General features: G+C 71.9%; 49 protein-coding genes and 1 tRNA gene (1 of these 50 cut by a window edge). 19 read left to right on the forward strand and 31 right to left on the reverse strand.

From position 1 onward, the window contains the following. Positions 1-34 precede the first annotated feature (34 nt). The gene (locus tag H489_RS22620) at positions 35-331 is read right to left on the reverse strand and encodes a hypothetical protein (RefSeq protein ID WP_017885946.1); all 297 of its coding nucleotides are present in this window, start codon (positions 329-331) and stop codon (positions 35-37) included. Beyond that, the gene (locus H489_RS22625) at positions 331-1,587 is read right to left on the reverse strand and encodes an inorganic phosphate transporter (RefSeq protein WP_040418878.1); all 1,257 of its coding nucleotides are present in this window, start codon (positions 1,585-1,587) and stop codon (positions 331-333) included. The genes H489_RS22620 and H489_RS22625 overlap by 1 nt, the downstream gene beginning before the upstream one ends. A 115-nt stretch (positions 1,588-1,702) precedes the next feature. Here H489_RS22625 and H489_RS22630 point away from each other — a divergent pair, with 115 nt between their 5' ends. From H489_RS22630 to H489_RS22635, 3 genes are read left to right on the forward strand one after another with little or no spacing between them, the layout of a single operon-like run. Continuing rightward, positions 1,703-3,391 (forward strand): cation:proton antiporter, encoded by a 1,689-nt coding sequence (locus H489_RS22630; RefSeq protein ID WP_017885948.1) that lies wholly within the window; start codon positions 1,703-1,705, stop codon positions 3,389-3,391. A gap of 52 nt (positions 3,392-3,443) precedes the next feature. Next, positions 3,444-4,925, forward strand: a complete 1,482-nt coding sequence (locus tag H489_RS0118310; protein ID WP_051067356.1) for an ABC transporter permease — start codon at positions 3,444-3,446, stop codon at positions 4,923-4,925. Between the two features lie 17 nt (positions 4,926-4,942). Continuing rightward, the gene (locus H489_RS22635; protein WP_017885949.1) at positions 4,943-5,230 is read left to right on the forward strand and encodes a hypothetical protein; all 288 of its coding nucleotides are present in this window, start codon (positions 4,943-4,945) and stop codon (positions 5,228-5,230) included. Between the two features lie 52 nt (positions 5,231-5,282). Here the strand turns inward: H489_RS22635 and H489_RS22640 are convergent, their stop codons facing one another. Next, positions 5,283-5,792 carry an 8-oxo-dGTP diphosphatase gene (locus H489_RS22640; RefSeq protein WP_167578282.1) on the reverse strand — a complete coding sequence of 170 codons (510 nt, stop codon included), beginning with the start codon at positions 5,790-5,792 and terminating at the stop codon, positions 5,283-5,285. Positions 5,793-5,856: 64 nt separating this feature from the next. Here H489_RS22640 and H489_RS22645 point away from each other — a divergent pair, with 64 nt between their 5' ends. Both H489_RS22645 and H489_RS22650 read left to right on the forward strand, forming a co-directional pair. Next, on the forward strand, positions 5,857-6,207 hold the full coding sequence (locus tag H489_RS22645) for a tryptophan synthase subunit alpha (protein WP_027464736.1): 351 nt from the start codon (positions 5,857-5,859) through the stop codon (positions 6,205-6,207). Positions 6,208-6,226: 19 nt separating this feature from the next. After that, complete coding sequence (locus H489_RS22650) at positions 6,227-7,117, forward strand: aminodeoxychorismate lyase (RefSeq protein WP_017885952.1); 891 nt, start codon at positions 6,227-6,229, stop codon at positions 7,115-7,117. Positions 7,118-7,336: 219 nt separating this feature from the next. On the opposite strand, the gene H489_RS22655 is transcribed toward H489_RS22650, so the two are convergent. After that, a complete protein-coding gene (locus H489_RS22655) occupies positions 7,337-8,536 on the reverse strand; it encodes an amidohydrolase (protein WP_017885953.1) in 1,200 nt (399 codons plus the stop codon). A gap of 227 nt (positions 8,537-8,763) precedes the next feature. Here H489_RS22655 and H489_RS22660 point away from each other — a divergent pair, with 227 nt between their 5' ends. Then, positions 8,764-9,873 carry a Fic family protein gene (locus tag H489_RS22660; RefSeq protein ID WP_017885954.1) on the forward strand — a complete coding sequence of 370 codons (1,110 nt, stop codon included), beginning with the start codon at positions 8,764-8,766 and terminating at the stop codon, positions 9,871-9,873. Between the two features lie 29 nt (positions 9,874-9,902). Further along, positions 9,903-12,074, forward strand: a complete 2,172-nt coding sequence (locus H489_RS22665) for a S9 family peptidase (protein ID WP_017885955.1) — start codon at positions 9,903-9,905, stop codon at positions 12,072-12,074. Positions 12,075-12,179: 105 nt separating this feature from the next. Here H489_RS22665 and H489_RS22670 read toward each other — a convergent pair whose 3' ends face one another. Then, a complete protein-coding gene (locus H489_RS22670; RefSeq protein ID WP_017885956.1) occupies positions 12,180-13,709 on the reverse strand; it encodes a CYTH domain-containing protein in 1,530 nt (509 codons plus the stop codon). Positions 13,710-13,767: 58 nt separating this feature from the next. On the opposite strand from H489_RS22670, the gene H489_RS22675 reads away from it, so the two are divergent. Beyond that, on the forward strand, positions 13,768-14,040 hold the full coding sequence (locus H489_RS22675; protein ID WP_017885957.1) for a glutaredoxin domain-containing protein: 273 nt from the start codon (positions 13,768-13,770) through the stop codon (positions 14,038-14,040). 101 nt (positions 14,041-14,141) lie between these two features. Here the strand turns inward: H489_RS22675 and H489_RS22680 are convergent, their stop codons facing one another. Together H489_RS22680 and H489_RS22685 are read right to left on the reverse strand one after the other, a co-directional pair. Continuing rightward, positions 14,142-16,268, reverse strand: a complete 2,127-nt coding sequence (locus H489_RS22680) for a DEAD/DEAH box helicase (protein WP_031259215.1) — start codon at positions 16,266-16,268, stop codon at positions 14,142-14,144. A gap of 531 nt (positions 16,269-16,799) precedes the next feature. Beyond that, positions 16,800-18,044 carry a phosphotransferase enzyme family protein gene (locus H489_RS22685; protein ID WP_017885959.1) on the reverse strand — a complete coding sequence of 415 codons (1,245 nt, stop codon included), beginning with the start codon at positions 18,042-18,044 and terminating at the stop codon, positions 16,800-16,802. A gap of 80 nt (positions 18,045-18,124) precedes the next feature. On the opposite strand from H489_RS22685, the gene H489_RS22690 reads away from it, so the two are divergent. After that, positions 18,125-19,219, forward strand: a complete 1,095-nt coding sequence (locus H489_RS22690) for an FUSC family protein (protein ID WP_081612192.1) — start codon at positions 18,125-18,127, stop codon at positions 19,217-19,219. Between the two features lie 66 nt (positions 19,220-19,285). Here the strand turns inward: H489_RS22690 and H489_RS22695 are convergent, their stop codons facing one another. After that, positions 19,286-19,618, reverse strand: a complete 333-nt coding sequence (locus tag H489_RS22695; protein WP_156155313.1) for a hypothetical protein — start codon at positions 19,616-19,618, stop codon at positions 19,286-19,288. A 170-nt stretch (positions 19,619-19,788) separates the two neighbouring features. Here H489_RS22695 and H489_RS22700 point away from each other — a divergent pair, with 170 nt between their 5' ends. Both H489_RS22700 and H489_RS22705 read left to right on the forward strand, forming a co-directional pair. Beyond that, entirely contained in the window at positions 19,789-20,466 is a 678-nt protein-coding gene (locus tag H489_RS22700) for a response regulator transcription factor (protein WP_017885962.1), read from the forward strand. Continuing rightward, positions 20,463-21,974 (forward strand): sensor histidine kinase, encoded by a 1,512-nt coding sequence (locus H489_RS22705; protein WP_017885963.1) that lies wholly within the window; start codon positions 20,463-20,465, stop codon positions 21,972-21,974. The genes H489_RS22700 and H489_RS22705 overlap by 4 nt, the downstream gene beginning before the upstream one ends. A gap of 81 nt (positions 21,975-22,055) precedes the next feature. On the opposite strand, the gene H489_RS22710 is transcribed toward H489_RS22705, so the two are convergent. The 15 genes from H489_RS22710 to rplU form a co-directional block, all read right to left on the reverse strand. Further along, a complete protein-coding gene (locus H489_RS22710) occupies positions 22,056-25,466 on the reverse strand; it encodes an error-prone DNA polymerase (RefSeq protein ID WP_017885964.1) in 3,411 nt (1,136 codons plus the stop codon). A 37-nt stretch (positions 25,467-25,503) separates the two neighbouring features. Beyond that, positions 25,504-27,132, reverse strand: a complete 1,629-nt coding sequence (locus H489_RS22715; RefSeq protein ID WP_017885965.1) for a DNA polymerase Y family protein — start codon at positions 27,130-27,132, stop codon at positions 25,504-25,506. Continuing rightward, a complete protein-coding gene (locus H489_RS0118315) occupies positions 27,129-27,965 on the reverse strand; it encodes a hypothetical protein (RefSeq protein WP_235045651.1) in 837 nt (278 codons plus the stop codon). The genes H489_RS22715 and H489_RS0118315 overlap by 4 nt, the downstream gene beginning before the upstream one ends. A 73-nt stretch (positions 27,966-28,038) precedes the next feature. Further along, on the reverse strand, positions 28,039-29,556 hold the full coding sequence (locus H489_RS22720; RefSeq protein WP_017885967.1) for an anthranilate synthase component I family protein: 1,518 nt from the start codon (positions 29,554-29,556) through the stop codon (positions 28,039-28,041). Next, on the reverse strand, positions 29,535-30,458 hold the full coding sequence (locus tag H489_RS22725) for an aldose 1-epimerase family protein (RefSeq protein ID WP_017885968.1): 924 nt from the start codon (positions 30,456-30,458) through the stop codon (positions 29,535-29,537). The genes H489_RS22720 and H489_RS22725 overlap by 22 nt, the downstream gene beginning before the upstream one ends. Positions 30,459-30,540: 82 nt before the next feature. Beyond that, positions 30,541-30,613: transfer RNA gene (locus H489_RS22730), tRNA-Ala, on the reverse strand. A 108-nt stretch (positions 30,614-30,721) separates the two neighbouring features. Next, a complete protein-coding gene (rsfS, locus tag H489_RS22735) occupies positions 30,722-31,096 on the reverse strand; it encodes a ribosome silencing factor (RefSeq protein WP_017885969.1) in 375 nt (124 codons plus the stop codon). A gap of 132 nt (positions 31,097-31,228) precedes the next feature. Next, a complete protein-coding gene (locus tag H489_RS22740) occupies positions 31,229-32,746 on the reverse strand; it encodes a hypothetical protein (RefSeq protein WP_020381104.1) in 1,518 nt (505 codons plus the stop codon). Beyond that, the gene (nadD, locus tag H489_RS22745) at positions 32,743-33,342 is read right to left on the reverse strand and encodes a nicotinate-nucleotide adenylyltransferase (RefSeq protein ID WP_017885970.1); all 600 of its coding nucleotides are present in this window, start codon (positions 33,340-33,342) and stop codon (positions 32,743-32,745) included. Before nadD ends, H489_RS22740 begins: the two co-directional genes overlap by 4 nt. An 11-nt stretch (positions 33,343-33,353) precedes the next feature. Then, positions 33,354-33,554, reverse strand: coding sequence for a hypothetical protein (locus tag H489_RS22750; protein ID WP_017885971.1), 201 nt, complete (start codon positions 33,552-33,554; stop codon positions 33,354-33,356). A 40-nt stretch (positions 33,555-33,594) separates the two neighbouring features. Beyond that, a complete protein-coding gene (locus H489_RS22755) occupies positions 33,595-34,860 on the reverse strand; it encodes a glutamate-5-semialdehyde dehydrogenase (RefSeq protein WP_017885972.1) in 1,266 nt (421 codons plus the stop codon). Positions 34,861-35,657: 797 nt separating this feature from the next. Beyond that, positions 35,658-36,476 carry a glutamate 5-kinase gene (proB, locus tag H489_RS22760; protein ID WP_017885974.1) on the reverse strand — a complete coding sequence of 273 codons (819 nt, stop codon included), beginning with the start codon at positions 36,474-36,476 and terminating at the stop codon, positions 35,658-35,660. A 7-nt stretch (positions 36,477-36,483) separates the two neighbouring features. After that, positions 36,484-38,061: a GTPase ObgE gene (obgE, locus tag H489_RS22765; RefSeq protein ID WP_017885975.1), complete on the reverse strand. Its 1,578-nt coding sequence runs from the start codon at positions 38,059-38,061 to the stop codon at positions 36,484-36,486. Positions 38,062-38,165: 104 nt separating this feature from the next. Continuing rightward, positions 38,166-38,417, reverse strand: a complete 252-nt coding sequence (rpmA, locus tag H489_RS22770; protein WP_017885976.1) for a 50S ribosomal protein L27 — start codon at positions 38,415-38,417, stop codon at positions 38,166-38,168. A 12-nt stretch (positions 38,418-38,429) separates the two neighbouring features. Continuing rightward, positions 38,430-38,738 carry a 50S ribosomal protein L21 gene (gene rplU, locus H489_RS22775; protein ID WP_027464715.1) on the reverse strand — a complete coding sequence of 103 codons (309 nt, stop codon included), beginning with the start codon at positions 38,736-38,738 and terminating at the stop codon, positions 38,430-38,432. Between the two features lie 179 nt (positions 38,739-38,917). Between rplU and H489_RS22780 the strand changes: the two genes are divergently transcribed. After that, positions 38,918-39,190 (forward strand): DUF4031 domain-containing protein, encoded by a 273-nt coding sequence (locus H489_RS22780; RefSeq protein WP_017885978.1) that lies wholly within the window; start codon positions 38,918-38,920, stop codon positions 39,188-39,190. 85 nt (positions 39,191-39,275) lie between these two features. Here the strand turns inward: H489_RS22780 and H489_RS22785 are convergent, their stop codons facing one another. Both H489_RS22785 and H489_RS36595 read right to left on the reverse strand, forming a co-directional pair. Beyond that, the gene (locus H489_RS22785; RefSeq protein ID WP_017885979.1) at positions 39,276-40,187 is read right to left on the reverse strand and encodes a hypothetical protein; all 912 of its coding nucleotides are present in this window, start codon (positions 40,185-40,187) and stop codon (positions 39,276-39,278) included. A 1-nt stretch (position 40,188) separates the two neighbouring features. After that, positions 40,189-43,110 (reverse strand): Rne/Rng family ribonuclease, encoded by a 2,922-nt coding sequence (locus H489_RS36595; protein WP_017885980.1) that lies wholly within the window; start codon positions 43,108-43,110, stop codon positions 40,189-40,191. 347 nt (positions 43,111-43,457) lie between these two features. Between H489_RS36595 and H489_RS22795 the strand changes: the two genes are divergently transcribed. Further along, positions 43,458-44,060: a vitamin K epoxide reductase family protein gene (locus H489_RS22795; protein ID WP_031259221.1), complete on the forward strand. Its 603-nt coding sequence runs from the start codon at positions 43,458-43,460 to the stop codon at positions 44,058-44,060. A gap of 31 nt (positions 44,061-44,091) precedes the next feature. Then, a complete protein-coding gene (locus tag H489_RS22800; protein WP_017885982.1) occupies positions 44,092-44,955 on the forward strand; it encodes a DsbA family protein in 864 nt (287 codons plus the stop codon). 68 nt (positions 44,956-45,023) lie between these two features. Here H489_RS22800 and H489_RS22805 read toward each other — a convergent pair whose 3' ends face one another. From H489_RS22805 to ileS, 5 genes are read right to left on the reverse strand one after another with little or no spacing between them, the layout of a single operon-like run. Further along, a complete protein-coding gene (locus H489_RS22805; RefSeq protein WP_017885983.1) occupies positions 45,024-45,872 on the reverse strand; it encodes a DsbA family protein in 849 nt (282 codons plus the stop codon). Positions 45,873-45,886: 14 nt separating this feature from the next. Continuing rightward, a complete protein-coding gene (ndk, locus tag H489_RS22810; protein ID WP_017885984.1) occupies positions 45,887-46,306 on the reverse strand; it encodes a nucleoside-diphosphate kinase in 420 nt (139 codons plus the stop codon). A gap of 35 nt (positions 46,307-46,341) precedes the next feature. Further along, positions 46,342-46,758, reverse strand: a complete 417-nt coding sequence (locus tag H489_RS22815) for a DUF4233 domain-containing protein (protein WP_017885985.1) — start codon at positions 46,756-46,758, stop codon at positions 46,342-46,344. Next, on the reverse strand, positions 46,755-48,308 hold the full coding sequence (locus H489_RS22820; RefSeq protein WP_017885986.1) for a bifunctional folylpolyglutamate synthase/dihydrofolate synthase: 1,554 nt from the start codon (positions 48,306-48,308) through the stop codon (positions 46,755-46,757). Before H489_RS22820 ends, H489_RS22815 begins: the two co-directional genes overlap by 4 nt. Next, positions 48,305-51,562, reverse strand: a complete 3,258-nt coding sequence (gene ileS / locus H489_RS22825) for an isoleucine--tRNA ligase (protein WP_017885987.1) — start codon at positions 51,560-51,562, stop codon at positions 48,305-48,307. Before ileS ends, H489_RS22820 begins: the two co-directional genes overlap by 4 nt. 244 nt (positions 51,563-51,806) lie before the next feature. Here ileS and H489_RS22830 point away from each other — a divergent pair, with 244 nt between their 5' ends. Next, positions 51,807-52,829: a cation diffusion facilitator family transporter gene (locus H489_RS22830; protein WP_017885988.1), complete on the forward strand. Its 1,023-nt coding sequence runs from the start codon at positions 51,807-51,809 to the stop codon at positions 52,827-52,829. 375 nt (positions 52,830-53,204) lie between these two features. On the opposite strand, the gene H489_RS22835 is transcribed toward H489_RS22830, so the two are convergent. Further along, the gene (locus H489_RS22835) at positions 53,205-53,804 is read right to left on the reverse strand and encodes a TetR family transcriptional regulator (protein WP_017885989.1); all 600 of its coding nucleotides are present in this window, start codon (positions 53,802-53,804) and stop codon (positions 53,205-53,207) included. Positions 53,805-53,836: 32 nt separating this feature from the next. Between H489_RS22835 and H489_RS22840 the strand changes: the two genes are divergently transcribed. The 4 genes in view from H489_RS22840 to H489_RS22855 are tightly spaced (at most 5 nt apart) and all read left to right on the forward strand, a layout consistent with a single transcriptional unit that may run on beyond the window. After that, entirely contained in the window at positions 53,837-55,456 is a 1,620-nt protein-coding gene (locus H489_RS22840) for an ABC transporter substrate-binding protein (RefSeq protein ID WP_017885990.1), read from the forward strand. 5 nt (positions 55,457-55,461) lie between these two features. Beyond that, positions 55,462-56,457: an ABC transporter permease gene (locus H489_RS22845; RefSeq protein ID WP_017885991.1), complete on the forward strand. Its 996-nt coding sequence runs from the start codon at positions 55,462-55,464 to the stop codon at positions 56,455-56,457. Beyond that, entirely contained in the window at positions 56,454-57,353 is a 900-nt protein-coding gene (locus H489_RS22850; RefSeq protein WP_017885992.1) for an ABC transporter permease, read from the forward strand. Before H489_RS22845 ends, H489_RS22850 begins: the two co-directional genes overlap by 4 nt. Then, on the forward strand, positions 57,350-57,671 hold the start of the coding sequence (locus tag H489_RS22855; protein ID WP_017885993.1) for an ATP-binding cassette domain-containing protein. 1,436 nt of this gene lie beyond the right edge of the window; only the first 322 of its 1,758 coding nucleotides appear in the window; its start codon is at positions 57,350-57,352; its stop codon lies off the right edge, out of view. Before H489_RS22850 ends, H489_RS22855 begins: the two co-directional genes overlap by 4 nt.

Here is a 57,671-nt window from a genome sequence, read left to right on the forward strand (position 1 = left end):
CCGGCGTCTTCTGCTCACTCGGTGAGCGCGCCCGTCAGTGGAACTGCGGAACGATGAGGTAGATGCCGTAGAGCACGACGGCGCCGCACACGACGAAGCACGCGACGGCAGCGGCACGGAGTGCACGTGTAGCCGTCGAGGCGCCGGCCGGGTTCGGGAAGCCCGCGGTGGCCGGACCGATCGTGCCGTCGTCCTTCACGGTGAACTTGCCGGCGCGGGTGTCGGCGGCGCTCCAGAGACGGAGGCCGACCGAGTACACGGCGACGACGAAGCACGACGAGACCACGGCGACGAGCGCCACGGTGAGGAACGCGAACCAGTCGATGCCCATCAGCGACGGCCTCCCTTGCGGGCCGCCATGCGACGGAGCGTCCGCTCGCGGCTCAGTTCGGCGCGACGCTCGGCGACCGCGTCGGCGCGCTTCTTGCGCTGCATGTCGCGCAGCTCCTTGCGGGTCAGGACCGCGTTCGCGGCGACGTCGACCTCGATGGCCGAGGCCTGCTCGTGCGGCTTGCGGAGCGACCAGAGGTACAGGCCGAGGATGACGGCGGCACCGACCACGGCGTCGATCACGAGCCCGATGACGCCGAGACGGGCGATCCCGGAGGCGACGGCACCGACCGCAGCAGCGGCAGGCAGTGTGATGAACCAGGCGATGACGATCTTGCCGGCGGTCGACCACTGGATCTTCGAGCCCCGGCGGCCGAGACCGGCACCGATGATGGAACCCGAGGACACCTGCGTGGTGGACAGCGCGAAGCCGAGGTGGCTGGAGGCGAGGATCGTCGCCGCGGTCGAGGCCTCGGCCGCGAAGCCCTGGGTCGCCCGGATCTCGGTGATGCCCGAGCCGAGCGTGCGGATGATCCGCCAGCCACCCGTGTAGGTACCGAGCGCGATGGCGAGGGCACAGGCCACGACGACCCAGAACTGCACGCCCTGGTTGGACGACTGCGCGCCCGAGGCGATGAGGGTCAGCGTGATGACGCCCATCGTCTTCTGCGCGTCGTTGGTGCCGTGTGCCAGGGACACCATCGAGCTGGTGAAGACCTGCCCGATCCGGAACCCGCCGCGCTCGTTCGGGAACACCGGCCGCTTGGTGATCCGGTACGCGATGCGCGTCGACAGGAACGACACGAGCGCCGCGATCACGGGCGAGGCGAACGCCGGGATGATCACGACCGTCAGCAGCGCGACGTAGTTGACCGACTGGAACCCGGCACCGACGATCGCGGCACCGATGAGCCCGCCGAACAACGCGTGCGACGACGACGACGGCAGCCCGCGGAGCCACGTGATCATGTTCCAGACGACTGCCCCGATCAGGCCCGCGAAGATCATCTCGGGGCTGATCGCGACGCCACCGGGGCCCTCGTTGATCAGCCCGTGCGAGATCGACGTCGCCACGGCGGTGCTGAGGAACGCACCGACCAGGTTGAGCACCGCAGCGACGGTGACCGCCACCTTGGGCTTCATGGCGCCGGTCGCGATCGGGGTCGCCATCGCGTTGGCGGTGTCGTGAAAACCGTTTGTGAAGTCGAAGAAGAGGGCCAACGCGATGACCAGGACGACTATGAGTGTGATGTCCACCGCGGGCAAGTGTCCCAGGCGTCGGCCCTTCGAGCAAACCTGATCGGCAACCTGTTGTTCACCGTCGCTTCACACTCGTTCAGGTTCGGAACCATGCCGATGGAAGAATGGGTCCATGGACACCGCTGAGCTCCTCATCCTGTTGATCGGATCGCTCGCGGTGACCGGGTTCGCTCGAGCCAAGGGGCTCCCCGCTCCCCTGCTCGTCACAGCGGTCGCCCTGGCGGCGTCGTTCCTGCCCGGGCTGCCCCCGATGGAGATCGACTCCGAGGTCATCCTCACGGTGATCCTGCCGCCGCTGCTCTACTCCGCCGCGCTCGACGTGTCGTGGCAGAGCTTCCGCGGCTCGATCAAGCAGATCCGACGACTCGGCATCTTCCTGGTGATCGTGACGGCCCTGGTCGTCGGCGGGGTGGCGTACCTGCTCATCCCGGACATGACGCTGCCTGCGGCGATCCTGCTCGGCGCGATCGTCGCCCCGCCGGACGCGGTGTCCGCCGCCGCGATCGGCCGGAAGCTCGGACTCCCCCGGCGTGTCATGACCGTGCTGTCCGGCGAGAGCCTCATCAACGACGCGGCCTCGCTGACCCTGGTGCGCGTGTTCACGCTCATCATCGCCGGCACGTCGCTGACGGTCTGGCAGGACCTCGGCATCTTCGGGCTCGCGATCGGCGTCGGCCTGGTCGTCGGCATCGTGCTCGGCGTCGTCGTGCACTGGATCCGGATGCGCATCAACGACCCCGTGGTCGAGACGATCATGAGCATCCTGCTGCCGTTCGTCGCGTACATCCTCGCCGAGGACCTGTCCGGCTCCGGCGTGATCGCGGTCGTCACGGCCGGCCTGTACATCGGCTACAACTCACCGAAGGAGGGCTACGCCACCCGCCTGCAGGAGCGACCGCTCTGGACGAGCATCGACGTCATCCTCGAGGGCTTCGTGTTCGCGCTCATCGGCCTGCAGCTCAACACCGTCGTGCAGGACCTGGTGGAGAGCGAGCGCAGCCTCGGGCAGACGCTCACCGCGGCGGCTGTCGTGCTCGCGGTGGTGATCCTGGTGCGGCCGCTGTTCGTGTTCGAGTCGTACGTGCGCAACCGGTTCAACGGGAAGTGGCTCCGGCCGCTGCGGATCAAGCTGTCCCGCGGGCACCCCTCACTGCGGTGGATGCGCGGTTCCGCGGAGCCGAAGCTCAACTGGCGGGAGCTCACCGTCATCTCGTGGACGGGCATGCGTGGCGTGGTGACCCTGGCGGCAGCGGTCTCCGTCGTCGCGAGCCCGACGCAGATCCCGGCGCAGGACACGATCTTCATCATCGCCTTCTTCGTCACCGTCGGCACCCTGCTGTTGCAGGGACTCACATTGCCCTTCGTCATCCGCGCGCTCAAGGTGCAGGACCCGGCCGAGGGCGAAGAGGACGTGCGCAGCGAGATGCGACTCAACCAGCGCACCACCGAGGCCGCGATCGAGCTGCTCGAGAAGCGCCGTCCGGCGTGGGCGAAGCAGTACGGCTCGGACGCTGTCGACTCGGTGGTGAACCGGCTGAAGGCACGACTGGAGCGTCAGGCCGAGACCTTCCGCCAGGACGCCGAGGAAGAAGAGGACGAGGAGCGGAACGTCGCACTGCGCCTGCGCGGCTCGCAGATCCAGGACATCCGGCGCGAGCTGCTCGACCGCCGCCGCGAGATCGTGCTCGAGGAGCGGGAGAAGGGGAACCTCGACGAGGAGGTCATGCGCCGCGTGCTCGTGACCCTCGACGCCGAGGAGCTCGCGATGGACTCGGCGCAGGCATCGCGCAGTCGCTCCTGAGCACCTCGGGCGTATCCTGGCGCTCCGATCGAGAGCAGGAGCAGAGCGCCGAGTGAGCACGCCGCGGAACGACGTCCCCAGGAACGACGACGGACCGGAGCGCCCCGGCGGTTCGCGTCCGACGCCCCCGAAGTCGCGCGGGAGCCGGCCGTCCGCCCAGGGGACGAAGCCGCGTCGCGGTGCCAAGGTCGCGGGACACGCCAGCCGGTCAGCACCCCGGCGGCAGGCCCCCGTCCCCGCCCCGCAGCAGTACAGCGCGTACCGCCGCTGGTACTCGACACTGCACCCGTCGCTCCAGCTCATCGGCCTGCAGCTGTGGATGCCGCTGTTCTTCATCGTCGGGTTCTGCCTGTGCTACGTGTTCGCGTTCCACGCCCCGCACCCGCACGACGTGCCGATCGCCCTGATCGGCAGCGACCCGTCCTTCGTGCAGGCCGTGCAGCGGGCGTTGCCGGGCGAGTTCGTGTTCCACTCCTACGACTCGCTCGCCCAGGCGAAGCGCGACGTGGTCGACGGCTCGATGGCGGTCGCGTACGACCCGGCCGCGAACGAGTTCTTCAAGGCGAGCGCGCACCAGTTCCAGGTCGCGAGCCTCGTGCCGGCCACCCTCAGCGCGGTGCTCACCGGCCTGGGCGTCGCGACCCCGAAGGTGACCGAGCTCGCGCCCCTGCCGGCGTGGGACGAGTACGGCACCGTGGCGATGTACGTGATGCTCGCGTGGTGCATCGGCGGCTACATGGTCGCGATGTTCATCGGCATCATGGGCGGCCCGCTCCGGCACCGCACCCGCATGACGGTCATCGCGGTCGGCGGCCTGGTCATCTCGCTCATCACGAACACGCTCGCCGGCCCGGTGCTCGGTGCCATCCACGGCCACTGGATCCAGCTGGTGCTCATCGCCTGGGGCTGGATCGTGGCGATCGGCCTGGCGGTGAACGGTCTGAGCTACTTCGTCGGCCGCTTCATCGCCGCCCCGGCGATGATCTGCTTCGTCTTCCTGTCCATGCCGTCGTCCGGCGGCGCCTACCCGAAGTGGTTCATGCCCGAGCCGTTCGCGTGGCTCAACAACGTCGTGGTCGGCTCGAGCATGGTCGACATGATCAAGCACCAGGTCTACGGCGTCGGCCCCGGTCCGGCCCGAGGCCTGATCACGATGGCGTGCTACGCGGCGGCCGGCCTCGTGCTCATGTACTTCGGCAAGCAGTGGTGGGAGCGCAAACGGATCCGCGCGATCGTCACCGGCCGCACGACGATGTTCCAGGACGCGAACACGGCCAACCGCGAGTTCCTCGGCGGGCAGCGCGACGCCGAGCTGGAGCGCCACGGGCTGACCTCCACCGAGACCGGCACCCTGAGCGTGCTGCGGGACGACGACTGGGAGGACGAACGCACCGGTGGCGACGTCTTCACCGGCGCGCGCGACGGCCTCGAACCGGGCGCGACCCCGACCGGTCGCATCGCCGTGCAGCGCCCCGCGAACCGGAAGGAGCCGCGACTGGCGGCGGCTCCGCACGGCAAGCACGCCGACCGCTGACGCGTATCCTGAGGGGCATGAACCCCCGAATCACCTGGCACCGCGTCCTCGTCAGCGTCGTCGTCGTGTTCCTCGTGCTGACGCTGGGCTTCTACGCCGCGAGCGTCCTGCTCGCCCCAGCCGACGGGCGCGGCACCGCCGGGCTGTTCGTCGGGTGGGCGATGTTCTCGATGATCGGTGCGATCGTCGTCGGTGTCATCGACTTCTTCGTGCGACCCCTGGGCGGCCGGAGCGGCGACGCCGACGTCATGGCCGCCGCCGAAGAGGCCCGGACCGGCAGCACCCGCACGCAGCAGACGCGCTAGCGGCACGCGCACCCAGCAGACGCCCTGAGCGAGACCCGCCCCAGCGGAAGAACTAGGCCACACCCGTCCCGGTGAACCCGGACACCGTCGCGTCGTCCTCGGCGAACGTGAACCGCGCCCGGACGTTGCCGCCAGCGAGCACCCCCGGCAACCAGTACCGGGCGTCGTCCCACATCGCGTCGTAGGGCACGGCGTCGACCGGGATCCACCGCGGCTCCAGTTCGTCCGAGCCCGACGGGTCTCCCTGCCAGCGGCGGCAGACGAAGACGTCCGAGACCTGGGACCAGGACGGTCGGTACGGGAACCGGTAGTCCAACGTGCCACGGGCCTCCAGGTCGACCGCGTCGAGCCGCAGGCCGACCTCTTCACGCACCTCGCGCACGGCGGTCTCGACCGCCGTCTCGCCGGACTCGCGCTTGCCGCCGGGGCCGACCAGACGGCCGGTGCCGAGGCCGCGGCGCTTTTCCCCCAGCAGCACCTCGGGCCCTGCCTCGCCGTCGCGCAGCAGGTACACGACCACCACCCGGGGATGCTGGGACTTGCTCTCGTCGCGAAGGCTCACGCGTCCAGTGTGACCGATGGAGTGTCGTACGCTCTTCCCATGGCAGGCGTGCTGCGGGGGCACCATGGCTGAGCCCCGCAGGACCGGGCGCAGCCTCGAAGTGCTGCGCGCCGAGGCCGCTGAGGAGATCTCGATGCTCGTCGAGCACCGGAGCCGTCAGGGCGAGGACCCGTGGGAGTTCATGCCGACGCTCCCCACCGTCGACGAGCAGGTCGTGCTGATCCTGCGCGCGGACGCCGTCGACCTGGACGAGGCGATCGGCAAGCGGCACGCACAGTGGTCGAGCCATCCGGCGTCCGGGCAGGGCACCCGGCTGGGTGAGGAGTACCACCGGCTGCGCCGGATCGCGCTGCAGCACCCCGAGCTGACGCCCGCCGTGTGGAAGCTGCTCGGCGCCCTGCCCGAAGCGGGCTGAGCTGCGGTTGGATGGACGCATGACCGAAACCGTGCTCGCCGTCCTCAACCAGCCCTCCCGCGACGCCGCGCCGCACGACCCCGCGGCCGACGCCTTCACGTGGGCGAAGCCGCTCGAGGAGCACGTCCAGGTGCAGGACCTCGGCGTCACCCGCGGTGACGGCGTGTTCGAGACCATCACGGTGATCGACGGCCGACCCCAGGCCCTCGAGGCGCACCTCGCCCGCTTCGGTCGCTCCGCCGCGATGCTCGACCTGCCCGCCCCCGACCCCGAGGCGTGGCGCCAGGCCATCGAGGCCGTCTGCGCGCGCCTCGACCCGGTACGGGAGGCCTTCGCCAAGACCGTCCTGACCCGCGGCGTCGAGGGCACCGACCGTCCGACCGGCTGGGTCTACGCCGCGCCGTCTGGCGACTCCACGGCCGCCCGCACCGAGGGGATCTCCGTCGTCGTCCTGGACCGCGGCTACCGGCACGACGTCGAGCGCACCTCGCCGTGGCTGCTGCAGGGCGCGAAGACGCTGTCGTACGGCGTCAACATGGCTGCCCTGCGCGAGGCGGTCCGCCGCGGCGCCGACGACGCCCTGTTCGTCTCGAGCGACGGCTACGTGCTCGAGGGCACGCGCGCGAACCTGATCATGAAGGTCGGCGACCGGCTGGTCACGCCCCGCACCGACATCGGGATCCTGGCGGGCACGACGCAGGCCGACGTGTTCCGCTTCGCTGAGCAGGAGGGCGTCGAGACCGCCTACGAACTCGTCACCCTCGCCGATCTGGCAGCCGCGGACGCGCTCTGGCTCGTGTCGAGCGTGCGGCAGGCGGCGCCGATCCGTTCGGTGAACGGCGACGCCCGCGCGATCGACGCGGACCTGACGACGCGCATCAACGACTTCCTGCTGGCGCGCGAGGTCTGAGCACGGTCTGACCGCTCGACCCGGAAGACGCCGTCGTGTCCGCGAGACGCCGCGGAATTGGGCGGTGTCTCGCGGGTGTGACGGCGTCGTGCCGAAACGACGGCGACTCGCGACCGGACACCTGACGGACGGGAGGCCCGTGGCGGGCTCGCCACGGGCCTCCCGTCCGCCTGTGGCTGAGCCCACCGCGTCACGCGAGACGCCGGCGTCTCGTGGCCGCTACCAGCGCGGCGTGGTGACGCCGGCCCCGTCGGCCCACGCGAACACGGTCTCGCCGTCGATCCAGACGCGCGTCGCGCGGCTGGTCGCGTCGAGCGGGTCGCCGTCCCAGAGCACGAGGTCGGCGTCGTAGCCCTCGGCCAGGCGACCGACACGGTCGCCGAAGCCCAGGAACTCGGCCGGGTTGACCGTGAGCGCCTCGAGTGCGGTCTGGGCGGGCAGGCCCTCCTTCACGGCGGCGGTCGCCTGGTCGACGAGCATGTTGATCGGCACGACCGGCGCGTCCGTCGTGATGGCGACCCGGACCCCGGCCGCCGCGATGGTGGCGAGGTTCGGGATGCCGCGGTCGCGGAGTTCGACCTTCGAACGGCTGGTGAAGAGCGGGCCGTAGATGACCGGGATGTCCTTCGCGGCGAGCACGTCGGCGATCTTGTGCGCCTCGGTGCCGTGGTTCACGACGAGCCGGTAGCCGAACTCCTCGGACAGGCGGATGGCGGTGGCGATGTCGTCGTGGCGGTGGGTGTGCTGGTCCCAGACGAGTTCGCCGTCGAGCACCCGGACGAGCGTCTCCTTCGTCAGGTCGCGGGCGAACGGCTCGTCCTTCGCGGCTGCGGCGTCGCGGGCGGCCTTGTAGTTCTGCGCGTCGACGAAGGCGTCACGGATGATCTTGGCGACACCGAGCCGGGTGGAGGGGGTCTGGCCCTTGCCGCCGTAGACCCGCTTCGGGTTCTCGCCGAGGGCGCTCTTCACGCTCACCGAGTCGGAGATGAGCTGCTCGTCGATCGTCCGGCCGCCCCAGGTCTTGATGGCGACGCTCTGGCCGCCGATCGGGTTGCCCGAGCCGGGCTTGACGACGATGCTCGTGATCCCGCCGGCGAGCGCGTCCCGGAAGCCCTCGTCGTCGATGTCGATCGCGTCGATCGCGCGGACGCCCGCCATGTTCGGGGCGGTCATCTCGTTCGTGTCGTTGCCGGCCTCGCCGTTGGCTTCTTCGTGGATGCCGACGTGGCCGTGCGCCTCGACGAACCCGGGGACGAGCCACGAACCCGCGGCGTCGATGACCGTCATGCCGTCGGGCGGGGTGACGTCGGGCCCGACCGCGGTGATCCGGCCGTCCTCGACGATGACCGCGCCGCCGTCGAAGGCGGGGGCGGAGACGGGGACGACGTGGGCACCGGTGATCGCGAAGGAGTTGCTCATGGCACCAACGGTACGCGGGGGCGTGCGGGCGGGGTCGTGCGGGCGGCGGCGCGCGGGCGGCGGACGGGCGGGCGGCGGCGCGCGGGCGAAATACCGATTCCTGGCGCCGGACGTCCCGGCGGCCCTACCGTCGCGGGATGGCACACCGGAGCGAGACCTGGCCCACGCACCACAGGGCCGAACGACCCTGGCGCAGCGCAGTCCGCGGGTGCCGTGACGACCGGCTGGTGACCACCGTGCGGGTGTCGGTGCCCCCGTCCATCGCCAGGGCTCGGTGGACACCCGACGACGACACCGTCGCACTGCTCGACCGGAGCGCCACGGCCCTGCGCACCCTCGACGTCCACCACGGCTCCCGGCTCGCACCGCTCGGGTCCGTGCTCGGCCGGACCGAAGCCGTGGCGTCGTCGCGGATCGAGGACGAGCCCGCCTCGATCGACGACCTGGCGCGCGCGCTCGTCGGCATCCGGGCGAACCCGGGTGCCACCGCGGTGGTCCGGGCCGGCGGCGCCGTCGAGCACCTGGTCTCCGCGGCGGACTCGGGCATCGTCACGGAGTCGTCCCTGCTCGAGGCGCACCGTCTGCTGATGCGCGACGACCCGGTCGACGGACGGTCCGCAGGCCGGTACCGCGACGTGCAGAACTGGATCGGTGGCGGCGCCACACCCCGCGACGCCCGGTACGTCCCACCGCCGCCGGAGCTCGTGGCACCGCTGATGGCCGACCTGCTCGCGTTCGTGCACCGTGTGGACCTGCACCCGATCGCCCAGGCGGCCATCGCGCACGCGCAGTTCGAGTCGATCCACCCCTTCACCGACGGCAACGGTCGGATCGGGCGGGCGCTGATCGGTGCCGTGCTGCGGCGCCGCGGGGTCACGACGACGGTGACCGCACCCGTGGCCACCGCACTCGCGGCGGACCGACGGCGGTACTTCCGGCACCTGGAGCGGTACCGCGACGGCCAGGTCACCGGGTTCGTGGCCGATCTGGCCCTGGCGATCGGGACGGTGTGCGACGAGGCGACGCTCGGCGCCCTGCTGCTCGCCGAGCACGACGCCGACCGGTCCGCCGGTCCCTGCGCCACGGGCCCGCACGCCGTCGTCGGCCGTGCGCTCGCCGACGAACCCGTCCTGACCGAAGCGCACCTGGGAACCCTGCTCACCGCCGACCAGGTCGAGCGCGTCACGCTCGACCTGGTGCTGGCGGGCGTGCTCCGTCCGGTCACCCGTCGCCGCCGTGACCGCGCCTGGGTGGCACCCGCCGTGGTCGCCGAGCTCGAGGCGTTCGAGCAGCGGGTGCACGCCGCTGTGGGCGGCCACGAGCGGACCGCGGCCTGACCGGGGGTGCGGGCGAATAGGGTGGGACGGTGAGCAACGAGCACACCGCATCCACCCCGCCCAGCGCCGCCAAGCGGCCCGTGACACGGACCCACCACGGCATCGACTTCGTCGACGACTACGAGTGGCTGCGGGACAAGGAATCCCCCGACACCCTGGCGTACCTCGAAGCCGAGAACGCCCACACCGACGCCGCGACCGCGCACCTCGCGCCGCTGCGGGACCGCATCTTCGCCGAGGTGAAGAGCCGCGTGCAGGAGACCGACCTCTCGGTGCCGGTGCGCATGGGCGACTGGTGGTACTTCACCCGCACCGCCGAGGGCAGCCAGTACGGCGTGCACTGCCGCGTGCCCGTCGCCGGCCCGGACGACTGGACGCCGCCCGCCGTGGTCGAGGGCGAGTCGACCCTGCCCGGTGAGCAGGTGGTGCTGGACGGCAACGCCCTGGCCGACGGCCACGAGTTCTTCTCCCTCGGCACCTACGACATCAGCGACGACGGCACCCGCCTGGTGTACGGCATCGACGTCGAGGGCGACGAGCGGTACACCCTGCACGTGCGCGACCTGGCTTCGGGGACCGACCTCGGCGACGCCATCCCGAACACCGGGGCCGGCGCCACGTTCGACCCGGCGGGCCGCTACGTCTTCTACCCCACGGTCGACGAGTCCTGGCGTCCGGACAAGATCTGGCGGCACACGGTCGGCACCGCGGCGTCCGAGGACGTCCTGGTGTTCGAGGAACCCGACGACCGCTACTGGGTCGGCGTCGGCGTCACCCGCTCGTCGCAGTACATCGTCATCGAGCTCGGCTCGAAGATCACGTCCGAGGCGCACGTCCTCGATGCTGCGGACCCGACCGGTGAGTTCCAGGTCGTCTGGCCCCGCCGCGAGGGCGTCGAGTACGAGATCGAGCACGCCATCGTCGGCGGCAGCGACCGGTTCCTGGTGCTGCACAACGACGGCGCCGAGAACTTCGAGCTCGTCGACGTCCCCGCCGACGACCCGACGTCCGAGCGTGACCGCCGCGTCGTCGTGGCACACCACACCGAGCGCCGCATCGAGTCGGTCGACGCCTTCGCCGGGCACCTCGCGCTGGAGTACCGGTCCGAGGCGCTCCCCCGCGTCGCGATCATCCCGATCGAGGGCGACGGCTACGGCGACGCGCACGAGGTCCCCTTCGACGAAGCCCTGTTCTCCGCGGGGCTCGGCGGCAACCCGGAGTGGGAGCAGCCGACACTCCGCATCGGGTACACGTCGTTCGTCACCCCCTCCGAGGTCAGCGACCTCGACCTGGCCACCGGCGATGTCACCGTCCTGAAGCGCCAGCCCGTGCTCGGTGGCTACGACCCGGCCGACTACGTGCAGGAACGCGACTGGGCCACCGCGGCCGACGGCACCCGCGTGCCGATCTCGCTCGTCTGGCGCCGTGACGCCGTCGACCAGGACTCGCCGTCGCCGCTGCACCTGTACGGCTACGGCTCGTACGAACACTCGATCGACCCCGGCTTCAGCGTCATGCGCCTGTCGATGCTCGACCGCGGTGTCGTCTTCGCGGTGGCTCACGTCCGTGGTGGCGGTGAACTCGGCCGGCACTGGTACGAGAACGGCAAGACCCTGACGAAGAAGAACACCTTCACCGACTTCGTCGCGGTCGCCGAGCACCTGATCGAGTCCGGCCGGACGAGCGCCGACCGGCTCGTGGCCGAGGGCGGCAGTGCGGGTGGGCTCCTGATGGGCGCCGTCGCGAACCTCGCACCCGAACGGTTCGCCGGCATTTTGGCGGCCGTGCCGTTCGTCGACGCGCTGACGAGCATCCTCGACCCGGACCTGCCCCTCACCGTCATCGAGTGGGACGAGTGGGGCGACCCGCTGCACGACGCCGAGGTCTACCGCTACATGAGCGAGTACACGCCGTACGAGAACGTCCGCGACGACGTCCAGTACCCGCAGATCCTCGCCGTGACCTCGATCAACGACACCCGCGTGCTCTACGTCGAGCCCGCGAAGTGGACCGCGAAGCTCCGCGAGGTCGGCGCGCCGGTGCTGCTGAAGACCGAGATGTCCGCCGGCCACGGTGGTGTCAGCGGTCGGTACGCGTCGTGGAAGGAGCGGGCGTTCGAACTCGCCTGGCTGCTCGACGTGCTCGGGCTCGCCGACGAGACGCCCGCCGCGGCGACCGCCACCCCGATCGCCGCGGGCTGAGCAGCGCCGCGCACTTCGTGAGCAGAAGAGGTCGGGTCCGAACGCGGGACCCGACCTCTTCTGCTCACCAAGCGAACAGCGGCGCACGCAACGCGCGCACTCCGCTCACACGCGGTTGAGCGCGTGCACCGCCTCGTCGTAGGACTCCTCGGCCAGGCGCACCCGGTCCCCCGCGAGCACCCCGTACCCGAACGTGCCCTCACCGCCACGCTCCGCGATCGCCGCGTTCGCCCGCAGGATGTCGAGGGCGTGCAGCGACCGCACCCGCTCCGTCAGCACGTCGGCGGCGGTACCGATCCGCTTCCACAGCGCGTGCGGGAACGCGTCGTCGCCGAGCACGTCCATCGCCATCCGGGCCCGCATCGTCTCCTGCCACGCGGCCTCGGTGGTGCTCCGGTCGGCGGCCTCCCGCTCGGCGGCGGTGTCCGAGGTGTCGTCGGCGACGGCGGCCCGGACGAGCTCGCGCACGCGCGGCTTCACGTCGGCGCCGACGTCCTGGGCGACCTGCTTCGGCGAGCGGAGCGACCACGCGGTCGGCAGGGGACGCTCGGCTGCGTCGTCGAGGGCGTCGAGCAGCTCGAGGAACGGCTCGCCGTGCAGGAACGCGACGACGTCCCGCACCGCCTGGTCGCGACGCTCACGGGTCGAGGCCAGGATCCGCTCACGGGTCAACGCGTCGACCAGGTCGTCCTGCGCCGGCGACGACGCCCGCGGCAGCCGGTCGATCAGGTACTCGGCCAGCGCCGCACGCGCGGTGACGCCCGCCAGGCCGTCCGCCGCCTCGGCGGCGCGGTCGACGGCCTCGCCGTCGGGGAACGCCGGGCGGTAGGCGCCCAGGATCGCGGCGATCTCGAGGGTGGTGTCGGCCGCTTGCCGGAGGTCGGCCGTGTCGCCGGAGCGGAGCCGGGCCTCCTGGCCGAGCAGCGCGATGCGCAGCTTGCGCACCCGCTTCGCCAGGATGCGTGCGGTCGTGCCCTTGGCCGGCTTCTCCTCGGTCTGGAGGCGCGGTGCCGGTGCTCCTGCCAGCCCGCGTGCCAGCTTGGACGCGACTGCGGCGGGGCCGGCGCCGACGGCCGCGAAGCGTCCGTCGAGGGCCGCGAACAGCTCGTGGGCGATCTGCGGGTCGACGCCGTCGACGGTCTCGACCTCGACCTCACGCCAGGTGCGCGGGGTCTCCGGGGCGTCGTCGTCGAGGCGCTGGGCGGTGACCTGGTCGTCGGCGAGCTCGGCGATCTGGTCGCCGTCCTCGTCGAGCAGTCGAGTGACGGTCCGGGTGGTGGTGATCCGGACGACCGGACGCAGCCCGCGGCCGCGACGCTCGGTGAAGAGTGCGGCGAGGACCTCGTCGGGCACCGTGTCGGCGTCGTCGGTCAGGGGGAACTGCTGCTCGTGGCGGACCGTGTCCGACTCGGAGCGCTTGATGTGCCAACCGGCGTCGGGGCCACCGGTGCGACGGCGGACCGTCACCCGCGCGGCCACCAGGTCGTACCGCTCGGTGTCCCAGTAGGTCGCGTCCAGTTCGAACGGCTCCTGGTGCTCGGTGCGGAGGATGCCGCCCGCGCCGACGAGGTCGGGGAGGGCACCGCCCTCGGGCAGGTCGTAGGTGCGCTCGATCTCGAGGTGCGTGTGGCTCACACGGTCTTGTCTACCAGGCACTGCGCGGATTCCCCGCACCCGGGGTTAGCCTGCAGGGATGAGCGACACGATCACCCGCGAGCAGTTCACGCCCGAAGCCGGCGGCGTCACGATGTTCACCACCACGTGGTGCGGCTACTGCGCCCGGCTGAAGAACCAGATGTCCAAGGCCGGGGTCCCCTTCATCGAGGTCGACATCGAGCAGACCCCCGGTACCGCGGAACTCGTCGCCGAGGTCAACGGCGGCAACCAGACGGTGCCGACGCTGGTGTTCCCCGACGGGACGACGGCGACGAACCCGTCCCTGGCCGAGGTGCAGTCCCGCATCTGAGCAGGTCGCCCTCGCAAGACACCGGTGTTCACGCTCCGAACACGCGCATGACGCGGTTCAGAGTCCGAACACCGGTGTTTTGCTGTCCGGACGCGCCTGCGCTAGCCGCCGAGCGCCTCGGTCAGCAGCGCGGCCATCGCGTCGAGCTGGATGTCGCCGGAGTCGACGACCGCTTCGTCCGAACCGTCGAGCGCACGGGCGGCCAGGGACGCCTTCGAGTCGATGAGCTCGGCGATCTTGGTGTCGATCGTCTGCGCGGCGATGATGCGCCACGCGGTGACGGGCTCTTCCTGTCCGATGCGGTGCACGCGGTCGATCGCCTGGGTCTGCTCGGCGCTCGTCCACGACAGCTCGGCGAGCACGACGTTCGACGACACCTGCAGGTTCAGGCCGACGCCGGCCGCGGTCAGCGAGCAGACGATGACGGCGACGTCGGGGTCGTTCACGAACGAGTCGATCTCGGCCGTGCGCTGCGTGGGGGTCTGGTCGCCGCGGATCGTGGCGGTGCGCAGCCCACGACGGGCGAACACCTCTTCCGCCTGGTCCATCACGTCGAGGTGCTTCGCGAAGAACACGACCTTGCCGACGTTCGAGGCGAGCTGCGCGGCGTAGTCGGCCGCGAGCTGGGCCTTGGCCCGGCCGATGCGGCGGACCATCGAGAACACGTTCTCGCCGGTCGACGAGGCGTCCTGGTCCTCGAGCTCCCAGCGCGCGACCTGGCGGACCAGCTTGTGGTCGATGCCGACGACCGGGTCCTTCCCGGTGCGGGCGTCGAGGGCCTGGTGGTACCGGCGGACCAGCTTCGCGGTGAGCTCGCGCTCGGCGTCGCGGATGGAGCGGCCCTCGTCGCCGTCGAGCTCGACGGGGATGTCGGCGATCCGGCGTGCGGGGATGTCCGCGGCGACGTCGACCTTGCGGCGTCGGACGATGCCCTGGTCGATGACGGCGCGGCGGGCCTCGACGAAGAACCCGGGGTCGGCCGGGGTCAGGCCGATCTCCTCGAGCTCGTTCATGAGCTTGGCGCGCGGCTTCTTGTCGTCGATCCAGCCGAGGTACTCCCAGATGGTGCGGAAGTCCTCGACCGAGTTGATGAGCGGGGTACCGGTCAGCGCCATGAGCAGCGGGGTGGCGGTGCGCTGCCGGATGCGCTCGGCGATCTGCAGCACGAACCGGGCGCGCTGCGAGTCCTTGTTCTTGATGAAGTGCGCCTCGTCGACGACCATCCCCTTGAACCCGAAGTTGCCGAGCCACCCGGCGTGCCGGTCGAGGATCTCGTAGTTCACGATGACGATGTCGGCGAACCCGTCGAGGTCGTTGCCGTCCCCGTGGATCACCGTGGCGCGGCGGTTCGGCACCCAGCGCTCGGCCTCACGTGCCCAGTTCGTCTTGACGACGTTCGGCACGACGACGAGCAGCGGGAACGCGTTCGCGGCGTCGGCGGCGAGCAGCGACTGCGCGGTCTTGCCGAGGCCGGGCTCGTCGGCGAGCAGGAAGGTACGGTGCCCCTGCGCTGCGGCGGTGATGAGCTCCGCCTGGTGCTTCATGAGCGTGGTGCCCGAGCGCGAGTGCAGCGTCGGGGGCTCCGGCAGCGGCATCGTCGCCGCTCCCCCGCCCGCGCCGTACTCGAACGACTTGAACAGCGGTCCGAACAGTTCCCAGTTCGCCAGGCGGCGCGGGTGCGCGACGGGCTGGTCGGCGAGGGCGAAGTCCGGAGGCATGAACGGGTTCGCGAGCTGGCGCTGGACGACGGACTGCGGCACGACGGCACGCACCGGGGTCTCGACCACCGCGGCGGGCTCGGACGCGATGACGAGGTCCTCCGGCTGCAGCTCGACGCCACCGGCGATCATCATGTCGCGCTTGACCGCACGCGTCGCCTCGGGCACCTGCACCTCTTCGGCGAGGAGCTGGATGACGCTGGTGTCCCGCGCCGCCGTCTTCGCCAGGATCGTGGCCACGCCGTCGAGCCGCTTGAGCTGTTCGGCGCGCTGCGCGTCGGTGAGCTCCGTGTCGGCCTTCACCCGCGCGCGCTCTTCGCGCATCAGCAGGGCGACCGCCTGGAACTTCGTCCGGTTCGACGCCTTGAGTGGTCCGCGCTGCGCCGCGGCCTCGACCTCGCGCACAGCGCGGGCGAGGACGGGGATGACGCCGTCGTTGTCCAGCGGCCTGGTGCGACGTGACGCGGTCCGCGTCCCGCCGGCAGCACGCCGGGTGCCTGATCGAGCCAACGCTCCTCCTGTTCCGCCCACACGTCGGGGCGATCCGCCCGTGGGGCGGGAAGTCCTGCACCGGGGCCTGGCGCGGCTCCGGTTCGGCCGCGGGCCACCGTGGCCCACCGCATCGCCGGTCCCCGCATCGGGACGTCCGGTGGACTCCCGCGAGCCGTTCCACACGAGCACCTGCCGGGAGCAGGTTCGGACGGTCCGCGCCGGGATCCGGCGTCGTCACACGCACGTGGTGCCCCCTCGGGGCGCTCACGGCCCGGTCCCCGCGTCGATCAAGTGATCGACGGCTGCGTCCGGAATCGACGCGGCACGCGGGAACACGGTGCGTGCGCGCTCAGTTTACTCCCGGACCACCGACGGAGGCGACCGCCGCGTTGCCCGCGCGCGTCGCGACGGCGGACGGGAGGCCCGTTGCGGGCCCGACCCGCGCCTCCCGTCCGATCCCGGGCCCCCACGCCGACCACCCCGCGAAAGCGACAGTTCCCGCCAACCTTCCACGCAGATCTGTCGCTTTGGCGACGGGGCCGCGAGCCGTCAGGCCTGCGGTGCGGACCGCGGGCGGGTCGACGCGCCGGTCGGGAGGCTCGGGGCCGCGTCCGCCAGGGCGGCCTGCGTCGCTGCGAGGAGCTGCTGGGCAGTCTGGATCCCGTTGGCGGAACCGGTGGTCGCCTGGCCGCCGGCGTGGGCGAGCAGCTGCGCGCCGATGGCGGGCCCGATGCGGTCGGTCTCGCGCGGGTTGCGCGCGACCCAGTCGCGGGCGATCGCGTCGGCGAGGCGCTCGGCGGCGGCGCCGCGCTCCGCGTCGCCTCGGGACCGGTGCCACAGCCCGGTCACCACGAGGTGGGCGACGACGGCTCCGACGTCACGGACCGGGAACCCCCAGCCCGCGGTGTCGATGTCGAGCAGGCCCGAGATGCGCCACGGCTCGTCCTCGTCGACGAACACCTGCTCCAGGTGCAGGTCGCCGTGCACGACCTGCTTGGTCGAGCTCGACCAACCGATGGAACGGCGGCCGATGGCGTCGTACAGGCGGTCGATCTCCTCGGCGTCGCGCGGCAGGGCGGCGATGAGCGTGCGACGGTGCCAGTCGGCGTGGTCCATCGCGTCGGCACGGGCCTGCTGGGTCATCGGCACGGTGGCGACGCGGCCGCTCAACGCCGCGAGCGACGCCACGAAGCGCGGGTCGTCGGCGATGTCGAGGATGCGGCTGCCGGCCGGCACGCCGCGGATGCGCTCGAGCACGAGCAGGCCGTCACCACGACTGGACAGCACGCGCGGCACCGGCAGGCCGGCCGCGACGAACTGCTCGTGCGACTGCACGATCGGCGCGACCCGGTGCGGACGGACGATCTTCAGGAACAGGGTGCGCTCGGGGGCGTCGACGCGCACCACCGCACGTTTGCCGGGCCGGTACGCGGCGACGGTGAGCACCGGGTCGGTGACGGGCATGCCGAGGGTGGTCAGCAGCTCGGCGACGGCGTCGCGGTAGGTGACCTGCGGCAGCACCGGCAGGCCTGGGTCGTTCGGGTACGCCCAGACCGACACCGGTTCGCCCGTCGCCGGGTCCGTGACGATGGCGCTGTTCTGGTCGTGGGTGCCGCCGGTGTCGACGTAGGTCAGGACCGTGGCGCGTTGGCCGTTGCGGTCCAGTGTGTCGACCTCGTAGCCGTACAGGTAGCCGTTGCCCGACGGTTCGACGGAGTGCGCCCGCGCGGCCACCACGGAGGTCCCGGAGCCGGCGAAGGCCTGCGGGATGACGCGCTCATGGTTGGGCCACACGACATCAGTCAACCGCGTCGCACGGGTTTCGTCGCGTTCGTGCACGGCTCGGCGCGCGGCCGGTGGCTACCGTGGTCGGTGTGAACCCGGTCGCGCGTCTCCGCAGCTCCAGTCGCACGCCGTTCCTGCAGGTCGTGAAGACCGCCGTCGCGGTGGTGGCCGCCGTGCTCCTCTGCCGTCTGGTGATCCAGGGGCCGTTCCCCACCTTCGCGGCCATCGCGGCCCTGCTCGTGGTGCAGCCGAGCATCAACCAGTCGTTCGTGAAGGGGCTCGAGCGGAGCGCGGGCGTCGTCATCGGCGTCGTGCTGGCCACCGGGTTCCACCTGCTGCTCGGCGACGGCGTGTTCGTGGTGCTGCTCGTCATCGTGCTCGCGATCCTGATCGCGTGGGCGCTCCGGCTCACCCCGACGTCGGCCACCCAGGTGGGGATCAGCGGGATGCTCGTGCTCACCGCCGGGGTCGTGACGCCGAACTACTCCGCCGACCGGATCCTCGAGACCGTGATCGGTGCGATCGTCGCCCTGGTCGTGAACGCGCTCATCGTGCCGCCCGTCCTGCTCGAGCCGGCGCACCTCGCCGTCGCCCGGCTCGCCCGCGACACCGCGGTGGCGTTCGAGCGGATCGCGATCGGCCTGACCGAGGGGTGGGACCGCGCACGCTGGGACGAGGCCCTCGTCGCGGCCCGGGCCCTCCGGCAGCAGCATGCCAAGGCCGAGGCGTCCCTGGGGGCGGCCCGCGAGTCCCTGACGATGAACCCGCGCAGCGGCCGGCACCGGACGATCCTCGACCGCGACGTGGTGGTCACCGACCACCTGCGCATCCTGGTGACCCGGGTCACCGGCATGACCCGGGCGATCCGCGACAACACCGCCCCGGACGTGCGGGACGATCCGGTGGTGCACGGCATCGCGACCGAGGTGGCGCGGATCGGGGCGGACGTGCGGGCGCTCAGTGCGCGGGTCGAGTCGACGCGGCTCGACCCGGCACCCGGGGCCGGTGGGGCGGACGCTGCTGCGCTCGGACCGGACGCCGAGCCGTGGGCGGAGGCCTCGGAGCCGGCACTCACCGCGCCGCTCGAGGTGGTGCGTCCGAACTCCCGGCACTGGGTGCTCATCGGGGCGCTGCTCGAGGACATCCGACGGGTGCGCGGGGAACTGCTCGGCGAGGACGACTAGGCGCGTCGCGTTTGCGCGGTGCCGGGTCTACTCAGCGTGCCGCGCAGACGTTGTGCCGGGTCCACCTCAGCGTGCCGCGCAGGCCGCCTCCGACGCCGTCCGCACCACGTCGGACCAGATCACCTCGGTCGGCACGACGTCGGTCGCACCGGGGACCCCGGTGTCGGCGTACCGGTTGATCTCGGCGACGACGGCCTCGATGCCGACCTCGCGTGCGGCACGGCTCGCCACGTCCGGCACCGCCGTCCGCAGCTCTGCGACCACGCGGTCGCGCGGTACGTCCTCCAGCTGTGCGAGCGTGCCGATCCCCTTCCACGCGGCGTCCAGTTCGGCGCGCAGGCGCACGATTGCCGGGTGGTCGATCGAGTCGTTCATGATCCCCCAGTGCGGGCGGCGCATCGGGTCGCGCTGTCCGCTGCCGGAGCCTAGCAACGAAGCAAGCGACGCTCACGTCCCTAGAACGTGGGACAGACCGTTCCGCCCTGTCCTGTGACGAGATTCAGCGAGTTCGGCCTGAGAACGGCCCTCGGCGACGGTTCGATGCCACGATGGGTCCGAGGAGGTCCACTATGCGGCTGTTGGTGGTCGAGGACGACGACGAGATGCGGGCCCTGATGGAGCGCGGACTCGCGGCCGAGGGGTACCGCGTGACGGCGGTCGAGAACGGTGTCGAGGCGCTCATCGCGCTCGGCGAGCAGGCGTTCGACCTTGCGGTCGTGGACGTGATGATGCCCGGCATGTCCGGCTTCGAGCTCGCCCGGCGGATCCGTGAGCGCGAGGACCCCGTGCGGATCCTGCTCGTGACGGCGCGCGACGCCGTGGACGACCGTGTGTTCGGGCTCGACGCCGGTGCGGACGACTACCTCACCAAGCCCTTCGCCTTCGCCGAGCTCACCGCTCGGCTGCGTGCGCTCGGCCGTCGTGAGTCCGCCGGGGCTCCCCGCACGATCGAGGTCGGCGACGTCTCCATCGACTCCGAGGCACGCCGCATCTCGATCAAGGGCCAGCGCGTCGCCGTGAGCCCCACGGAGTTCGCCCTGCTCCGCCTGCTCGCCCGGTCCGCCGGCAGTGTCGTCGACCGCCCGAAGATCCTCGAAGAGGTCTGGGACGGTTCGCAGCACGTCGACCCGAACGTGGTCGAGCAGTACATCTCGTACCTCCGCAAGAAGCTCACCGCGCACGAGGCCACCGTCGCCATCGCCACGGTCCGCGGTCGCGGGTACCGCCTGGATCTGCTCGGGGCGTGAGCGGGGCCGACGACGCCCCACGATCGGACCACCGACGCGGTGGTCCGATCCGGCCGCTGCGTCTGCTGTCGCTGCGTGCCCGGATCACGATCGGTTCGACGGCGATCGCGGCGATCGTGATCCTGCTGCTCGTCCTGGTGATGCGGTTCCAGGTGGTGAGCGTCGTCGCGAGTGCGACCCGCACGCTGCTCGACGCCGATGCCGACCCCTACGTCGCCACGCTCGAGGTCGACAGCGACCCCGACCTGTCGTCACCGGGCAACGCGCAGCTCGTCGCCGTCGTGTCCCCGTCCGGCGAGATCGTGCTCTCGACGATGCCGGACCGCGTCGAGCAGGCGCTCGGCAGTCTGCGGTCCACCCCTGCCGGCACCTCGATCATCACGGCATCCGGCTCGGAGTACCGCGTCGTCGTGGAGCACCCCGTCAACGAGGCCGGCCGGTGGACGGTCGTCGCCGCCCGTAACTCGCAGGCCGAGGCCATCGTCGTCGACGACCTCACGACGACCCTGTCGTTGACCGGCCTGGCGATCCTGCTCGCCTTCGGCGTGGCGTCCTGGGTGCTCGCGACCACCGCGTTGCGTCCGGTGAACCGGATGCGCCGCGAGGCCGAACGGCTCTCCGTCGCCCCGGAGCGCGCCGAACTGCCGGTGGGCCCCGCCCGGGACGAGCTGGCATCCCTGGCGACGACGCTCAACGCCTTCCTGGCCCGGACCCGGCAGGCGACCGAGCGTGAACGCCAGATGGTGTCGGACGCCAGCCACGAGCTCCGGACGCCCCTGGCCATCCTGACGACCCAGCTCGACCTCGCCTCGCTCGACGGCAACGACGCCGCCGCCCTCGCCGCCCACATCGAACGCGCCAAGCACAGCGTCGCGCGGTTGTCCCGGCTCGCCAACGACCTGCTCGCACTGTCGCGGATCGAGGAGTCTGAGCAACGTGAACAGGACGGCGACCGACGGCCGGAGACCGCCTGGTCGGACCTCGGCGACGAGGTGATGGCAGCGGTCGACCGCGTCCGGCTCATCGCGTCGGCGAAGGACGTCACCGTCGACTTCGACCTGGAGCCGCCGGTCGCCGTCGGCGGGTCCGGCCCGGGCATCGGCGGCGGCACCGTGGAACCGCGCTACCGGATCGACACGGGTGGGATGGCCCAGCTCGTCACGAACATCGCGGGCAACGCCGTGGCCGCACTCCCCCGCGGTGGCGGCATCTTCGTGTCCTGGCGGAGCACCGGCGGCCAGGGCGTGCTGCAGATCACCGACGACGGCCCCGGTGTACCCGAGTCGTTCATCCCCGTGGCCTTCGACCGGTTCACGCGTCCGGACGAGGCACGGACGTCCCGCCCGAACCCCGACCCCTCCACGGGCGCCGGCGCCCTGCCGGGCGGCTCCGGTCTGGGACTCGCGATCGTCCGCGCGGTGGCGGAACGCGCCGGGGGCACGGCGTCGCTCCGCAACGTGCCCGCCGGTGGGCTCGAGGTCACGATCACCCTGCCCGAGGTGCGCTGAGCTCGACCGCTCACCCAGCAGTACCGCTCACCCGAGCAGGACCGCTCACCCGAGCACGACCGATCACCGGCGCAGGACCGCTCACTGGAAGTCGCGCGACCGGGTGCGGACGGACAGCGACAGGTGCTCGATGCGGTCCGCCACCAGGTTGACCACGCCGTCGGGTGACCGCTCGAGGATGCCCCGGACGATCACCGCCGGGGACTCCCGCGCCACCCGGCGGTAGCGCCCCCACACCCCGACGCTGCAGATGACGTTGACCAGCCCGGTCTCGTCCTCGACGTTCAGGAACGTGATGCCGGACGCGGTCGCCGGACGCTGCCGGTGCGTCACGATCCCGCCGACCTCGACCCGTCGTCCGGTCTCGGCGGTCGCGGTGTCCTGCACGCTGAGCACCCGGCGGGCTGCGAGCCGGTCGCGCACGTGCCGGACGGGGTGGTCGTCGGTCGTCATGCCCGTCGACCACATGTCCGCGATGAGCACGTCCCCGCTCGTCATCTGACCGAACAACGGCGGCTGCACGAACACCTGCGTGTCCGGCAGCTGGTCCGGACGCTCGGCCGCGGCCTGCGCAGCCGACCACATCGCACCGCGGCGGTCGATGTCGAACGGGGCGAAGGCGTCGGCGGCAGCGAGGGCCTCGAGCTGCGGCGTCGTGAGTCCGACCCGGCGGGCCAGGTCCGACATGTCGCGGAAGGGGCCGTTGGCGTCCCGCTCGGCGACGATCTTCTCGGCGCTCTTCCGGCTGAGCGACGCGACCTCGGCGAGCCCGAGCCGCACGGCGAAGGCACCGTCGCGACGGTGGCTCGCGGTGTCGTCGGGGAGCGCCTTGTCGAAGGGCAGCACCGGGGGCTGCTCGGCGGCCAGGCAGGCGTCGGCACCGACCGGGGCGTCCCCGTCCGGCAGCGGTTCGAGCGTGGCGTCCACCCCGGACCGCAGGATGTCCGGTCGCAGCACGCGGACACCGTGCCGCCGGGCGTCGGCGACCAGGGTCTGCGGTGAGTAGAACCCCATCGGCTGCGCCCGGAGCAGCGCTGCCAGGAACGCCCCCGGGTAGTGCAGCCGCATCCACGCGCTCGCGTAGACGATGAGGGCGAAGCTGATCGAGTGGCTCTCCGCGAAGCCGAAGTTCGCGAAGGCCTGGATCTTCGCGTAGATCGCGTCGGCGTCGGCGCCGTGGATGCCGTTGTCCGCCATCCCCGCGTAGAGCTTGTCCCGCAGCCGGTCGATCTTCTCGTGTCCGCGCTTCGACCCCATCGCCCGCCGCAGCAGGTCGGCGTCGTCCCCGGAGCAGTTGCCGACCGCGATCGCCATCTGCATGAGTTGTTCCTGGAACAGCGGGACCCCGAGGGTGCGTTCGAGCACGGGTTCGAGCGCCGGGTGCATGTAGGTGATCGGTTCCTCGCCGGTGCGCCGTCGGATGTACGGGTGCACTGCGCCGCCCTGGATCGGCCCGGGGCGGACGAGTGCGACCTCGATCACCAGGTCGTAGAACCGCCGTGGGAGCAGTCGGGGCAGGGTGCCCATCTGCGCGCGGGACTCCACCTGGAACACCCCGATCGTGTCCGCGCGGCAGAGCTGGTCGTAGACGCCCTGTTCCTCCTTCGGGATGGAGTGCATCTCCCAGCGCTCACCGCAGTGCTCTGCCGCCAGGTCGAACGAGTACTGCAACGCGGCGAGCATGCCGAGCCCGAGCATGTCGAACTTCACGAGCCCCATGTAGGCGCAGTCGTCCTTGTCCCACTGGAGCACGGTGCGGCCGTCCATCCGGGCGTGTTCGATCGGCACGACCTCGCCCACCGGGCGGTCGGTCAGCACCATGCCGCCGGAGTGGATGCCGAGGTGCCGCGGGAACCCGAGGACGTCGCTCGCGAGTCCGACGACCGCCGGTGGGATGTCGTGGTCCTGGCTCTCGGTCACCGAACCCCACCGTTCGACCTGCTTCGACCATGCGTCCTGCTGTCCGGGGCTGTGGCCGAGCGCCTTCGCCATGTCGCGCACCGCGCCCTTGGGCCGGTAGGTGATCACGTTCGCGACCTGGGCGGCGTTGTGCCGGCCGTACTTGGCGTAGACGTACTGGATCACCTCTTCGCGGCGGTCCGAGTCGAAGTCGACGTCGATGTCGGGCTCCTCGTCGCGCATCGCCGACAGGAACCGCTCGAACGGCAGCCCGTAGCGGATCGAGTCCACCGCGGTGATCTCGAGCAGGTAGCAGACCGCCGAGTTCGCCGCCGAACCCCGCCCCTGACAGAGGATGCCCCGGCCGCGGGCGTACTGCACCATGTCGCGCACGATCAGGAAGTACCCGGGGAAGTTCTTCTCCTCGATCACGGACAGCTCGCGTTCGATGCGCTCCCGCTTGCGGGGCTCGACGCCGTCGGCGCTGCCCGGGTAGAACCGCCGGGCACCGGTCCAGGTGAGTTCGCGCAGCCACGACATCGCGGTGTGTCCATCCGGGACGTCGAGGTCGGGCAGCCCGGGCTTGACCGTCTTCAGCCGGAACCCGAGTTCGTCGGCGAGCTCCACGGTCCGTTCGACCGCGCCGGGGTAGCGCCCGAACCGTCTGGCCATCTCGGCGCCGGAGCGCAGGTGGGCGGTGTCGGCTGCGGGCAGCCAGCCGTCGATCTCGTCGAGGCTGCGGCGAGCACGGACCGCCGCGAGCGCGGTGGCCACCGGGAACCGGTCCGGGGTGGCGTAGTGCACGTTGCCGGTGGCGACCAGGGGCAGTGCGTGCTTCGTGGCCAGGGCGGCCAGGGCGTCGTTGCGGGCGCTGTCGAGCGGGTCGCCGTGGTCGAGCAGCTCCACCACGACGTTGCGGCTGCCGAACCGGTCGAGCAGCACCCGGAGCGCGGTGTCGGCGGCGGATTCCCCACCCTGCTCGAGGGCCTGCCGCACGGTGCCCTTCCGGCACCCGGTCAGGACACGCCAGTGGCCGTCCGCGCGTGCGGCGAGGTCGTCGAGGTCGTACTGCGGGCTGCCCTTCTCGGATCCGGCGGCCAGGTGCGCGCTCGTGACCGCGCCGGCCAAGCGGTGGTAGCCGTCCTGCCCGTCGGCGAGCAGGAGCAGGTGCGAGCCCTCGGGGTCGGGCACACCGTTCTGCGGTTCGGTCAGCCCCAGGGACAGCTCGGTGCCGAAGACGGTGCCCACCTGCGGGTAGGACTCGGCGACCTCGGCCATCCGGGCTGCCCCGTAGAAGCCGTCGTGGTCGGTGAGCGCGAGGGCGTGCAGCCGGAGCCGGGCGGCTTCTTCGAACAGGTGCTCGGGCTGACTGGCGCCGTCGAGGAAGCTGAAGGCCGAGTGCGCGTGCAATTCGGCGTACGGCACGACCGGGCCGCCGTCGGTGTCGATCGGCGACGGGACGTACGGCTCGCGCTTCCGCGACCACGCCGGGCTGTCGCCGCCGTCGCCGTCGTGCGCGGTGCCCGGGCTCCGTTTGTCGGACAGCGCGCGCTCGAACTGCGACCACGGGACGGGTGGGTTGCTGTAGCCCATCAGGACACGCTCCTGTTGGTGGTGGTGGGGGTCGGGGTCACGTCGCGATCGCCTCCGCCCACCAGCGGTGGTCCGCGAGCACCAGGTACCAGGCACGCCCCTCGGCGTCGACGAGCTGCAGCCGGTGCAGGTGTCGGCCGCCGGACTCCCACCACCGGACGACGAGTGGCCACGGACCCGCCCAGGCCGTCACGGCAGAGAAGCCGCCGCCCCGGTCGCCCTCGGCACGGAACCGTTCGGGAGCGCCGGACAGCACGCCGCGCTCGTCGACGTCGACGCTCGCACCACCGGCAGCGACCACGTCGACCGGTCGGGGGCGCTCGAGCACGGTGGCGGGCGGCGGACCGGGGAGCTTGCCGGGCCACGGACGGTCGCGGACGGTCGCCAGGGCGCGCTCACCACCCGCGGGTGCGTCGCCCCACGGCACGAGCACCACGCGCTCGGACAGGGTGCGGCCACCGCCGACGCGCGGACTCACCACACCGTCGTGGCCGACCATGCCCTGGATCCGGGCGAGGCCGTGGTGCACGCGCTCGTCCGGGCCGGAGCCCCACAGCCCGCGCTCGTGGTTCGCCATGTCGTCGACGGCGACCGGCTCGAGCACGACCGAGGTGACCGGTGCCTCGAGCCCGCTGGGGTCCACCCCGCCGGCGAGCTGCCACCGCACCCGGTCGACCACGTCGGCGGCGTCGAACCAGCGCGGGTGTGCCCAGGTCCGTTCGAGCAGGATGTCACGCTCGTCGACGATCCCCACCCGGATGGTCGTCGCCACGAGCCCCGCGGCCCGGAGTCGCTCGGCGAAGTCGTCGGCGGAGCGTCGGAACGCGAACGCGATCTGGTCGGCACGGTCCAGCGGGGGTTCGAACGACGCCTCGACCCGGAGTTCCGGTGGGATCTCCCGCGCCGCGATCTCGCGCGGGTCTCGGCCCGCGGCCAACCGGTGCAGGAACGCTCCGGCCACACCGAAGCGGTCGCGGACCTGCTCGTCGCCGAGTGCCGCGAAGTCGCCGAGCGTGGTGATGCCGAGCCGGTCGAGCACCGTCGCGAGGTCGGGGTCGCCGAGCACGCCGAGCGGCAGGTGCGCGAGGAAGTCCGCCGATCCCCCGACGGGCACGAGCCGCACGCGTTCACCGGGACGCACCGGGCGCGCCCGGGCTGCCTGGTCCGCCGCGAACGGGGTGTCGGCCACCCCGGCCCGCACCGCGGGGGCGCCGTGGTCGGCCGCGATGCCGGCCAGGGTCGCCGCCGCCGCTCGCTCACCGCCGTAGTACCGGGCCGGCCCGCGGGCGCGGAGCGCGAGGGTGCCCGGCCGCAGCACCTCCACCCCGGGGACCGCTGCCTCGACCGCACGGATGACGGGCTCGAACGCGCGGTGGTCGAGGGCGTCGTCGTAGGGCTGCACGAGGAGCTCGGGGCACCGCGCCTGCGCCTCCCGCACGCGGAGTCCCCGCACGACGCCCTGTTCTCGCGCGGACGCCGAACTCGCGAACACGAGCCCCTTCGCGGTCAGGGCGAGGGGCTGCTCCGGCGGGGTCCCACCGGCCCGAGCAGCCGCGATGACCGGCCAGTCCGGGCACCAGAGCACGATGGTCCGGGTCGGGGGTGGTTCGGGCAGTGCTGCCCCACGGGTGATCGCGTCGGTCCGGACGCGCCCCGGGGCGATCACGACGCCACCGCCACGGGCCGCAGCACACGGGTGTCCCCGGAGCCCACCGTCGGCACGGGCGTCGCGGCCCGGACCGCGCCGTCGGCCGCGGGCAGGAGGAGCTCTGCGGTCGCCGGACGCACCGCACCGGCACGCCCGGTCGCGGTCACGGTGGCCCGGCGCTCCGTCAGGTGGCCGTGGCCCTGTCCGATGCCGCTCCACGTCGACGACGTGACCCGCAGCGTGACGTCCGCTCCGGGCCAGGACCCGAGCGCGACGAGCGCCCCACCACGCTGTCGCAGTCGGGCCGAGAGCCGTGCCACGTCGCCCGGCACGACCCGGCCGAGCGGTCGGGTGAGGACGATCTGCGCGATGTCGGCCATCGCCGCCGTCACGGCGAGCCACTGGTCGCCCGGATCGGGGACGAGCACGAGCCGCTCCAGGTCGATCCCCGCGGCTGCGGCGGCTTCGATCCCGAAGGACGGCACCCCGACGACCGCGCACCACGCGCCGGCCGCCGAGGCCGCCTGCAGCATCGTGATCGCGAGCAGCACCGACTCGGGGACGGCGTAGGTGCCACCGACCCGGATCGCGCCGCCGGGCAGCAGGGGTTCGAGCGCCGGGGCGGTGGGGAGCCCGGCGGTGTCGACCCGGGTGGACTCCATGTCGGCCACCCGGGACCGCAGGGACGTGATGCGGTCGAGCGCGGCCCGCGCGTCGCCCAGGTGATCGGACCCGCGACGCACACCGCCACCGGCCGCACCGCCGCCGCGTGCAGCACCGCTCCGCCCGCCCCGGTCCGGGGTGGGCGACCGGAGTGCCGCCGCCGTCTGCATGCCCTCATATTCGAACATGTGTTCGATGATGTCAATCGCGTCCGACATCTGTGGACAGTCCGTGTCGAACACGTGTTCGAAACGCGGCAGGTCACCAGCCGACGGCCGCCCCCACTGCACCGAGCACCGACCGCGTCTTCGTCTCGACCTCGTCCGCCTCGTCCGCTGCCACCGAGGACCACGTCACCGCTCCCCCGGCTCCCAGCGTCCGGGAACGCACCGCCCCCGACGCGTCGAGCACGGTCACGAGGCTACGGATCGCCACCGACAGATCGACCGCCCCACTGGCCGAGAAGTACCCGATCGCGCCGGAGTACACCCCGCGCGGCGCCCCCTCGAGCCGGTCCGCGATCGCCGTGGCGCTGCGCTTCGGCGCACCCGTCATCGACCCCGGTGGGAACGCCGCGTGCACCACGTCGGCCCGTGACGCCCCCGGCGGCAGCACCGCCCCGATCGTCGACACCAGCTGGTGCACGCTGGCGTACGTCTCGACCTCGCACAACCGCTCGACGTGCACCGACCCGGGCACCGCCGTCCGCAGCAGGTCGTTCCGCAGCAGGTCGACGATCATCACGTTCTCGGCGCGGTCCTTCGGGCTCGTCGCCAGGTCGTCCCGCGCAGCCGCGTCCGCCGCCGCGTCGGCGAGTCGCCGTCGGGTGCCCTTGATCGGCTCCGCGAGCACCGCTCCGGCCGCGTCGATCCGCAGGAACCGTTCCGGCGACCGGCTCGCCACGCGCAGCGGGCCGAGCCGCAGGTACGCGCCGAACGGCACGGGGTCCGACGCCCGCATCCGCAGGTACTCGTCCAGGTGCGGGTCCGTACCGGGGCCGCCACGGGCCTCCTGGCCGACCGCGAAGGCGGTGGTGAGGCAGACCTGGAACGCGTTCCCCTCGCGGATCTCCGCACGGCACACGTCGACCGCCTGCTCGTAGGCGGCGCGCGACACGCGTCCGGTCGCCGCGGACACCCCGGCCGGGAGGCCCGTGGCCGCGTCGCCGACATCGGCCGACGGCATGCGGGCGGTCGCGTCCTCGAGCCACGCACGGTTGTGCGCACTGGCCTCCGGTTCGGCGTCGGCGACGAGCGCCAGCGCCCACGCGTCACCGGTGTGGTCGACGACGAGGGCACGGTCGACGAACCGCAGGTCCGCGTCGGCGTGCCCGTCGGCGGTGCGGTCCGGGCCGTCGGACTCGCGGCCGAGCTCGTACCCGAGGAACCCGACCCACCCGAGCGCGAACCCGCACCCGTCGACCGGCTCGGGCAGACGGGGCGTGCGTCGGAGCAGGTCCGCGAGCACCGCGAAGGCCGGACGGCCCTCGGAACGAACCCGCCCGAACCACCCCTCGGCGGGCGCGGCGACCGTCAGGTGCGCACGGCGGCCCTGGTGTCGGAACCGAGCGGCGAACGGCCCGTCCGTCCAGGCCAGCACGGACCAGCGCGCCCGGGGCCGGGCCGTGGCGGGGGCACCGTCCGGCAGCCCGGAGTCGAGCCACACCAGGTCCCCCGAGACCCGCGCCGCCAGGGCCGCCAGGTCGGGGACGGGGTCGAGTCGGCGGACCTCGACGCGGACGCCGGGGTCGGGGTCGGTCAGACCGCGGCGATCGTCCATGCGGCGGTGTGCGAGGCACCGGGGGCGAGCACCACGAGGCCGCGGTCCTCGCCGTCGTTGAAGGCGTCGGGCGCGCAGGTCATCGGCTCGACGGCGAGACCCGCGCGGTGGTACTCGGGCACGACGTGGTCGGCGGTGTGCACCTGGGCCCATCCGCACTCCGGCCCGAAGGTCGCACGGACCCCGTGACCGTCCGCCGCCGTGACGGCGATCGTGGCGAGTCCGCCGGCGTCGCGGTCGAACCCGGTGAAGGCGTGGTCGATGAACCGGTCGCCGATCAGCGTGGGCGTGCGCAGGTCGAACTCGTCGTGGACGGGGACCAGGTCGGTCGGGATGAGCCGGTCCGGCGTCACCTCGAGCACCTGGGCGGCGGGGAGCGTCAGGGTCCAGTCGTCGACGGTGCCGGCACCCGCCACGAGGTACGGGTGCGGGCCGGTGCCCCACGGCGCGGCCTGGGCCCCGGTGTTCGTCCCGGTGATCGTCGTGTGCAGCCCCTCGGCGTCGAGCCGGTACTCCACGGTGACCTCGACGCGGTACGGGTAGCCTTCCTGCGCCTGCACGGTCGTGGCGAGCACGACCCGGTCGTCCGCCTGCTCCTGCACCCGGAAGTCGGTCCACGCGACGAGTCCGTGCAGGGCGTGGTGCCGTGCCGGCTCGGTGAGGGCCAGCTCGTGGTCGACGCCGCCGAAGGAGTACTCGCCGTCGACGATCCGGTTCGGCCACGGAGCCAGGACGGCGCCGCGGAAGACCGGACGGACCTGGTCGGCGTCGAACGGCACGACCAGGTCACGACCCTCGTGCCGCAGGGTCCGCAGCGTCGCTCCGACCGTGGCGATGTCGGCCGTGTAGCCGGCGGAGGCGATCCTCAGTGGGGACCCGGACAGCGGCGCGTCGTTGCTCATGCGCTCAGCGTATCGGGCCACCGGGTGGCGATCGGCGCACGAGAAAACCCCCGCCGTTCCGAGGAACGACGGGGGTTTCGGGTGGATCTGAGGGGACTCGAACCCCTGACCCCCTGCATGCCATGCAGGTGCGCTACCAGCTGCGCCACAGACCCAGATCGTGTTGCTTCTGCACCAACCGGTTCCCCGGAGGCACCATAGAAGCGTACACCATGCGAACGCCGGGCAACGAAATCGAAGCCGCCACCCGGGCGCGTCGCTGATCAGGCGGTGTGGTCCACCGGGAGCTCGAGCGGGATGGTCGGGCAGTCGGCCCAGAGACGCTCGAGCGAGTAGTACTGGCGGTCTTCGTCGTGGAAGACGTGCACGATGACGTCGCCGAAGTCGATGAGGACCCAGCGGCCCTCGGCACGCCCTTCGCGGCGGAGCGTCTTGGCACCGAGCTCGAGGAGGCGTTCCTCGACGGCATCGGCGATGGACTGCACGTTGCGCTCGTTCCGACCGGTTGCGAGCAGGAACACGTCCGTGAGCTGCAACGGCCCGGTCACGTCGAGAGCGACGAGGTCCTCGGCCTGCTTGGCGTCAGCCGCGAGTGCTGCGGCCTGCGCGAGTTCCAGTGCGCGAGTGGAGGCGGTCACGGATTCCTTCCGGTCGTCGAACCGACGGACAGCCGGTTCGCTTGATGGGTCACGATCATAAGCCACCCCGCCGACAGCGGCCAGGCCGGGGTCGGCGGGGTGGTGGAGAACGGTCGTCGGGGACGGCAGCGGTCAGCCGCCGAACGCATGGGTGGTGACGAGGGCGACGACGATGACCGCCGCTGCGGCGATGCCGACCGAGCCGAGCGCGACACCGAGGATGAGCGGCGTTCGCGACTCCTTCGGCTTGGCGGCGGCGAGCACGACCTGACGGGTCGAGGTGTGACTGGACACCGCACGGCTCGCACGCACCGGACTGGCGTCGGTCTCGGGCTGCTCGTCCTGCTGCTCGAGCAGGCGGTCGACCTCGGCCCCGTCGATCGGACGGTGCGACCCGGTCGACGACAGCGACGCCGGCAGGTCGATCGATCCGGTGAGGATCACCTCGCCCGTCGCGTTGAGGGCACCCGTCGGGTCGGCCAGGGCCGAGTTCGGCAGGATGATCGCGTTGGTGTTCGTCACGGCGACGCGGCGGGTGCCGGTCTCGGCGTCGTGCACCTCGGAGTCGTTCGAGTCGTGCGCCTGCTGCGACCAGTGGCCGGCGGGCGGCGCGAAGGCCGTGGTCACCGGCTTCGGCTCGGTGGGCCGCTGGAACGCGGCGGGGGCCTTCGGGGCCTCGGTCACGGCGCCGGGCAGCGGGACCTCGTTCGTGTCGTCGTCCTCGGCGTCGAGCGAGAGCGGGAACACCGCGGGGGTCCCTGCTGCGGCGTTCGTCGGGATCGGGACGGGCGTGACGGCGGGCCGCGACCCGGGCGCGGTGTCGGCCGACCCGGCCGGAGCGTCGGCGGGCGTCTCGTCGGCCTGGGCATCGTCGGTCGCGTCGTCCGCCGGGGCGTCGAGGACCGACGCCTCGGGTGCGGTGGCGTCCGGGTCGGTGGCGTCCGAGTCGGTGGCGTCCGATTCGGTGCGGTCCGAGTGGGTGCCGTCCGAGTCGGAGTCGGCGGGCGGCGACCATGTCGAGCGGTGGCGGCGGGGCTCCTCGGCATGCGCAGCGGCCTCGTCGAGGGCCTCGATCGCGTCCGGGGACCCGTCGGCCTCGGTGGCTTGCGCGACCGCGGCCTGGTCGAGGACCGTCGGCGCAACGGACTGCTCGTCGCGCTCGGCCTCGGCATCCGGAGTGCTCTGCTGCGCCGCGGCGGGGTCGATCGTGTCGACCGAGCCGATGACGTCCTCGACGGTGCGGTCGGAGGACTGCGGCGTGGGGTTCTGCAGCGGAACCGGCAGGACCGCCTGGCGCTCGGCGGCGCGGAGCTGCCGGATCTGCCGACGGGTGAGTCCACCGCTGCCGGGGACGATCTCGGTCGCGGACGCCGGCGGGAACGGCGGCACACCGGCCGCGGGCGCCGACACCGGGACGGACGGCGCGGAGCCCGGAGCATCCTGCGCCGAACCCGGCGTGGACGACTGGGCAGGGCCGCCTGGTGCGGGGGCGACGTGCGACCCGGGGCGACGACGGGACTCGGGGGTCTCGGCCGCGGGCGTGGCGACGGTCGGGGGCGGCGTCGCGGGCTGCGAACCGGCCGCGGCGGCACGCTCCCGCTCGCGCGCCTGGCGCCGCGACAGGGGCGGCTGCGCGTCGGACGAACTCATGCAACGCTCCGATACAGATGGTGCTTGGAGATGTACTGGACGACACCGTCGGGAACCAAGTACCAGACGGGGGAACCCCGTCGAACCCGGTCACGGCAATCCGTCGACGATATGGCCAGTGCAGGGACTTCGAGCAAGCTTACGTCCCGCTCGGGCAATCCGGTGATGCTCAAGGCGTGTCCCGGACGCGTCACGGCGACGAAGTGTGCCAGGTCCCAGAGTCCATCATGGTCTTTCCAGTCGACGATCTGCTGAACGGCGTCTGCGCCCGAGATGAAGACGAGCTGGGCATCCGGTCGTTGTTCGTGCAGGTCCTGCAGCGTGTCGACGGTGTACGTCGGCCCCGGACGGTCGATGTCCGCGCGGCTGACGGTGAACATCGGGTTCGACGCGGTGGCGATGACGGTCATCAGGTACCGGTGCTCGGCGTCGGTGACGTCGGACTTCATGTACGGCTGCCCGGTGGGGACGAAGACGACCTCGTCGAGGTCGAACGCCCGCGCCACCTCGGACGCCGCGACCAGGTGCCCGTGGTGGATGGGGTCGAACGTGCCACCCATCACGCCGATGCGTGGCCGTCCGGTGGTCTCGAGCATCGAGTGGTCGGTCAGATCTTGGTGTGACCGAACTCGTCGACACCCGACTCGTTGTGGCGGGTGGCCTCGAACTTCTGGGAGTGACGGTACGCCACGTCGCGGAAGCTCCAGGTGACGAAGCCGAGGAAGATGAAGAAGAGGGCGCCGACCATGGGGAACACGAACGCGGGCGCCCCGGAGGCGTGCTCAGCAGCTTCTGCGAGGAGGGTCATCGTTCGTGCTCCGTTCGGTCGGGGAAAGACGCCGTTCAGTCTAGCCGCGGATCTGCCCGGAGCCGCGCACGATCCACTTCGTGCTCGTGAGCTCCGGCAGCCCCATCGGACCGCGCGCGTGCAGCTTCTGCGTCGAGATGCCGACCTCGGCCCCGAAGCCGAACGCACCGCCGTCGGTGAACCGAGTGGAGGCGTTCACCATCACCACCGCCGAGTCGACGCTCGCCAGGAACCGCTCGGCGGTGTCGACGTCGTTCGTGACGATCGACTCCGTGTGGTGCGTGGACCACCGGGCGATGTGCGCCATCGCCGCGTCGACGTCGGGCACGACGCGGATCGACAGGTCGAGGTCCATCGACTCGGTCGCCCAGTCGGCGTCGGTGGCTCGGAGCACCCCGGGCACGATCGCCCGGGTGGCGTCGTCGCCGCGCAGCGTGACGCCGGATGCCCGCAGCCGGTCCGCCAGCACCGGCAGGAGTCGCTCGGCCGCCGCCTCGTGCACCAGCAGGGTCTCGAGGGCGTTGCACACGCTCGGTCGCTGCACCTTGCTGTTCAGCACGATGTCGACCGCACGCTGCTCCGGCGCGGACGCGTCGAGGAACACGTGCACGACGCCTGCCCCGGTCTCGATGACGGGCACCTGCGACTCGGTGACGACGGTCTGGATGAGCGCGGCGCTCCCCCGTGGGATCAGCACGTCGACCAGCCCGCGGGCACGCATGAGCTCGGTGGCGCCGGCGCGGCCGAACTCGTCGATGGTCTGCACCAGGTCGCGGGGCAGTCCGACCGACTCGACCGCGTCCTGGATCCGGGCGACGAGCACGGCGTTCGTGTGCTGGGCCGCCGATCCACCGCGGAGCACGACGGCGTTGCCCGACTTGAGTGCGAGCGAAGCGATGTCGACGGTGACGTTCGGGCGTGCCTCGTAGATGGCCCCGACGACACCGAACGGCACACGCACCTGGGTGAGCTGGAGCCCGTTCGGCAGCTGCGACCCGCGCACGTGCTCCCCCACGGGGTCGGTGAGCCCGGCGACGTGCTCGACCGCGGCAGCCAGGGCCTCGATCCGGACCGGGTCGAGCCGCAGCCGGTCGAGCAGTCCCGACGACAGGCCGCCGTCCTCACCCGCGACGAGGTCGTCGTGGTTGGCGCGGACGATCTCGTCCGTCGCTGCACGCACCGCCGAGGCGATCGCCGCGAGGGCCGCGTCCTTGACCGCGGTCGTGGCGGTCGCGAGCGCCGACGAGGCGGCGCGTGCCGCCACGAGCTTGTCGGTCAGGGTCGGGGCGGGCGCGATCGACGACATGGACCGATTGTAGGTCCGCCACCGGGGTCGTGACGGGCCTGCCGGACGCTCACCGCGCCTCCAGGCCCGGTCCGCCGTTCCGGTCGGTCACGACACGTCGTCCCCCGTTCGCCGAGCGGTCGCAGACCGTCGCCCAGCGGCGACCGCAACGACGGTTCCCGACCACACGCCGGTGACCCGACGGGGAGTCGTGACCGCCCGGAGGCCCGCCACCGGTCCCGACACCCGCACCGGCCCTCCAGGCGGTCGCGTCCACCCCGTCGACTGCCTGGACCCGCCGGTCACGACACGTCGTCCCCCGCCCGCCGAGCGGTCGCAGACCGTCGCTCCGCGACGCCCGCGCCGACGGTCCCCGACCAGTCGGCGCCGTCCCGACGGGGAGCCGTGACCGCCTGGAGGACCGCCACCGGTCCCGACACCCGCACCGGCCCTCCAGGCGGTCGCGTCCACCCCGCCGACCGGTCACGACACGTCGTCCCCCGCCCTCCGAGTGGTCACAGACCGTCGCCCAGCGGTGACCGCAACGACGGCTCCCGACCACGCGCCGGTGACCCGACGGGGAGTCGTGACCGCCCGGAGGACCGCCACCGGTCCCGACACCCGCACCGGCCCTCCAGGCGGTCGCGTCCACCCCGTCGACTGCCTGGACCCGCCGGTCACAACACGTCGCGTCACGCCCGCCGAGCGGTCGCAGACCGTCGCTCCGCGACGCCCGCGCCGACGGTCCCCGACCAGTCGGCGCCGTCACAACGGGGAGCCGTGACCAGTCGCTGCCAGTCGCCCGGCCCGGCCCGCCCTCAGCGGCGCGGCGCGGCGTGGAACCAGGTGCCGACGTGTTCGCCCGCCAGGGCGCGGTATACCAGCGCCGTGTCGGTCACGAGCACCGCGGTGCCCGCCTCGGCCGCGAGCCGCGCAGCGGCGACCTTGGTCCCCGCTCCCCCGGTACCGACGCCGGCCGTGCCGATCGACCCGAAGGTGACCCCGGCCAGCTCGTCGCCGAACGGCACCTCGTCGATGCGGGTCGCACCGGGCTGCTCCGGGGGTGCCGTGTAGAGCGCCTCGACGTCGGAGAGCAGCACCAGGGCATCGGCACCGAGCAGCCGAGCCACCAGGGCCGCGAGCCGGTCGTTGTCGCCGAAGCGGATCTCGTGGGTGGCGACGGTGTCGTTCTCGTTCACGATCGGCAGCACTCGCAGCGCGAGCAACCGGTCGATGGCGCGCTGGGCGTTCACCCGGTGCGTGGGGTTCTGCAGGTCGCCCGCCGTGAGCAGGATCTGCGCCGCGACGACACCGTGCCGGTCGAGTTCCTTCTGGTACCGGAACATCAGGACGTTCTGCCCGGTGGCCGCCGCCGCCTGCTGCGTGGCCAGGTCGTCCGGCCGCCCCTGGAGCCCGAGGAACGGGAACCCGGTCGCGATCGCGCCGGACGACACGAGCACCACCTCGGTGCCCCGCCCGTAGGCCGCCGCCAGGGCGTCCACCAGCGGGCCGATCTGCCCGGCGGCGTCACCGCTGACCGACGACGAGCCGACCTTGACCACGATCCGCCGCGCACGCGGGATGTCCTCGCGCCGGGTGACGGGTCCGAGGTCGGTGCGGGCGGTCGTGTCGGTCATGCCGCGGTCAGTCCTTCTGGTCGCTGGTCTCGACCTGGTCGCCGTCGAACTGGTCGCCGGTGCCGAGCTGGTCACTGGTCACGACGTCGTCGTCCACCCAGAGCCCGGAGACGCGCTCCTGCTCGAGCTCGGCACGGGCGGCGGCCTTGGCGTCCATCCGCTCGAAGTACTCCTCGCGCCGCTCGTTGCGGGTCGGACGCGAGGTCGCACCGATGCGGGCGTCGGTGCCACGGGCACTCGTGATGAGCTCCGCGGTCGACGTGAGCGTGGGCTCCCAGTCGAACACCATGCCGCCGTCGCCACCGATGACGACCGTCGACCCGGCGACGGCTCCGGCCTTGAACAGACCGTCCTCGACGCCGAGCTTCGCGAGCCGGTCGGCCAGGTAGCCGATCGCCTCTTCGTTGGTGAAGTCGGTCTGCTGGACCCAGCGCTCCGGCTTGGCGCCGCGGACGCGGTAGAAGCGGTGCTCCTCGCCGCCCTCGGCGCGCACGGTGAAGGGCTTCTCGTTGACCGAGCGGGGGCGCAGGACGATGCGCTCCGGCACCGGCTCGGCCGCACGGGCGGCGCGGGCCTGCTCGACCACGTCCGCCAGGGCGAACGTCAGCTCGCGGAGGCCCTTGCGGGACGCCGTGGAGATCGGGAAGACGCGGTAGCCGCGGCCCTCGAGCTCGGCGGTGACGAACTCTGCGAGTTCCTGCGCCTCGGGCACGTCGATCTTGTTCAGGGCGATGAGCTGCGGGCGCTCGAGCAGCGGCACCTGGCCCTCGGGGACCGGGTAGCGCTCGAGTTCGCCGAGGATGACGTCGAGGTCGCTGATCGGGTCGCGGCCCGGGTCGAGCGTGGCGCAGTCGATGACGTGGAGCAGCGCCTCGCACCGCTCGACGTGCCGCAGGAACTCCAGGCCGAGGCCCTTGCCCTCGGACGCGCCCTCGATCAGACCGGGGACGTCGGCGACGGTGAAGCGGGTGTCGCCGGATTCGACGACGCCCAGGTTCGGGGTGAGGGTGGTGAACGGGTAGTCCGCGATCTTCGGCTTGGCGGCCGAGACCGCCGCGATCAGCGAGGACTTGCCGGCGCTCGGGAACCCGACGAGGGCGACGTCGGCGATGGTCTTCAGCTCGAGGCTGATGTCCCCCGCCCAGCCCTCGGTGCCGAGCAGCGCGAAGCCGGGGGCCTTGCGCTTGGTGGTGGAGAGCGCCGCGTTGCCGAGGCCACCCTGCCCACCGGGGGCCACGACGACGCGCATGCCGGGCTCGGTGAGGTCGGCGATCACTTCGCCGGATTCGTCGTACACCACGGTGCCGACGGGCATCGGGAGCTCGAGGACCTCGCCGCTGACACCGCTGCGGTGGTCGCCCATGCCGGGCTGGCCGTTCTTCGACGAGCGGTGCGGGGAACGGTGGTAGCCGAGCAGCGTCGTCACCTGCGGGTCGGCCACGAGCACGATGTCGCCGCCGTCACCGCCGTTGCCGCCGTCGGGCCCGGCCAGGGGCTTGAACTTCTCACGGCGGACCGACACGCAGCCGTTGCCGCCGTGCCCCGCGCTGAGGTGCAGGGTCACGCGGTCGACGAAGGTCGCCATGGGTCCACTCCAGGTGTTTCGTTGTGCCGACGGGATCGTCGGCGGGAAAAGCGAAGGAGGGGCGGGCACTCGGCCCGCCCCTCCAGCTGCAGTCGTTCGAACGACTACGCGTTGACGATGTTGATGACCTTGCGGCCACCCTTGGTGCCGAACTCGACCGAACCGGACGAGAGGGCGAACAGCGTGTCGTCGCCACCACGGCCGACGTTGGCGCCGGGGTGGAAGTGGGTGCCGCGCTGGCGGACGATGATCTCGCCGGCGTTGACGACCTCGCCACCGAAGCGCTTCACGCCGAGGCGCTGTGCGTTCGAGTCACGACCGTTGCGAGTGGAACTCGCACCCTTCTTGTGTGCCATGAGTTGACTCCCTTACGCGATCTTGGTGATCTTGACGCGGGTCAGCTCAGCGCGGAAACCCTGGCGCTTCTTGTACCCGGTCTTGTTCTTGAACTTCTGGATGATGACCTTGGGACCACGGAGGTCGTCGAGCACCTCGGCGGTGACGGTCACGTTCGCGAGCTCGGAAGCCGCCGACGTGATCTTGTCACCGTCCACGAGGAGCACGGGGGCGAGGTCGATGTTGCCCTTGTCGTCCGCCTTGGCACGGTCGATGGTCAGGATGGTGCCGACCTCGACCTTCTCCTGACGGCCGCCGGCGCGCACTACTGCGTAAACCACGTGGAAATCCTTACGTAACTCTGCTTGAGGGAAGTCTCGGGTGCCCACTTCTGCACGAGCGGCTCCCGGAAGGCCGGGCCCGATCGGCGACGCAGGCAGAACGGCCCGCTGACACCAGGGACCGAGAATACTCGATCACCCTGGGTCCGGTCAAACGGCGACACCCGTACGATTGCACGGTGACCGTGTTGATCGACCCACCGACGTGGCCCGCCCACGACACACTGTGGTCGCACCTCGTCAGTGATGAATCCTACGCGGAACTCCACGCGTTCGCTGCGCGGGCCGGCGTGCCGCCCCGCGCGTTCGACCACGACCACTACGACGTCCCGCTCTCGCGGTACGACGAACTGGTGGCCGCCGGCGCCTCGGCCGTCACCGGTCGCGAGCTCGTGCTGCGGTTGATCCGCAGTGGGCTGCGCGTGGCGCAGCGGGACAAGCGCGGCCTCTGAGCGCCCGCCAGGAGGCGCGGTGCGGGTCTGCCCGGCCCCGCACCTCGCACGGTGCGCAGCCGGCTCACAGGGCCCGCGAGCGGGCTCAGCGGGGCGCTGGGCCGCCCCAGGGGTTCGCCGGGGGCTGCTGCTGGTCGGAGCGCGGTCCGGCGCCGTACTGCCCGCCGTACTGGCCGTGCGGGTCGGGCTGGACGCGTCCCTGCCCGTAGGGTGCGGGCGGCTGCTGCTGTGGCTGCTGCTGGATCGTCGACGGTGGGACCGCGTCGGCGGGTCGGACGGTGCCCGGCCTGCCCGGGGTCGTCGACGAGCCAGGGCCGCGGCGCGGGCGACCGAGCCAGAGCCAGGCGGCCGTGGCGGTCGCCAGGAGCATCACGGTGAACGGCAGCCCGTTCTGCAGCGGACGCGTGAGCACGTCGATGACGAGCTTGGAGCCGCCGGCGGTCGCCGCGCCGAAGGACCCGGTGAAGACGCCGACCAGCATCAGGGCCACCGTGCCCGCGGCGCCGGCGAGCACGACGCGGAGCAGGAGCCTCGGCAGCGGGCTGCGGCGGTCGATCGGCGTCAGGAAGGCCAGGGCCAGGAACGCCCCGGCGTAGTACGGGAACGGCGCCACGAACACACTGGTCGTGAAGCTGCCGAGCAGGCTCGTCCCCGCGCCGTAGTGCTGGAACGGGCTGACCACGAGCGAGGTGCCGAGCAGACCGAAGAGCCCGGACACGAACTCGACGAGCACCAGGGCGACGACCGCGATGAGCGCCCCGGCCGTGTTCGTCACCGAGGCACCGGGCGCGAAGGCCCGCCGCGGGTCGGCAGGGGCACGGGGCGGTCGCGGCGGGGCGTACGGCGCACCGGCACCGGGCTGGCGACCGTACTGCGGCACCGGACCACGCGGCTGCTGCCCACCCGGCTGCTGACCACCCGGGCCGGGCGGTGCGGGCTGGGACCAGCCCGCACCGTAGTACCCACGCTGCTGCTGCGGGTCGCCCGGGTTCGTCACGTCAGCTCCCCAGGATCACAGCGCCGTCGGAGCCGTCGGCGTCGTCGGCCGGCTCCTCCGTCGGCGTGGCCGGAGCGCTGATGCTCGGCGACGAGACCCGGCGGGAACGCGAGCGCCCCTGTCCGGGCTGCTTCGGCTCAGGGAGCGCCTGGAGCACCGAGTCGAGCAGGGACTCGGCGTCCGGGGCGACCGCGCGGGGCTCGCGCTTGGGCGCTGCGGCGATCGGGATGTCCAGGATCGCCACCGAGTTGTCGGTCGGGGTCACCGTGGCACTCGAGCTCACGCGACGACGGGCCGGGGCCTTCGCCTTCGGTGCGCTCGCGACCTCGGGCTCGGTGACGTTCGACGCGGCGGCCTTCGGGGCGCTGCCCTTCGTCGCACTGGCCTTCGGCGCGCGCGCCTCGGGTTCGACGACGGGCTCGGCGGCGGGTGCCTCCGGTGCCTCGGGGGCCTCCGGGGCCTCCGGGGCCTCCGGGGCGGCAGCGGTCTGCTGGTCTCCCCCGCGCCCACCACGGCCCCGACGACGGCGCTTCGAACCGGTGGGCTGCTCGCCGCCCGCACTGTCCGTGCTGGTCGATGCGTCCGCCGAGGACGGCGCCTCGGCTTCGGTCGCGGCAGCCGCGGCCTCCTGCTCGTCGTGCGACAGGGTCGAGGCGGCGATCCGGGACAACGCGTTCTTCACGTCGTCGGTGATCTGGTGCGCCTGGCTCGACCCACCGTTCGACGAGGACCCCGACGAACCGGAGTTCCCGGTGCCGTTGCCGCCGTTGCCGGAGCGGCCGTTCTCGTTGCCGTTCCCGCCACGACCCTTGCGACGGCCCTTGCTCGGACCCGGGTCGGCGTTGTTGTCGTTGATCTTGGCGTTGACCTCGTCGAGCGACTCGCGCAGACCGACACCGATCTTCTTGCGGGTCATCTGTACCAGGCCGAGCGAGGTGATCTCGGCGACCTGGTGCTTCGTGCGGTCGCGGCTCAGGCACTCGACCAGACGGCGGAGCACGAGGTCGCGGTTCTCCTCGAGCACCATGTCGATGAAGTCGACGACGATGATGCCGCCGATGTCACGCAGGCGCAGCTGCCGGACGATCTCCTCGGCGGCCTCGAGGTTGTTCTTCGTGACCGTCTCTTCGAGGTTGCCGCCGGAGCCGACGAACTTGCCGGTGTTGACGTCGACGACCGTCATGGCCTCGGTGCGGTCGATGACGAGCGAACCACCGGAGGGCAGCCAGACCTTGCGGTCGAGCGCCTTGTCGATCTGCTCGTTGAGGCGGAACTCCTCGAAGGAGTCGGGGCCGTCGTAGCGGACGACGCGGTCCTTCAGGTCCGGGGCGACGGCCGTCAGGTACTCGTCGATGGTGCCACCGGCGGCCTCGCCGTCGATGATCAGCTTCGTGAAGTCCTCGTTGAAGACGTCGCGGACGATCTTGATGAGCAGGTCGGGCTCCGAGTGCAGCATCACCGGGGCCTGGCCACCGGCGACCTTCTTCTGGATGGCCTCCCACTGGCTGGTCAGGCGCTGCACGTCGCGGGTGAGCTGCTCCTCGGTCGCTCCCTCGGCAGCGGTGCGCACGATGACGCCCGCGTGCTCCGGCAGGACCTCCTTCAGGATCTTCTTCAGGCGGGCACGTTCGGTGTCCGGCAGCTTGCGCGAGATCCCGTTCATCGAGCCGTTCGGCACGTAGACCAGGTAGCGACCGGGCAGCGAGACCTGGCTGGTCAGACGGGCGCCCTTGTGGCCGACCGGGTCCTTCGTGACCTGCACCAGGACCTTGTCGCCCGGCTTGAGGGCTGCCTCGATGCGGCGACCGTGGCTGGTGTCGACCGAGTTCCAGTCGACCTCGCCGGCGTAGAGCACGGCGTTCCGGCCGCGGCCGATGTCGACGAACGCGGCCTCCATCGAGGGCAGGACGTTCTGCACCTTGCCGAGGTAGACGTTGCCGATGAGCGACACGTTCTCGGACTTGGTGATGTAGTGCTCGGCGAGGATGCCGTCCTCGAGCACGCCGATCTCGATCGTCGACGAGCTGGAGCGGACGATCATCTGGCGGTCGACGCTCTCGCGGCGGGCGAGGAACTCGTCCTCGCTGACCACCTGGCGGCGGCGTCCGGCGTCGCGACCGTCGCGACGACGCTGCTTCTTCGCCTCGAGACGGGTCGAACCCTTGATGCGCTGCGGCTCGGTGATGAGCTCCGGCTCACGACGGCGCGGCTCCTGGTGGTCGCGCGGCTCGCGGGCCTCGCGGTCGGCGCTCGAGCCACGGCGACGCGAGCGACGGCGGGAACCGCCCTGGTCGTCGCGGTCGTCACGGTCGCGATCGCGGTCGAAGCGGTCTTCGCGGTCGTAGCGGTCGTCCTCGTCGCGGTCGCGGTCACGATCGCGGTCGCGCTCGAACCGGGGCGCGCGCTGCGGCAGGTCCGGCAGCACCGGGGCGTGGAAGATCAGGCTGAGCGTGCTCGTGGCCTTCGGCACGACCGGCTCGTCGGCTGGTGCCGCGTCGTCGCTCGCCTCGGCCGTGGGCGCGGCCTCGGTCGGACGGGAGGCGCGGTCCGCGTCCGCCCCGTCGGTCACGGTGCCCGACTGGTCGCCCGTCACGACCGGCAGGTCACCGGTCAGCGTGCTCACGTCGTGCGGCTCGGCACCGCTGTCGGCGACGGCCTCGACCGCGACGGAGACCGCCCCGGTGTCGGTCGGCTCCGACGGCGAATCGGGAGAGTCCGGCGAACCGGGCGACGCGACGCTGGCCGCGGGACGGGCGTCAGCGCCGCCCGTCAGCGCGAGGGTCTCGTCGGCGTGGGGTGCCTGCTCGGCGCTCCCACGGGCCTCCTGGCCGGACGACCGGGCGCGGCGACCGCCGAACAGGCGGCTCCGGCGCTTCGGCGCGTTCTCGTCGTTGGTCGTGTTGTCGTTGTTCTGCTCCACCATGGACTGGTGCACTCCTCGGCCCCACTCGCACCCTTTCGGGTGGCGGGAATTCTGTGTCGTGGCGGGCGGCGTCGACGCCCCCGCGCTCGCTGTCTCGTGACCGGTCCGCGTCAACTTCTCGTTGCGTCCGCGCCCGTTCCGGTCCGGGCACCCGGCCCGGGTCGGCTCGTCGTCGGAGTGACGCTGCCCGACCACAGTGCGCTCTCACCGCACCTGATCGTCCGAGGTCTGCCCGGTGGGGCGTCGCTCGGAAAGCTCTCTTCGGTGTGCGGTTGGCCGCACGACCTCCAGGCATTATCGCATGCCACACCCGGAAAGCACCGGAACCCGCGTGCGATGATGACCGCGTGACCGCGTCTGCACCTGCCCCCCGTCGTCCGATCGCGATGGCGGTCTTCCTGCTCGTCACCGGGCTCGTCGGCCTGTACGCAGCGTTCCAGCTCGTCCTCGACGAGTTCGCGAAGTACGAGAACCCCAAGGCCGTCCTGAGCTGTGACGTCAATCCGTTCATCAACTGCTCCGACGTGATGGCCAGCTGGCAGGGCCACCTGTTCGGGTTCCCGAACCCGCTGCTCGGCGTCATGGGGTTCGTCGCCCCGATCGCCGTCGCGGTGCTGATGCTGGCCGGGTTCCGGAACGGCTCGCGCTGGTTCTGGATCGCGTTCAACGCCGGCGTGTTCCTGGCGTGGGTGTTCGTGACCTGGCTGTTCACGCAGACCGTCTTCGTCATCGGCGCCCTGTGCCCGTGGTGCATGCTCGTCTGGTCGATGACGATCCCGATGTTCTGGGTCTTCACGATCTGGAACATGGCGCAGGGACGCTTCGGCGCCGGGGCACAGCGCGTCGGGCGCACGCTCCTGCCCTTCTGCTGGACGTTCCCGCTGGCCAACTACCTGGTCATCATCGTCACGATCATCATCATGTTCCCGGCGGTCCTGACCGTCTTCTGAGCCGTCCGGACTGCCCCTACGCTCGGGATCGATGAGCGAGCAGGAGACCAGCAGGGCGCGTCGGGACGCCGTACGGGAACGCGCGCGGGCGACACGGGCGAAGGAGCAGTCGCGCCGCCGTCGCCTCCGAACGCTGGGCATCAGCGGAGCCGTCATCGGTGGGCTCGCGGTCGTCGCGGTGGTCGTCGTCCTGGTGGCGCGATCGGTGCAGCCCGCGGGTCCCGGCCCACGCAACGCGGCGAGCGACGGTGTCCTGCTGACCGGTGTGCACGGCAGGATCGTGCCCGTCGAGACGCGCGCGGTCCCCGCCGGCGGGACGCCGACACCGACCGACCAGGACGGCTCGAAGACCGCCATCGTGGTCTACGCGGACTACATGTGCCCGTACTGCAACCAGTTCGAGACGGCCCAGATGCCCCAGATCCGGCAGTGGGTCGAGGACGGGACCGCCACCCTCGAGCTGCACCCGCTCGGGCTGCTCGACCGGCTGTCGCTCGGCTCGCGGTACTCCACCCGCTCTGCGGCGGCTGCTGCCTGCGTCGCCGACCACGACCCGGACGCGTTCCTGGCCTACAACGCGTCGCTCTCCGGGCACCAGCCGTCCGAGAACACCCGCGGGCTGACCAACGACGAGTTGGCGTCCCTCGCCCGCGGAGCCGGGGCGAGGGCCCCCGAGGTCGCCTCGTGCATCACCGGGCAGCGCTTCGCCGGGTGGGTCGCCGACGCCACGAACCGGGCGGTGCAGGACCCGGTGCCGAACTCGACGCTCGACGGGATCACGAGCACGCCCACGATCCTCGTCGACGGCGAGCAGTACGACCCGGACGGCTCGACGTCCCTCGCTGACCCCGAGGCGTTCGCGTCGTTCGTCCGGCGGCACGACCGCGCGTCCTAGCCCGAGGAGCAACGTGGAACGGCCCCCGCTTCCCATCGGGAGCGGGGGCCGTTCGTCGTGCCGAGGTGTTACTTCGCCGCGGCGTCGATCGCGGTGATGACCGTGCTCAGGTCGTCGAGGCGCTTGCCGTCGACCACGACCGTCGGCGTGCCGAACCCCTGCGGACCCGCGAGTGCCTCGTTCGAGGTGACGGCCTGCGTCGACTTCGTCACCCAGCCCTTGAACCGCTCGGTCGACAGGCACTGGGACAGGTCCGAACCCGTCGCGCCGCCCGCCTTGACGAGCTTCGCGATCTCGGAGTTGGTCAGGCCCTTGGTGCCCTCGGCCGGCTGGTTGTCGAAGAACTGCGTCTGCACGTCGAGGAACTTGTCCGGGTCGTAGTTCGCCACGCACATGGCGGCGTTCGCAGCACGGCTGGCGTACCGGGAGCCCGGGTAGCTGCGGTCGAGGATCGACACCGGCTGGATCGCCAGCGTCGCGTCGCCCGACTTCACCTTGTCGAGGATCTGGTCGGCGTAGGCGCCCTCGAACTGCTTGCAGACGGGGCAGGCCCAGTCGACGTACTCGGTGACCGCGACGGCACCGTCACTGTTCGCCGTGGGGGCCGGCGACGCCGAACCCGTCGCGGCCACGGCCGGCGTGGTCACGGGGGTGACCTTGCCGTCCTTGCCGGTGAACTGGATCGCGCCGGTGGCCATGTTCTTCGGCCCGGCGGCGGACAGCACCGGTGCGTTGTTCACGTTCACCACGACGATGGTGATGATCGCGGCGATCGCCACGATTCCCAGGCCGATGCCGCCCTGCAGGAACCACTTGTTGCGGCGCTTGCGGCGCTTCTCGGCGTCGGCACGCTGGCGTGCGACCTCGCGCGCGTGCTGACGCCGCTCGTTCTTGGTGGGTCGGTCGTTGTTCGTCATGTCGTCCCCGCCGCTCAGGCGAACCAGAGCGCGAGCTCGCGCGCGGCCGACTCGGGGCTGTCCGAACCGTGGACCAGGTTCTGCTGCACCTTGAGGCCCCAGTCACGGCCCAGGTCACCACGGATGGTGCCGGGCGCAGCCGACGTGGGGTCGGTGGTGCCGGCGAGCGAGCGGAAGCCCGCGATCGCACCGTTGCCGGCGACGCGCACGGCGACGACCGGACCAGACTGCATGAACTCGACGAGCGGCTCGAAGAACGGCTTGCCCTGGTGCTCCTCGTAGTGTGCGTCGAGCAGGTCGCGCGGCGCCGTGAGCATCTTCAGGTCGACGAGCTCGTAGCCCTTCGCCTCGATCCGGCGGAGGATCTCACCGGTGAGCTGGCGGGCCACACCGTCGGGCTTGACGAGGACGAGGGTCTCTTCGAAGTCGGACACGCAGTACTCCCTGTGTTCGGGGTCGAATGTGGTGGTCAGTCCTCGCCCATGGCCGCTCGGCGCGCGGCGTTCTGACGGTCCAGCTGACCGCCCTTGACGAAGCAGAAGACCCACAGCGCCAGGAACACCACGGCGACCGCGAACATGAACGGTTCGATGAACCCGGTGGCGAGGATGGCCGCCTGCAGCAGCCACCCGAACCATACACCGGCCCGCTTGCCCGTCAGACGTGAGGCAGCTGCGAGGACGATGATCGCGCCGACGCCGCCGCCGAAGGCCGCTGCGGGCGGCAGCGTGCCCTTGCCGAACACGACGAGCATGGGGAAGAAGAACATGATCGCCTCGAGCACGAGCGTGATCGAGAGCAGGCTCTCCTGCGCTCCGCGTTCGCGGCGCGGCTTCCGGGTGCGCGGTGCGCGGCCCGGCCGGGAGGCCCCTGGTGCGTCCGTCACTTCGTCTCGCCTTCGCGGTGCACGAGGTCCATGACCGCGCCCACCATCACGATGGAGCCCGCGACGAGCACGAGGGCGTCCTCGGCGTCCGCCTCGTCGGCCAGGTCGCGTGCCTGCTGCAGGGCGGACGCCAGGGACGGCTCGACGACGACGCGGTCCGCGCCGATCTCGTCCACGACCACCTTGGCGAAGGCATCGGCGTCGAGCGCACGCTCCCCCGGCGGCTGCGTGACCACGAAGGTGGCGACGGTGTCCTTGAGCGCGCGGACGAACCCGCGGGCGTCCTTGTCGCCGAGGATCCCGACGACGCCGACGACGTGCTCCGACGGGAACGCGACCGGCAGTGCCTCGGCCAGGGCCTTCGCACCGTGCGGGTTGTGCGCGGCGTCGACGACGACGGTCGGGTCCGTGGCGATCGGCTGCAGTCGACCGGGGCTGGTCGTGCCGGCGATGCCCTCGGACAGGACGTCCTCGTCGAGGGCCTGGGCCCCACGGCCGAGGAACGACTCGACCGCCGCGATCGCCACGGCGGCGTTCTCGGCCTGGTGCCGGCCGAACAGCGGCAGGAACAGGTCGTCGTAGCGACCGGCGATGCCCTGCACGGTGATGAGCTGTCCGCCCACGGCCGGGGTGACGTCGACGACGCGGAACCCTCCCTGCAAGCTCGGACTGCCCGCCGCTCCGCGACGGTCAGTGACCGGCTCGAAGGGGCCCGTGCCCTCGACGGCCAGGGTGGACTCGGTGAGCTCGGCGGCGCGCTCGAGTTCGGCGAGGGCCTCGGGGACCTGCCGGCTCGACACCACGGCGGACGACGGCTTGACGATGCCCGACTTGGTGCGGGCGATCTCGGCGACGGTGGCGCCGAGCTGCTTCGCGTGGTCGATGGCGATCGGCGTGAACACCGACACCTGGCTCTGCACGACGTTGGTGGAGTCCCACTCGCCGCCCATGCCGACCTCGATCACGGCGACGTCCACCGGCGCCTCGGCGAAGCACGCCAGGGCGAGCACGGTGAGCGCCTCGAAGAAGGTCAGCGGGAGTTCGCCCTTGTCGGCGAGCTCCCGGTCGGTGATCTCGAGCACCGGGGCGATGTCGTCCCAGTTCGAGGTGAACCGGTCCGCTGCGATCGGCTGGCCGTCGATCACGATGCGCTCCCGGATGGACACCAGGTGCGGGCTCGTCATCAGGCCGGTGCGCAGACCGTGGGCACGGACGATGCTCTCGATGGTGCGGCTGGTGGACGTCTTGCCGTTCGTCCCGGTCACGTGGATCACCGGGTACGCCAGGTGCGGGTCGCCGAGCAGCTCGACGGCACGGCGCGTTGCGGTCAGCCGTCGCTCGGGGGCCTGTTCACCGATCCGGGCGTACAGGGCGGCCTCGACACGGCGGACCTCGTCGTCGTCACCCCCGTAGGGCACGGCGTCGGCAGGGCCGTCACCGGCCGGGCCGACCGGGATCCGGATGCCGTCTTCGTCGCGGCCGTCGAACTCGTCGTGTCCGACGAACTCCTCGTTCGCCTCGTGGTCGTCGTACTGGTCGTCGTCGCTCATGCGCGTGCCACCTCCACGGAAACCTTCGCACCGTCACCGACGTCGGTGGTGGTGTCACTCGCCCCGAGGGGCACGATCTCGACGCTCGTCGCCAGGGTCTCACCGGCGATGAGGTCCTGGTGTGCACGGACCGCGCCGTCGGCGGTGTCGTCCACCCGCAGGGTCAGGGCGATGCGGTCGCTGACGTCGAGGTCGGCGTCGCGGCGGGCCTGCTGGACGGCGCGGACGACGTCGCGGGCGAGCCCCTCGGCCTCGAGCTCGGGCGTGGTCACGGTGTCGAGCACCACGAAGCCACCCTCGTCGAGGAACGCCACGGCCACCGAGGTGTCGGCGACGGTGAGGTCGAGCGAGTACTCGCCCTCGATCAGGTCGATGCCGCCGACGGTCACGCCGGAGTCGGTGGCGGTCCAGTCGCCCTTCTTGGCGGCCGGGATGACCTGCTGCACCTGCTTGCCGATGCGGGGGCCGGCGACGCGGGCGTTCACGGTGAGCTTCCGCTCGATGCCGTACTGCGCCAGGGACTCCTCGGCCTGCGCCTCGAGCACCACGCGCTTGACGTTGAGCTCGTCACGCAGGATGTCGGCGAACGGTTCGACCGCAGCCGGGTCCGGCACCACCAGGGTCAGCGTGGCGAGGGGCAGGCGGACGCGCTTGCCCGTGGCCTTGCGGAGCGCCAGGCCCTTCGAGGCGACGTCGCGCACGCGGTCCATCGCATCGACCAGGGCGTCGTCGGCGGGGAACTCGTCGGGGTCCGGGAAGTCCGTCAGGTGGACGCTGCGCCCGCCGGTCAGGCCCTTCCAGATCTCCTCGGTGACGAGCGGCGCGAGCGGGGCGGCGACCCGGGTCAGGGTCTCGAGCACGGTGTACAGCGTGTCGAACGCCGCGCGGGTCTCGGCGCCGGCGGCCGCGTCGGCCCCGGTCCAGAACTTGTCGCGCGAGCGACGGACGTACCAGTTCGTGAGCACGTCGGCGAAGTCACGGACGGCCTGGGCCGCCAGCGGGGTGTCGAGCGCGTCGAGGTGCGCGGTGACGTCGGTGACGAGCACCCGGGTCTTCGCGAGCAGGTACCGGTCGAGCACGTCGGTGCTCGCGGTGCTCCGGGTGGCCTGGTAGCCCGACTCCCCGGAGGCGTTCGCGTACAGGGTGAAGAAGTAGTACGTCGACCACAGCGGCAGCATGAACTCGCGGACGCCCTGCCGGATCCCCTCTTCGGTGACGACGAGGTTGCCGCCGCGGATCACCGACGAGGACATCAGGAACCAGCGCATGGCGTCGGCGCCGTCGCGGTCGAAGACCTCGGAGACGTCCGGGTAGTTCCGGAGCGACTTCGACATCTTCTGGCCGTCCGAGCCGAGGACGATGCCGTGGCTGATGACGTTCTGGAAGGCGGGTCGGTCGAACAGCGCAGTGGAGAGCACGTGCATGACGTAGAACCAGCCGCGCGTCTGCCCGATGTACTCGACGATGAAGTCGGCCGGGTTGTGCGACTCGAACCACTCACGGTTCTCGAACGGGTAGTGCACCTGGGCGTACGGCATCGACCCGGAGTCGAACCACACGTCGAACACGTCGGTGATCCGGCGCATCGTCGAGGTGCCCGTGGGGTCGTCGGGGTTCGGCCGTGTCAGGTCGTCGATGAACGGGCGGTGCAGGTCGACTTCGCCCTCGGCGTTCACCGGCAGGCGACCGAAGTCGCGCTCGATGTCGGCGAGTGAGCCGTACACGTCGGTGCGCGGGTACTCGGGGTCGTCGGACTGCCACACCGGGATCGGCGTGCCGAAGTAGCGGTTGCGCGAGACCGACCAGTCGATGGCGTTGCCGACCCACTTGCCGAACTGGCCGTCCTTGACGTTGTCCGGCACCCAGTTGATGTCCTGGTTGAGCTGGCCCATGCGGTCACGGAGCTCGGTGACCCGGACGAACCACGACGAGACGGCCTTGTAGATGAGCGGCTTCCGGCAGCGCCAGCAGTGCGGGTAGCTGTGCTCGTAGGACGCCTGGCGGAGCAGCCGCCCGGCGTCGCGGACGGCCTTGGTCAGCGGCTTGTTCGCGTCCGACCAGAGCATGCCGGCGACCTCGCCGAACTGCGACGTGAAGACGCCGCCCTCGTCGAGGGACAGCACCACGGGGATACCGGCGGCGGCGCAGACCTCCTGGTCGTCGGCACCGTAGGCCGGGGCCTGGTGCACGATGCCGGTGCCCTCACCGGTCTCGACGTACTCGGCGACGAGCACGCGCCACGCGTTCTCGTAGCCTTCCTGGTCGGCCAGGAAGTCGAACAGACGCTCGTACTCGACGCCGTCGAGCTCGGCGCCCGTCAGGGTGCGCGCGACGGCGGCGAGCGCCTCGTCACCCGAGCCGTAGCCGAGTTCCTTCGCGTGCGCGGCCACCGTGTCGGACGCGAGGAGGTACGAGGCGGAACCCGCTTCGGCACCGTCAGCCGCGCCTCCAGGCCCTGCCGGGACGACCGCGTACGCGATCTCCGGACCGACCGCCAGGGCGGCGTTCGTCGGCAGGGTCCAGGGGGTCGTCGTCCAGGCGAGCGCCCGCACACCGGTCAGGTCGAGCGCGGAAGCGCGGTCGCCGTGCAGCGGGAACGAGACGGTGACGGACTGGTCCTGGCGCATCTTGTAGACGTCGTCGTCCATGCGCAGCTCGTGGTTGGACAGCGGCGTCTGGTCGTTCCAGCAGTACGGCAGGACCCGGAAGCCCTCGTACGCCAGCCCCTTGTCCCAGAGCTGCTTCCACGCCCAGAGCACGCTCTCCATGAAGGTGACGTCGAGGGTCTTGTAGTCGTCCTCGAAGTCGACCCAGCGCGCCTGGCGGGTGACGTACTCCTGCCACTCGTCGGTGTACTGCAGCACCGACTTCTTGGCGGCGGCGTTGAAGACGTCGATGCCCATGGCGTCGATCTCGTGCTTCTCGGTGATGCCGAGCTGGCGCATCGCCTCGAGCTCGGCGGGCAGGCCGTGGGTGTCCCAGCCGAAGCGGCGGTGCACCTGCTTGCCGCGCATGGTCTGGTAGCGCGGGAAGACGTCCTTGGCGTACCCGGTCAGTAGGTGCCCGTAGTGCGGCAGGCCGTTGGCGAAGGGCGGGCCGTCGTAGAAGGTCCACTCCGGGCAGCCCTGGCGCGCGTCGATGGACGCCTGGAACGTGTCGTCGCGCTTCCAGAAGGCGAGGATGCCCCGCTCGACGGCGGGGAAGCTCGGCGAGGGGACGACGCCATCGGCATCGGCGTTCAACGGGTACGGCACCGGGACTCCTTGTGGGTTCGCTCGATCTCCACGAGGACGGAGCCAGGCTCCGCGGTACCACCTCGTTTGCCGCCCAACGTCCGCTGTGCGACCACTCTGTGTCGGGGATGGTGACGGTCCCGAACCCGCCCGGTTCTACTGACGGAGGCGCTGGTGCGCCCCGTGTTCTTCCGGAAGCTCCCCGGTGATGGCCGGATCGATGCTCGTGGAACACGACTTTACCGGACGGGAGCATGCTTGAGCGATGCCCGCAGAAGATCGCCCCGAGTCACTCGTCACCGTCCTGATCGCGTTCGGGGCGAACCTGCTCGTCGCGATCGCGAAGACGATCGCCTCGCTCGTGTCGGGTTCGGCGTCGATGGTGGCCGAGGCGGCGCACTCGTGGGCGGACACCGGCAACGAGGTGTTCCTGCTCGTCGCCGAACGCCGGGGCGGCAAGAAGCGGGACGCCGCGCACCCGCTCGGGTACGGACGCGAGACGTACATCTGGTCGATGTTCGCCGCGTTCGGCCTGTTCACGGCCGGTGCGATCGTCTCGATCTACCACGGCATCTCGGAGTTCGGGGAGACCGGGCCGGCCGAGGACGTCGTGCTCAACTACGTCGTACTCGGGCTCGCGTTCGTGCTCGAGGGCACGAGCTTCCTGCAGGCGTACCGACAGGCGCACGGTGCCGCGACGAAGCGGAAGGTCCCGGTGCTGCGGCACGTGCTGCAGTCGTCGAACCCGACACTCCGTGCGGTGTTCGCCGAGGACGCGGCGGCGCTGATCGGCCTGGTCGTGGCGTTCCTCGGGGTGTTCCTGCACCAGGTCACCGGGCTGGCGGTCTTCGACGCACTCGGCTCCATCGCGATCGGTGTGCTGCTCGGTGTCGTGGCGATCGTCCTGATCGACCGCAACCGCCGGTTCCTGCTCGGCGAGAGCACGTCGCCGGAGCTCGAGAACGCGGTGCTCGTCGAGCTGCTGGGCCGGTCGCAGGTCGAGCGCGTCACCTACCTGCACCTGGAGTTCGTGGGGCCGTCGCGGGTGTACCTCGTCGCGGCCGTCGACCTGACGGGCAACGAGACCGAGGAGCACGTCGCGGTGCGGTTGCGCGACGTCGAGCAGTCACTCGAGGACAGCCAGTACATCGAGGAGGCCGTCCTCACCCTGAGCTACCCGGGCGACGAGTCCCTGGTGCCGACCGACGGCGCTGTCCCCGAGGTCGTGCGGGACGGCACCGCGTCGGACGTGGCGGCCGGTGGCGCGGGGACCCTGCGCACGGAGTGAGCGCGGGCCGGGTCGCGGGGCGGCGTGGCGGCAGGGCTCGGGTCGCGCGACGCCGGTGTGTCGGCAAGACGCCGCCATGTGCTCGAGACGCCGCCGGATTCGGCGGCGTCTCGCCGGTGAGGCGGCGTCGTAGAAAGACGACGGCGTGTTCCGTGAGCGACCGCTCGGCGGACGGGAGGCGCGGTGCCGGGCCGCCACGGGCCTCCCGTCCGTCTTCCCGTCGCGTCCACCGCCCCACACGCGGGAGGAAGACGCCGGTGTGTCAGTAAGACGCCGCCATGTGCTCGAGACGCCGCCGGAATCGGCGGCGTCTCCGCGACGAGGCGGCGTCGCACGAAGACGACGGCGTGTCCGGGGGCGGAAGACGCCGGCGTGTCAGCGAGCGTCGAGGCCCGCGACCACCGGTGTGAGCGCCGCCGCGACGTACTCGACGAGCGCTCGGCGCCCGACCCCGTCGGTGACCCACACCCCGAACGCGGCAGCGGCGGCCCCGAGCATCGCACCGGACACCGTCTGCGGCCAGAGCGCTCGCGGCTGCTCCCCCGTGCGGCCCGCGACGAAGGCGGCGACGGCCTCGTGCTGCGCCGTCACCCGGACCGCGACGCCGGCCACCAGCTCGGGCCCGATGCCCATGACCTCGGCCTGCGCGACCGCCCACGGCACCCGCTCGGGGTCGTGGGCGCGAGCGGCGTCGAGGAGCGCCTGTTCGACGGCCCGTACGGCACTCGACTCGGTGGACGCTGCGAGGTACCCGGGCAGCCCGGCGACGGCGGCGTCGAGTTCGAGCCACATCACGTCGGCCTTCGCCGGGAAGTAGTTGAAGAACGTCGCGCGGCTGACCCCGGCGCGGGCGGCGATCTGGTCGACCGTGGTGCGCCCGTACCCCTGCTCGAGGAACAGCTCGGCAGCGGCGTCCGCGAGGACCTCGGCGCTCGAGCGTCGGGGGCGGCCACCGCGGCGGATCGGTTCGTCCATGGGCCCCAGTAAACCGTTAGACTCGGTCAGCCATGATCTTGGACTCAGTACAGAAAACCCTCACCGCAGTCGCGGGCGCCTCGGCGGTCCTGCTCGTCCTGGCTGCCTGCAGCGGACCGGGCACGAGCACCGGGAGCAGCACCCCGGTCGCGGGCGGCACGCTCACCTACGCCTCCGGTGACGCCGAACCGACCTGCCTCGACCCGCACGTCGGCGGCAACTACCCGCAGGCGCTCCTGGCGACGCAGTACATCGAGGAGCTCGTCGGGCTCGAGGACGGCAAGCCGACGCCGGAACTCGCGACGAAGTGGACCACGGTTGACGACGGGAAGACCCTGACGCTCACCCTGCGCGACGACGTCACCTTCACCGACGGCACCCCGTTCGACGCCGCCGCCGTCGTGGCGAACATCGAGCACGTGCAGGACCCGGCCACCGCCTCGAGCACCGGGTACCTGGCGCTGCAGTCCATCACGAAGGCGACCGCCACCGACGACCACACCGTGACGCTCTCGCTGAGCCGGCCGGACAGTGCGCTGCTCGAGTCCCTCTCGCAGCCCTGGGTCGGTATGGAGTCCCCGCATGCGCTCGAACGGAAGCAGGCGACGAACTGTGAGTCCCCCGTCGGCACCGGCCCGTTCCGGGTCACCGGCTGGAAGCACGGCGACCGCGTCACCCTGACGAAGAACACCGACTACTGGGGCAAGACGAAGCCGCGCCTGTCGGGCATCACGTGGCGGTTCCTGCCGGACTCGACCTCGCGCTACGCCGCGCTGCAGTCCGGCCAGGTCGACGTGATCGACAACGCCCAGCCCGACCAGCTCAAGGCCGCGTCGGCGAAGGGCGCGATCCGCGACCTCGACGCCCCCCGCCCCGGCGCCTCGAACCGGCTCGAACTGAACTCCGGGCACGGCGTGTTCCGCGACCAGGCAGTCCGCCAGGCCTTCATCGCCGGCGCCGAGATCGACCCGGGCCTGCAGTCGCTGTTCCTCGGCACCGCGAAGCGCTCGTACTCGGTGCTCTCGAGCGCTGAGCCGCTCGCGTACTCCGACAAGAGCCGCTTCGACTACTCGCCGTCGAAGGCGAAGCAGCTGCTCGACGACGCCGGGTGGAAGGTCGGCTCGGACGGCATCCGCGAGAAGGACGGCCAGCAGCTCACCGTGACGTTCCCCGTCTCGACGAACCAGTCGGTGCCGGCCGAGCGCAGCCTGTTCCAGCAGATCCAGGCGTCCGAGAAGGCCGTCGGGTTCAAGGTCGTGCTCGACGAGCTCGACCTGTCCAGCTGGTACGCCGCCCTGGCCGCGAACGAGTACGACGTCGTGAGCGCCCCGTACACGAAGGTCGGCCCCGACGTCCTGCGGATCCTGTACGACAGCGCGAGCATCGAACCGGCACCGTCCGGCTACTTCGCGAACCTGGCCCAGCTCGACGACCCCGCGCTCGACCGGCTGCTCGAGCAGGCCGCCCGTACCTCGGACGCCGACGAGCGCGCCGACCTGTACGAGCAGGCGCAGAAGGCGATCCTGGCGAGCGACACCGTGCTCCCCCTGTACGACCAGCAGAACCACTTCCTGGTGCGCTCGGCCGTGCACGGCATCCGGACCACCCCGGTCTCGACGCCCTGGTTCGGCACCGCCTGGATCGACCGCTGACACGGATGCGGTGGGTCTGGTGGGCCGTCCGGCGGCTCGCCGGGGGCATCGGCGTGCTCTGGGCCGTCGCGACGATCGTCTTCGTCGCGATCCGGCTCATCCCCGGTGACCCGGCGCTCGCGATCCTCGGTGGCCCGGGGTCGCAGGCCTCGGCCGAGGCCGTCACCCAGGTCCGCCACGAGTACGGCCTCGACCAGCCGGTCCTGGTGCAGTACGCGGTGTTCCTCGGCCGCCTGGCGACCGGGCAGCTCGGTGACTCCTACGCGTTCCGCACCCCGGTCGCGACGCTCCTCGGCCAGCAGCTGCCCGTCACGCTGACGCTCGCGGTCGCCGGGCTCGTCGTCGCCTGGGTGCTGGCGATCGTCGCCGCGTGGGCCTCGACGCAGCGCGGCCGCATCGCCGCCGGGCTCACCAGCGCCCTCAGCGTCACCGCGAGCGTGATGCCGCACTTCTGGCTCGGCAGCGTGCTCATCGTGGTGTTCGCCTCGTCCCTTGGGTGGGTGCCGGCGGTCAGTGACGGCACCGCACGCGGCTGGGTGCTGCCGGTGCTGACCGTGGCCGTGCCGGTCGCCGGGTACCTGGCCGAGACCGTGCGCGACGGCGTGGTGGACGCGCAGCGCTCGGCCTTCGCGCTCGCCGCCCGGGGCCGGGGCGAGACCCGCCTCGGACTGTTCGGACGGCATCTGCTCCGGCACGCCGCCCTGCCCGGGATCGCACTGTCCGCGTGGGCCTTCGGATCGCTCGTCTCCGGGGCCGTGGTCGTCGAGTCCGTGTTCGCCCTGCCCGGCATCGGCCGCGCGCTGGTCACCGCCGTCACCCAGCGGGACATGCCCCTCGTCGCCGGCATCGCGATGGTCTCGGCGGCCGCGTACGTGGTCGTGCTGGCCGTCGCCGATCTGGTCGAGCGTGTGGTCGACCCGCGCAGCACCGCACGGAACGCGACCGCGCGCCCCGGCACCGCGCGACGCCGTGGGCCCGGCCGTCCGGCGGGCGCGCGGTGAGCGGGATCGCCGACCCGGGCCTCCAGACCGGTGCGTCCGCCCACCAGACCGCCGTCGGCACCGAGCGCGTCCGTGGGGGGACGCTCGGCGTCGGCGGCACCGCCGCGGCGGTGGTCGTCCTGGTCGCCGTCGTCGCGGCGGCCTGGCCAGCGCTGCTGGGCGGCGGCGATCCGCTCGCGGTGCACCCGACCCAGGCACTGACCGCCCCGAGCGGCGCACACCCGTTCGGCACCGATGAGTCCGGCCGCGACGTCCTGGCACGGGTGGTCGCGGGGACCCGCGCCTCGCTCGTCGTCGGCGTCGCCGCCACCCTGATCGGCGGCGGAGCGGGCGTCCTGCTCGGTGTCGTCGCCGGGCTCGGCGCCGGGGCCGGACGGCTCGGCCGTCTGCTCGACGCCGTCATCGGCCGTGTCACCGAGGTCGCGTTCGCCCTGCCGCTGCTGCTCGTCGCGCTGGTCGTCATCGCCGTGACCGGTCCGGGTCCGGTGCCGGCGGTGCTCGCCGTCGGGTTCGCGACCGCTCCCGGTTACGCCCGGATCGTGCGGGGCCTGGTCCGGACGGCCCGCGGTTCGCAGGTGGTGGAGACCGCCGTGCTGCTCGGCCGCTCCCCAGCCCGCACCGTCGTCCGGCACGTGCTGCCGACGGCGCTCTGGCCCGTCGTCGCCGTCGCCACGCTCGGGGTCGGGCAGGCGGTCGTGTGGGCATCGGCGCTGAGCTACCTCGGGGTCGGCACGCCCCCACCCGCGCCGGAGTGGGGCGCGATGCTCGCCGACGGCCGGACCTACCTGCAGACCGCGCCGTGGATGAGCACCTTCCCCGGACTCGCGATCGTCGTGCTCGCGACGGCCGTCACCGTGCTCGGCCGGGCGATCCGACGGAGCGGGGCCGCGCGGTGAGCGCCGTCCTCGACGTCCGCGGACTCACCGTCGCCATCGGCGGGACCCCGATCGTGCACGGTGTCGACCTGCGCGTCGACGCCGGCGAGTGCGTCGCCCTGGTCGGCGCCTCTGGCTCGGGCAAGACCGTCACCGCACGCGCCGTGCTCGGCCTGTCCGCGCCCGGCGCCGCCGTGCACGCCGAAACGTTCACGGTCGACGGTGTCGACGTCGGCGGGTACACGGACCGGCGGTGGCGCCGGCTGCGGGGATCGCGCATCGGCTACGTCGGCCAGGAGGCGCTGGGCGCGTTGGACCCGCTGCGTCCCGTCGGGCGCG

This window comes from Curtobacterium flaccumfaciens UCD-AKU (assembly GCF_000349565.1).
Classification (GTDB): domain Bacteria; phylum Actinomycetota; class Actinomycetes; order Actinomycetales; family Microbacteriaceae; genus Curtobacterium; species Curtobacterium poinsettiae.

Coding starts and splice junctions, on each gene's coding strand:
- H489_RS22630 (WP_017885948.1), top strand. CDS start 1,703: ATGGACACCGCTGAGCTCCTCATCCTGTTGATCGGATCGCTCGCGGTG.
- H489_RS22655 (WP_017885953.1), bottom strand. CDS start 8,536: ATGAGCAACTCCTTCGCGATCACCGGTGCCCACGTCGTCCCCGTCTCC.
- H489_RS22650 (WP_017885952.1), top strand. CDS start 6,227: ATGACCGAAACCGTGCTCGCCGTCCTCAACCAGCCCTCCCGCGACGCC.
- H489_RS22820 (WP_017885986.1), bottom strand. CDS start 48,308: ATGAGCGACGACGACCAGTACGACGACCACGAGGCGAACGAGGAGTTC.
- H489_RS22620 (WP_017885946.1), bottom strand. CDS start 331: ATGGGCATCGACTGGTTCGCGTTCCTCACCGTGGCGCTCGTCGCCGTG.
- H489_RS22645 (WP_027464736.1), top strand. CDS start 5,857: ATGGCTGAGCCCCGCAGGACCGGGCGCAGCCTCGAAGTGCTGCGCGCC.
- H489_RS0118315 (WP_235045651.1), bottom strand. CDS start 27,965: ATGTTCGAATATGAGGGCATGCAGACGGCGGCGGCACTCCGGTCGCCC.
- proB (WP_017885974.1), bottom strand. CDS start 36,476: ATGACCGACACGACCGCCCGCACCGACCTCGGACCCGTCACCCGGCGC.
- H489_RS36595 (WP_017885980.1), bottom strand. CDS start 43,110: ATGGTGGAGCAGAACAACGACAACACGACCAACGACGAGAACGCGCCG.
- H489_RS22835 (WP_017885989.1), bottom strand. CDS start 53,804: ATGGACGAACCGATCCGCCGCGGTGGCCGCCCCCGACGCTCGAGCGCC.
- obgE (WP_017885975.1), bottom strand. CDS start 38,061: ATGGCGACCTTCGTCGACCGCGTGACCCTGCACCTCAGCGCGGGGCAC.
- rpmA (WP_017885976.1), bottom strand. CDS start 38,417: ATGGCACACAAGAAGGGTGCGAGTTCCACTCGCAACGGTCGTGACTCG.
- nadD (WP_017885970.1), bottom strand. CDS start 33,342: ATGCTCGAGACCACCGGACGGCCACGCATCGGCGTGATGGGTGGCACG.
- H489_RS22750 (WP_017885971.1), bottom strand. CDS start 33,554: ATGACCCTCCTCGCAGAAGCTGCTGAGCACGCCTCCGGGGCGCCCGCG.
- H489_RS22840 (WP_017885990.1), top strand. CDS start 53,837: ATGATCTTGGACTCAGTACAGAAAACCCTCACCGCAGTCGCGGGCGCC.
- H489_RS22720 (WP_017885967.1), bottom strand. CDS start 29,556: ATGGACGATCGCCGCGGTCTGACCGACCCCGACCCCGGCGTCCGCGTC.
- H489_RS22830 (WP_017885988.1), top strand. CDS start 51,807: ATGCCCGCAGAAGATCGCCCCGAGTCACTCGTCACCGTCCTGATCGCG.
- H489_RS22755 (WP_017885972.1), bottom strand. CDS start 34,860: ATGTCGTCGATCGCGCCCGCCCCGACCCTGACCGACAAGCTCGTGGCG.
- H489_RS22800 (WP_017885982.1), top strand. CDS start 44,092: ATGAGCGAGCAGGAGACCAGCAGGGCGCGTCGGGACGCCGTACGGGAA.
- H489_RS22805 (WP_017885983.1), bottom strand. CDS start 45,872: ATGACGAACAACGACCGACCCACCAAGAACGAGCGGCGTCAGCACGCG.
- H489_RS22845 (WP_017885991.1), top strand. CDS start 55,462: ATGCGGTGGGTCTGGTGGGCCGTCCGGCGGCTCGCCGGGGGCATCGGC.
- H489_RS22700 (WP_017885962.1), top strand. CDS start 19,789: ATGCGGCTGTTGGTGGTCGAGGACGACGACGAGATGCGGGCCCTGATG.
- H489_RS22635 (WP_017885949.1), top strand. CDS start 4,943: ATGAACCCCCGAATCACCTGGCACCGCGTCCTCGTCAGCGTCGTCGTC.
- H489_RS22740 (WP_020381104.1), bottom strand. CDS start 32,746: ATGAGTTCGTCCGACGCGCAGCCGCCCCTGTCGCGGCGCCAGGCGCGC.
- H489_RS22675 (WP_017885957.1), top strand. CDS start 13,768: ATGAGCGACACGATCACCCGCGAGCAGTTCACGCCCGAAGCCGGCGGC.
- H489_RS22695 (WP_156155313.1), bottom strand. CDS start 19,618: ATGCGCCGCCCGCACTGGGGGATCATGAACGACTCGATCGACCACCCG.
- H489_RS22710 (WP_017885964.1), bottom strand. CDS start 25,466: ATGGGCTACAGCAACCCACCCGTCCCGTGGTCGCAGTTCGAGCGCGCG.
- H489_RS22725 (WP_017885968.1), bottom strand. CDS start 30,458: ATGAGCAACGACGCGCCGCTGTCCGGGTCCCCACTGAGGATCGCCTCC.